54 protein-coding genes (1 of these 54 cut by a window edge) are annotated in these 57547 nt (G+C 50.8%); 24 read left to right on the forward strand and 30 right to left on the reverse strand.

Annotated features, from left to right (window positions below; genetic code table 11):
- The first annotated feature begins 250 nt into the window (after positions 1-250).
- Both ABGI61_RS13285 and trmA read left to right on the forward strand, forming a co-directional pair.
- The gene (locus tag ABGI61_RS13285; RefSeq protein ID WP_347601851.1) at positions 251-739 is read left to right on the forward strand and encodes an RNA recognition motif domain-containing protein; all 489 of its coding nucleotides are present in this window, start codon (positions 251-253) and stop codon (positions 737-739) included.
- Positions 740-870: 131 nt separating this feature from the next.
- Positions 871-1962 (forward strand): tRNA (uridine(54)-C5)-methyltransferase TrmA, encoded by a 1092-nt coding sequence (gene trmA, locus ABGI61_RS13290; RefSeq protein ID WP_347601853.1) that lies wholly within the window; start codon positions 871-873, stop codon positions 1960-1962.
- On the opposite strand, the gene fabR is transcribed toward trmA, so the two are convergent.
- The gene (fabR, locus tag ABGI61_RS13295; protein WP_347601855.1) at positions 1959-2579 is read right to left on the reverse strand and encodes an HTH-type transcriptional repressor FabR; all 621 of its coding nucleotides are present in this window, start codon (positions 2577-2579) and stop codon (positions 1959-1961) included. The genes trmA and fabR overlap by 4 nt on opposite strands.
- 99 nt (positions 2580-2678) lie before the next feature.
- Here fabR and ABGI61_RS13300 point away from each other — a divergent pair, with 99 nt between their 5' ends.
- The 3 genes from ABGI61_RS13300 to ABGI61_RS13310 all read left to right on the forward strand — a co-directional run bounded on the left by ABGI61_RS13300 (position 2679) and on the right by ABGI61_RS13310 (position 6797).
- Positions 2679-3797: a fatty acid desaturase gene (locus ABGI61_RS13300; protein WP_347601857.1), complete on the forward strand. Its 1119-nt coding sequence runs from the start codon at positions 2679-2681 to the stop codon at positions 3795-3797.
- Positions 3798-3881: 84 nt separating this feature from the next.
- Positions 3882-5309 (forward strand): Si-specific NAD(P)(+) transhydrogenase, encoded by a 1428-nt coding sequence (gene sthA / locus ABGI61_RS13305; RefSeq protein WP_347601859.1) that lies wholly within the window; start codon positions 3882-3884, stop codon positions 5307-5309.
- 123 nt (positions 5310-5432) lie between these two features.
- Entirely contained in the window at positions 5433-6797 is a 1365-nt protein-coding gene (locus ABGI61_RS13310; protein ID WP_347601861.1) for a TonB family protein, read from the forward strand.
- A gap of 35 nt (positions 6798-6832) precedes the next feature.
- On the opposite strand, the gene hemE is transcribed toward ABGI61_RS13310, so the two are convergent.
- Together hemE and nudC are read right to left on the reverse strand one after the other, a co-directional pair.
- Positions 6833-7912 carry a uroporphyrinogen decarboxylase gene (gene hemE, locus ABGI61_RS13315; protein ID WP_347601863.1) on the reverse strand — a complete coding sequence of 360 codons (1080 nt, stop codon included), beginning with the start codon at positions 7910-7912 and terminating at the stop codon, positions 6833-6835.
- A gap of 245 nt (positions 7913-8157) precedes the next feature.
- Positions 8158-8952, reverse strand: coding sequence for an NAD(+) diphosphatase (gene nudC / locus ABGI61_RS13320; RefSeq protein ID WP_347601865.1), 795 nt, complete (start codon positions 8950-8952; stop codon positions 8158-8160).
- A gap of 144 nt (positions 8953-9096) precedes the next feature.
- On the opposite strand from nudC, the gene rsd reads away from it, so the two are divergent.
- Entirely contained in the window at positions 9097-9582 is a 486-nt protein-coding gene (gene rsd / locus ABGI61_RS13325; protein WP_347601867.1) for a sigma D regulator, read from the forward strand.
- 65 nt (positions 9583-9647) lie between these two features.
- Here the strand turns inward: rsd and fkpA are convergent, their stop codons facing one another.
- A complete protein-coding gene (fkpA, locus tag ABGI61_RS13330) occupies positions 9648-10388 on the reverse strand; it encodes an FKBP-type peptidyl-prolyl cis-trans isomerase (protein WP_347601869.1) in 741 nt (246 codons plus the stop codon).
- A 105-nt stretch (positions 10389-10493) separates the two neighbouring features.
- Between fkpA and ABGI61_RS13335 the strand changes: the two genes are divergently transcribed.
- Together ABGI61_RS13335 and ABGI61_RS13340 are read left to right on the forward strand one after the other, a co-directional pair.
- On the forward strand, positions 10494-11474 hold the full coding sequence (locus ABGI61_RS13335) for a WD40 repeat domain-containing protein (RefSeq protein WP_347601871.1): 981 nt from the start codon (positions 10494-10496) through the stop codon (positions 11472-11474).
- Positions 11461-11688: a SlyX family protein gene (locus ABGI61_RS13340; RefSeq protein ID WP_008223160.1), complete on the forward strand. Its 228-nt coding sequence runs from the start codon at positions 11461-11463 to the stop codon at positions 11686-11688. The genes ABGI61_RS13335 and ABGI61_RS13340 overlap by 14 nt, the downstream gene beginning before the upstream one ends.
- A 148-nt stretch (positions 11689-11836) precedes the next feature.
- Here ABGI61_RS13340 and ABGI61_RS13345 read toward each other — a convergent pair whose 3' ends face one another.
- Positions 11837-12043 carry a YheV family putative zinc ribbon protein gene (locus tag ABGI61_RS13345; protein WP_040552260.1) on the reverse strand — a complete coding sequence of 69 codons (207 nt, stop codon included), beginning with the start codon at positions 12041-12043 and terminating at the stop codon, positions 11837-11839.
- 104 nt (positions 12044-12147) lie between these two features.
- Here ABGI61_RS13345 and ABGI61_RS13350 point away from each other — a divergent pair, with 104 nt between their 5' ends.
- The 3 genes from ABGI61_RS13350 to ABGI61_RS13360 all read left to right on the forward strand — a co-directional run bounded on the left by ABGI61_RS13350 (position 12148) and on the right by ABGI61_RS13360 (position 14768).
- Positions 12148-14055 (forward strand): ABC transporter ATP-binding protein, encoded by a 1908-nt coding sequence (locus ABGI61_RS13350; RefSeq protein WP_347601874.1) that lies wholly within the window; start codon positions 12148-12150, stop codon positions 14053-14055.
- Positions 14048-14551: a TIGR02444 family protein gene (locus ABGI61_RS13355; protein ID WP_347601876.1), complete on the forward strand. Its 504-nt coding sequence runs from the start codon at positions 14048-14050 to the stop codon at positions 14549-14551. Before ABGI61_RS13350 ends, ABGI61_RS13355 begins: the two co-directional genes overlap by 8 nt.
- 70 nt (positions 14552-14621) lie before the next feature.
- The gene (locus ABGI61_RS13360) at positions 14622-14768 is read left to right on the forward strand and encodes a DUF3149 domain-containing protein (RefSeq protein WP_008223169.1); all 147 of its coding nucleotides are present in this window, start codon (positions 14622-14624) and stop codon (positions 14766-14768) included.
- Positions 14769-14822: 54 nt separating this feature from the next.
- Here ABGI61_RS13360 and fdxA read toward each other — a convergent pair whose 3' ends face one another.
- Positions 14823-15149 (reverse strand): ferredoxin FdxA, encoded by a 327-nt coding sequence (gene fdxA, locus ABGI61_RS13365; RefSeq protein ID WP_347601878.1) that lies wholly within the window; start codon positions 15147-15149, stop codon positions 14823-14825.
- 154 nt (positions 15150-15303) lie between these two features.
- On the opposite strand from fdxA, the gene ABGI61_RS13370 reads away from it, so the two are divergent.
- Positions 15304-16929: an NAD(P)/FAD-dependent oxidoreductase gene (locus ABGI61_RS13370; RefSeq protein WP_347601880.1), complete on the forward strand. Its 1626-nt coding sequence runs from the start codon at positions 15304-15306 to the stop codon at positions 16927-16929.
- 16 nt (positions 16930-16945) lie between these two features.
- Positions 16946-17728, forward strand: a complete 783-nt coding sequence (locus tag ABGI61_RS13375; protein ID WP_347601882.1) for a CLCA_X family protein — start codon at positions 16946-16948, stop codon at positions 17726-17728.
- 23 nt (positions 17729-17751) lie between these two features.
- On the opposite strand, the gene ABGI61_RS13380 is transcribed toward ABGI61_RS13375, so the two are convergent.
- The 4 genes from ABGI61_RS13380 to ABGI61_RS13395 form a co-directional block, all read right to left on the reverse strand.
- On the reverse strand, positions 17752-19134 hold the full coding sequence (locus ABGI61_RS13380; protein ID WP_347601884.1) for a diguanylate cyclase domain-containing protein: 1383 nt from the start codon (positions 19132-19134) through the stop codon (positions 17752-17754).
- Between the two features lie 29 nt (positions 19135-19163).
- Positions 19164-21653 (reverse strand): B12-binding domain-containing radical SAM protein, encoded by a 2490-nt coding sequence (locus ABGI61_RS13385; protein WP_347601887.1) that lies wholly within the window; start codon positions 21651-21653, stop codon positions 19164-19166.
- 119 nt (positions 21654-21772) lie between these two features.
- The gene (locus ABGI61_RS13390) at positions 21773-23314 is read right to left on the reverse strand and encodes a GMC family oxidoreductase N-terminal domain-containing protein (RefSeq protein WP_347601889.1); all 1542 of its coding nucleotides are present in this window, start codon (positions 23312-23314) and stop codon (positions 21773-21775) included.
- A gap of 216 nt (positions 23315-23530) precedes the next feature.
- Positions 23531-24022, reverse strand: coding sequence for a hypothetical protein (locus tag ABGI61_RS13395; protein ID WP_347601891.1), 492 nt, complete (start codon positions 24020-24022; stop codon positions 23531-23533).
- Between the two features lie 52 nt (positions 24023-24074).
- Between ABGI61_RS13395 and ABGI61_RS13400 the strand changes: the two genes are divergently transcribed.
- The 4 genes from ABGI61_RS13400 (at position 24075) to ABGI61_RS13415 (ending at position 28356) form a co-directional block, all read left to right on the forward strand.
- Positions 24075-25076, forward strand: a complete 1002-nt coding sequence (locus ABGI61_RS13400; RefSeq protein WP_347601893.1) for a hydrolase — start codon at positions 24075-24077, stop codon at positions 25074-25076.
- Positions 25073-25318 (forward strand): YheU family protein, encoded by a 246-nt coding sequence (locus ABGI61_RS13405; protein WP_347601895.1) that lies wholly within the window; start codon positions 25073-25075, stop codon positions 25316-25318. Before ABGI61_RS13400 ends, ABGI61_RS13405 begins: the two co-directional genes overlap by 4 nt.
- An 84-nt stretch (positions 25319-25402) precedes the next feature.
- Entirely contained in the window at positions 25403-27235 is a 1833-nt protein-coding gene (locus tag ABGI61_RS13410) for a choice-of-anchor I family protein (RefSeq protein WP_347601897.1), read from the forward strand.
- Positions 27236-27333: 98 nt separating this feature from the next.
- Positions 27334-28356: a CNNM domain-containing protein gene (locus tag ABGI61_RS13415; protein ID WP_347601899.1), complete on the forward strand. Its 1023-nt coding sequence runs from the start codon at positions 27334-27336 to the stop codon at positions 28354-28356.
- Between the two features lie 60 nt (positions 28357-28416).
- Here ABGI61_RS13415 and ABGI61_RS13420 read toward each other — a convergent pair whose 3' ends face one another.
- The 4 genes from ABGI61_RS13420 to nudE all read right to left on the reverse strand — a co-directional run bounded on the left by ABGI61_RS13420 (position 28417) and on the right by nudE (position 33509).
- On the reverse strand, positions 28417-30036 hold the full coding sequence (locus ABGI61_RS13420) for a methyl-accepting chemotaxis protein (RefSeq protein ID WP_347601901.1): 1620 nt from the start codon (positions 30034-30036) through the stop codon (positions 28417-28419).
- Positions 30037-30246: 210 nt separating this feature from the next.
- Positions 30247-31848, reverse strand: a complete 1602-nt coding sequence (pckA, locus tag ABGI61_RS13425) for a phosphoenolpyruvate carboxykinase (ATP) (RefSeq protein ID WP_347601902.1) — start codon at positions 31846-31848, stop codon at positions 30247-30249.
- A 253-nt stretch (positions 31849-32101) separates the two neighbouring features.
- Positions 32102-32932: a 3'(2'),5'-bisphosphate nucleotidase CysQ gene (gene cysQ / locus ABGI61_RS13430; protein WP_347601904.1), complete on the reverse strand. Its 831-nt coding sequence runs from the start codon at positions 32930-32932 to the stop codon at positions 32102-32104.
- Complete coding sequence (gene nudE, locus ABGI61_RS13435; RefSeq protein ID WP_347601906.1) at positions 32901-33509, reverse strand: ADP compounds hydrolase NudE; 609 nt, start codon at positions 33507-33509, stop codon at positions 32901-32903. The genes cysQ and nudE overlap by 32 nt, the downstream gene beginning before the upstream one ends.
- Before the next feature lie 58 nt (positions 33510-33567).
- Here nudE and yrfG point away from each other — a divergent pair, with 58 nt between their 5' ends.
- Positions 33568-34242 carry a GMP/IMP nucleotidase gene (yrfG, locus tag ABGI61_RS13440; protein WP_347601908.1) on the forward strand — a complete coding sequence of 225 codons (675 nt, stop codon included), beginning with the start codon at positions 33568-33570 and terminating at the stop codon, positions 34240-34242.
- Positions 34243-34250: 8 nt separating this feature from the next.
- Here yrfG and ABGI61_RS13445 read toward each other — a convergent pair whose 3' ends face one another.
- Genes ABGI61_RS13445 through gspC form a run of 12 tightly spaced genes read right to left on the reverse strand, consistent with a single transcriptional unit; the run spans position 34251 to position 45507 of the window.
- A complete protein-coding gene (locus tag ABGI61_RS13445) occupies positions 34251-34994 on the reverse strand; it encodes a type II secretion system protein N (RefSeq protein ID WP_347601910.1) in 744 nt (247 codons plus the stop codon).
- Positions 34995-35003: 9 nt separating this feature from the next.
- On the reverse strand, positions 35004-35474 hold the full coding sequence (locus tag ABGI61_RS13450) for a type II secretion system protein M (RefSeq protein WP_347601911.1): 471 nt from the start codon (positions 35472-35474) through the stop codon (positions 35004-35006).
- Positions 35471-36658 carry a type II secretion system protein GspL gene (gspL, locus tag ABGI61_RS13455; RefSeq protein ID WP_347601913.1) on the reverse strand — a complete coding sequence of 396 codons (1188 nt, stop codon included), beginning with the start codon at positions 36656-36658 and terminating at the stop codon, positions 35471-35473. The genes ABGI61_RS13450 and gspL overlap by 4 nt, the downstream gene beginning before the upstream one ends.
- Positions 36655-37650 carry a type II secretion system minor pseudopilin GspK gene (gene gspK, locus ABGI61_RS13460; RefSeq protein WP_347601915.1) on the reverse strand — a complete coding sequence of 332 codons (996 nt, stop codon included), beginning with the start codon at positions 37648-37650 and terminating at the stop codon, positions 36655-36657. The genes gspL and gspK overlap by 4 nt, the downstream gene beginning before the upstream one ends.
- Positions 37650-38273: a type II secretion system minor pseudopilin GspJ gene (gene gspJ / locus ABGI61_RS13465; protein WP_347601917.1), complete on the reverse strand. Its 624-nt coding sequence runs from the start codon at positions 38271-38273 to the stop codon at positions 37650-37652. The genes gspK and gspJ overlap by 1 nt, the downstream gene beginning before the upstream one ends.
- Complete coding sequence (gene gspI / locus ABGI61_RS13470) at positions 38266-38634, reverse strand: type II secretion system minor pseudopilin GspI (RefSeq protein ID WP_347601919.1); 369 nt, start codon at positions 38632-38634, stop codon at positions 38266-38268. The genes gspJ and gspI overlap by 8 nt, the downstream gene beginning before the upstream one ends.
- Entirely contained in the window at positions 38631-39224 is a 594-nt protein-coding gene (gene gspH / locus ABGI61_RS13475) for a type II secretion system minor pseudopilin GspH (protein ID WP_347601921.1), read from the reverse strand. The genes gspI and gspH overlap by 4 nt, the downstream gene beginning before the upstream one ends.
- A complete protein-coding gene (gene gspG / locus ABGI61_RS13480; RefSeq protein WP_347601923.1) occupies positions 39224-39676 on the reverse strand; it encodes a type II secretion system major pseudopilin GspG in 453 nt (150 codons plus the stop codon). Before gspG ends, gspH begins: the two co-directional genes overlap by 1 nt.
- 1 nt (position 39677) lies before the next feature.
- Entirely contained in the window at positions 39678-40901 is a 1224-nt protein-coding gene (gene gspF / locus ABGI61_RS13485; RefSeq protein ID WP_347601925.1) for a type II secretion system inner membrane protein GspF, read from the reverse strand.
- Positions 40901-42409 (reverse strand): type II secretion system ATPase GspE, encoded by a 1509-nt coding sequence (gspE, locus tag ABGI61_RS13490; RefSeq protein WP_347601927.1) that lies wholly within the window; start codon positions 42407-42409, stop codon positions 40901-40903. Before gspE ends, gspF begins: the two co-directional genes overlap by 1 nt.
- On the reverse strand, positions 42409-44526 hold the full coding sequence (gene gspD, locus ABGI61_RS13495) for a type II secretion system secretin GspD (protein WP_347601929.1): 2118 nt from the start codon (positions 44524-44526) through the stop codon (positions 42409-42411). The genes gspE and gspD overlap by 1 nt, the downstream gene beginning before the upstream one ends.
- A 27-nt stretch (positions 44527-44553) precedes the next feature.
- A complete protein-coding gene (gspC, locus tag ABGI61_RS13500) occupies positions 44554-45507 on the reverse strand; it encodes a type II secretion system protein GspC (RefSeq protein ID WP_347601931.1) in 954 nt (317 codons plus the stop codon).
- 167 nt (positions 45508-45674) lie between these two features.
- On the opposite strand from gspC, the gene hslR reads away from it, so the two are divergent.
- Together hslR and hslO are read left to right on the forward strand one after the other, a co-directional pair.
- Positions 45675-46088, forward strand: coding sequence for a ribosome-associated heat shock protein Hsp15 (hslR, locus tag ABGI61_RS13505; RefSeq protein WP_347601933.1), 414 nt, complete (start codon positions 45675-45677; stop codon positions 46086-46088).
- A 9-nt stretch (positions 46089-46097) separates the two neighbouring features.
- Positions 46098-46946 carry an Hsp33 family molecular chaperone HslO gene (hslO, locus tag ABGI61_RS13510; protein WP_347601935.1) on the forward strand — a complete coding sequence of 283 codons (849 nt, stop codon included), beginning with the start codon at positions 46098-46100 and terminating at the stop codon, positions 46944-46946.
- A gap of 35 nt (positions 46947-46981) precedes the next feature.
- On the opposite strand, the gene ABGI61_RS13515 is transcribed toward hslO, so the two are convergent.
- On the reverse strand, positions 46982-48322 hold the full coding sequence (locus tag ABGI61_RS13515; protein ID WP_347601937.1) for a sigma-54 interaction domain-containing protein: 1341 nt from the start codon (positions 48320-48322) through the stop codon (positions 46982-46984).
- A 197-nt stretch (positions 48323-48519) separates the two neighbouring features.
- On the opposite strand from ABGI61_RS13515, the gene ABGI61_RS13520 reads away from it, so the two are divergent.
- The 4 genes from ABGI61_RS13520 (at position 48520) to sbcC (ending at position 53966) form a co-directional block, all read left to right on the forward strand.
- Complete coding sequence (locus tag ABGI61_RS13520; protein ID WP_347601939.1) at positions 48520-49011, forward strand: hypothetical protein; 492 nt, start codon at positions 48520-48522, stop codon at positions 49009-49011.
- A 102-nt stretch (positions 49012-49113) separates the two neighbouring features.
- Positions 49114-49653 (forward strand): BON domain-containing protein, encoded by a 540-nt coding sequence (locus ABGI61_RS13525; protein ID WP_347601941.1) that lies wholly within the window; start codon positions 49114-49116, stop codon positions 49651-49653.
- A 108-nt stretch (positions 49654-49761) separates the two neighbouring features.
- Complete coding sequence (sbcD, locus tag ABGI61_RS13530) at positions 49762-50979, forward strand: exonuclease subunit SbcD (RefSeq protein ID WP_347601943.1); 1218 nt, start codon at positions 49762-49764, stop codon at positions 50977-50979.
- Positions 50976-53966, forward strand: coding sequence for an exonuclease subunit SbcC (gene sbcC / locus ABGI61_RS13535; protein WP_347601945.1), 2991 nt, complete (start codon positions 50976-50978; stop codon positions 53964-53966). Before sbcD ends, sbcC begins: the two co-directional genes overlap by 4 nt.
- On the opposite strand, the gene ABGI61_RS13540 is transcribed toward sbcC, so the two are convergent.
- From ABGI61_RS13540 to ABGI61_RS13550, 3 genes are all read right to left on the reverse strand, one after another.
- Positions 53963-56275: a putative bifunctional diguanylate cyclase/phosphodiesterase gene (locus tag ABGI61_RS13540; protein WP_347601947.1), complete on the reverse strand. Its 2313-nt coding sequence runs from the start codon at positions 56273-56275 to the stop codon at positions 53963-53965. The two genes, sbcC and ABGI61_RS13540, sit on opposite strands and share 4 nt — an antisense overlap.
- Positions 56276-56410: 135 nt before the next feature.
- A complete protein-coding gene (locus tag ABGI61_RS13545; protein ID WP_347601949.1) occupies positions 56411-57157 on the reverse strand; it encodes a DUF481 domain-containing protein in 747 nt (248 codons plus the stop codon).
- A gap of 2 nt (positions 57158-57159) precedes the next feature.
- Positions 57160-57547, reverse strand: partial view of a mechanosensitive ion channel domain-containing protein gene (locus ABGI61_RS13550; RefSeq protein ID WP_347601951.1) — the final stretch only. 437 nt of this gene lie beyond the right edge of the window; the window shows 388 of its 825 coding nt (coding positions 438-825); the start codon falls outside the window, past its right edge — the gene reads right to left on this strand; it ends in the stop codon at positions 57160-57162.

Below are 57547 nucleotides of genomic sequence, written 5' to 3' on the forward strand. Positions count from 1 at the left end.
CCCAAACCGCAGCGCCCCGTGGCATGGCGCGCATTATAGGGCGTTTTAAAACACGTGCAAGCGGTTAAGTGTGAAAAATTGGCTTTAGGTGTGCGATTGCTTACTAATTCAACTTTTCGTGCAATTTAGCAACAATAACAGCCGAAATACTCTCAGCTTAATAGTTGCTCTTTATTGCCTAGCCGCTAAGATAAGGCTGCTTTAGCGAAAAAGCAGTCCGATAAATAGAATAAGTGCTTAGGATATTATTATGTTACCCACTTTACGTGCTTCTTTGCCGTATACACTGGCGTTGGCCGTGTTGGCTTATCTTGCGTTTACCTTTCTGCCCACACTGGGCCTTACTCAGCAAGTGTTCGTTGTCATTGGTGTATTGCTGTCAGGTATTTTGGTGCCTGTATTAATAGATGTGAAGGGCAGTGCTGTTGAGTCAGCTGCCGTCCCCTCACCCGCAGCTACATATAAAGGTGAAACCGTAACCTTGTATGTTGGCAATCTACCTTATCGTGCTAATGAAGATGCAGTAAAAGAGCTGTTCCAACGCTTTGGCGCCGTCGTTAATGTTCGTCTGATGAAAGACCGTCAAACCGGCCGCCGCCGTGGTTTTGGTTTTGTCGAAGTTGCCGCGAAAGACAGTAACAAGATGATCCAGAAATTGAATGACTTCAATTTTCAGGAGCGCACATTAAAAGTACGCGAGGCCAAAGAGCGGCAGGAGAACGACGACAGCGAAGAGTAGTTAATTATAGTTAGGCTCAAACAGGGAGACTTCAGTCTCCCTGTGTTGTTTTTACGGCTATAAAACGGTTTCGGGTTGGCTGCGAAGACTGTCTGGCTTAAAATAACCGTTTTGCCGATACCGAGTATTGAATGAGTGTAGGTCAGGTTTTTCCCGAACAGTATAAAGAGCAGCTAGAGAGCAAAGTTAGTCAGGTACAACAGCTACTGGCAGAATTCAACCCGCCAGCACCGCAAGTATTTAGCTCCAGTCCTGCGCACTATCGATTGCGCGCTGAGTTTCGTATTTGGCACAACGGCGATGATATTTATCATGCAATGTTCGACCCACAAAGCCGAGACAAAGTTAGAGTAGATTACTTCCCGGTCGCCTGTCGCACCATTGCTGATTTTATGCCAGTGCTGCTACAACATATTCAGTTTAACCACGAGCTGCGTTACAAGCTGTATCAGGTAGATTATCTGGCGACCTTATCTGGAGAGTTATTGGTATCGCTTATTTACAAGCGCCCCCTGACGAATAGCTGGTTAGAGCAGGCTCGCCTGCTGACTGAAGCACTGGCAGGACAGTATAACGTTAAGTTTATCGGCCGCTCACGCAAGCAAAAGCTAATGGTAACGCATGATTATGTTACCGAGCAGTTCGAACTTGACGGCAAAACTTTGCAGTATCAGCAGGTAGAAGGTAGCTTTACTCAGCCCAATGGCGAAGTAAACCGGCATATGTTGGGCTGGGCAAAAGCGCTAGCCGGAAACCTAAGTAATGACCTACTTGAACTGTATTGTGGCAATGGTAATTTTTCGATAGCCCTGGCAGCTTGTTTTGATCAGGTGGTGGCAACGGAAATATCCCGCACTTCCATTAAATCAGCCCAATACAATATTGCACTTAATAACGTAGCTAATTTGCAGGTTCTGCAGATGTCTGCTGAAGATGTATCTGCCGCTTTGGCACAAGGTAACGCATTAAAGCATATTGATTTAACCGGCATGCAGCTTGATACCGTACTGGTGGACCCACCCCGTGCAGGTTTAGATAACGACACAGAGCAGCTGGTCAGCCGGTTTAATGACATTATTTATATTTCTTGTAACCCACTGACTCTGGCAGAAAACTTAAAACAGCTGAGTCATAGTCATTATATTGCGCAGCTGGCAGTGTTTGACCAGTTTCCTTATACCCATCACATTGAAACTGGTGTCTGGCTAAGAAAACGCGGTTAAAGCGGGCCTTGTTCTTTTGGTTTACGGCCATAGCTGGCGGCACCATGTGCCAGCCAGCGCAGCTGTGTAATGGTGCGGCTGGTTAAATAAGCATATTGTGATGCCGGTGCATCCAGTGCATCTGCGCCGGTATGAAACACCAGGGTAACCATGGCCTCGGCTTGTGCTCTGGCTAACTCGTCCGGGCAGGTGGTTTCTTTACGCAAATATTCCGCCAGCTCAGCAACAAAGTGCTGAATTTCACGCGCCACCGCACTTCTAAAGGCCGCTGAGGTACCTGAACGTTCGCGCAACAACAACCGGAACACATTACTGTTGCCGGTAACAAACTCCATAAAAGTTTCTACTGAGGTGCGAATCACGCTGCCATTCTTTTCAATCCGTTGCCGCGCCTGACGCATTAACTGACGTAACATCAAGCCGGCTTCATCTACCAGTGTTAAACCCAGCTCATCCATATCCGCAAAATGGCGATAAAACGATGTCGGTGCTATACCTGCTTCGCGCGCCACTTCACGTAAGCTTAAACTGGCAAAGCTCTTATCTGCACTAAGCTGTGAAAAAGCGGCGTTAATAATCGCACGTCGGGTACGCTCTTTTTGCTCTGCTCTGGACACGGAATTTTCTCTGTTCACCGAAAAGTACTATTTTATACCTTGACCAAGCAATTGTGACCAGTAGAATGAGCGAACAGTTGTAAGCTAAACGGTGTTTTTATGCAACAAGCCCCTATTATCTGGACCAATGTCCTGCTGTTTTCCATCACGACGCTGGTCGCGGTTATCGGGGTGCCCTGGTACGCATTAATGGTCGGCTTTGGCTGGTTTGAAATCATCGCAACCATTTTATGTCTGGGCTACTGCGGTATGTCTATTACCGCCGGCTACCACCGCTTGTGGGCACACAAAACCTATGATGCTCACCCGCTGTTGCAATGGCTATTCGCTATCGGCGGCGCTTTTGCATTGCAAAACAGTGCACTCCACTGGTCTGCCGATCACCGGGTGCACCACAAACATGTCGATAACAACGATAAAGACCCCTACTCTGCTGGTCGTGGTTTTTGGTATAGCCACATTGGGTGGATGCTGCGCGACTATCCCGGTGTAGAAAAGCCCGATTATAACAATTGTCGTGATTTACAAAAAAATCGCATTGTGATGTGGCAGCACCGCAATTATCTGTGGCTGGCTATTGCCACTAACTTTGGCATTCCATTACTGCTGGGCCTTATCAGCGGCAATATCCTCGGTATGTTGTTGCTAGCCGGTGTGCTGAGGCTGGTATTAAGCCATCATTTTACCTTCTTTATTAACTCACTGGCGCACATCTGGGGTAGTCAACCCTACACTGAGCAGAATTCGGCGCGGGATAATGGTGTGTTAGCGCTGTTAACCTATGGCGAGGGCTATCATAATTTCCATCATATTTTCGAATCTGATTATCGTAACGGCATAAAGTGGTATCAGTTTGATCCGACCAAATGGTTAATTAAAACCGCATCCTGGGTTGGCTTAACCCATAATCTTCGCACAGTACCCGAAGAGCGCATCGCTCAGGCCAGAGCTAAAATGCAGTTACAACGCGCGATGGCAAAGGTAAAACAGCAACCAAATGCCGAACAGTTATTGCGTTTGCTAGAGCAGGAATATGAGCTGCTAATGGCGCGTATGCAGGATTATTATCAGGTGAAAAAACAGCTGTTGCAGCAGCGCCGTAAAGAACTGGTGGCGCAGTATCAGGCAGTCGATTTTAAACAAAGCTATCGCGAGTTTAAACAGCATCTGCAACAGCAGCAGCAGCATTGGCAGCGCCTGATCGGCGCCTTTAGCTAACAGAAAAAGAGACTTCGGTCTCTTTTTTTGTGCCCAAGACCTGATATGCTCAAATAAGTGTAAGCTAATCAGTGAGATTGAATTGTGGGCCAGAAAAAACTCAGCAGCAAACCCCGTTTTGATTATGATGCCATTGTTATAGGCACCGGCCCCGGTGGCGAAGGTGCTGCGATGTATTTGGCAAAAAGCGGTTTAAAAGTTGCGGCGATAGAGCGCTATCAATCGGTCGGAGGTGGCTGTACCCATTGGGGTACTATACCGTCTAAGGCACTACGTCACTCGGTTAGCCGCCTAATTGAGTTTAACGAAAACCCACTTTTTCACTTAGATGAGCAGCACACCAAGCTAACTTTCTCGCAAATACTAAAACATGCCGCTGGCGTGATCCGCAAGCAAGTACGTTTACGCAGCGGTTTTTATGACCGAAATTTGGTTAAGATTATTCAGGGTGAAGCAAACTTTATTGACAAGCACCGGCTTAGCGTTACCAGTGAAGATGGTAGTAGCTTCGAGCTGAGTGCCCAAACTATCGTTATTGCCTGTGGCTCGCGCCCCTATCGCCCGGCCGAGGTGGATTTTAACCACAGCCGAATCTACGACTCAGACACCATACTGTCGTTACAGCATGATCCTAAACACATCATTATTTATGGTGCAGGTGTTATCGGGTGTGAATACGCATCTATCTTCCGCGGTTTAGGCGTTAGGGTCGATCTGGTGAATACCCGCGATCGGCTGTTATCTTTTATGGACGCGGAAATGTCGGACGCCCTGAGTTACCATTTTTGGAACTCTGGCATGACAATACGCCACGGCGAAGAGTTTGATCGTATCGAAGGTAAAAATGACGGTGTAGTGTTGCATTTAAAGTCCGGTAAAAAGATGAAAGCCGATTGCTTTTTGTTTGCTAATGGCCGCACCGGCAATACCGATAGCTTGAATCTGGTTGCTGTTGGTTTAGAGGCAGATGGCCGCGGCTTACTAAAAGTAAACCAACAGTACCAAACCAACATCGACAATATTTATGCGGTAGGTGATGTGATTGGTTACCCAAGCCTGGCTAGCGCCGCTTACGATCAGGGCCGTTTAGCCGGCGAGGCCATTGTAAAAGGTAACCTCGATGGCCATCTGATCGCCGATATTCCCGCCGGCATTTACACCATTCCTGAAATCAGCTCTGTGGGTAAAACAGAGCAGGAGCTTACTGCTGCGCGCATTCCCTACGAAGTGGGTCGCGCACAGTTTAAGCATCTGGCCAGAGCACAGATAGCCAACACTAATGCCGGCAGTTTAAAGCTGTTATTCCACCGCGACACGCTGGAAATTCTCGGCATTCATTGTTTTGGCGAACGGGCGGCAGAGATTATTCACATCGGACAAGCCATTATGATGCAAAAGAATGGCGGAAATACAGTCGAGTACTTTGTACATACCACCTTTAATTACCCGACAATGGCAGAAGCTTACCGGGTTGCTGCATTAAATGGATTAAATCGGCTATTTAAAGATTAAGTTGCTGAAATTAAATAACTAAATTAATTACCGCCAAGCCTGATATTAAATTTTGTTTTGGCTGATAAATCGTTGTAAACTCGATTACATAATAATTAAACAATAGTGTGTTGGAGTGTTTTTATGGTGCAGCGTCGTTATGGTTTGGCACTAGCCTGGTTATTCATGTCATGGCAGGCAGCGGCTGATTTCCCCACCGCTAAAGCCTTGTTCGAAAAGCAGGAGTACGAACTGGCCAAACCGCAACTCGAGACGTTGGCGGAGCTTGGGCACCTAGAAGCACAATTTTTGCTCTCACGTATGTATGCTGAAGGCTTAGGGGTTGACCCTGATATGAACTTAGCCTATGCCTGGACACTGATTGCCCGCGAGAGAGAACATCCACAAGCCGATAAGCAATACCGGCAATTACGCTCTAAAGTGAGCTCCAGGTTAGAAGCCAAGGAGGTGTTTACCAGCCTGAACAATCAGTTCGGCAAAAATGCCCTGCATGGCAACCTTTACCCCTCCGCAAACCGTTATGTCGCTACCAACCCGAGATTAAAGGCCATCAGCACGCCAGAACCGTCTTATCCCAGCTATTTTGAACGTGCCGGTGTTTCTGCCTGGGCTATAGTACATTACGATGTAAACGAAGATGGTAATACTGAAAACGCCACCGTCGTAGCATCATTTCCAGTGGATGCCTTAAGCGAGTATGTGCTAGCAGCAGTGCAAAACTGGAAGTATGAACCACCGAAGGATTTATATGGCGATGCGATTCGATTAGAAATGCAATCACATACCTTTCAAATTAAAGCGCCACTCAGTGCCAAAGCACGTAAATTTGAACGGGAAAATGCCGAGTATCTGGACGCAATTCGGGCAGCTGCTGAAGCAGAGTCGGCCCGTTATCAGTATTTATATGCGCTGTTGGCAGAAAACCGTATTGTAAGTGGCGTAGATGCTATGCCCTGGTACCTACAGGCCGCTATTAACGGTTTTCCGAAGGCGCAGTACCGACTGGCACAATGTCTGGTGACCGGTAATGGCTGCGATCGTGACCAGAATAAAGCCGTAAACTGGTTAGCTATCTCAGCCGACGGTGGCGATGCCAAAGCAGCCTATTTGTTGGCGCAGGAGCTATTAGACAGCAACAACGTTAATTATGACCCGCGTAAAGCCGCTGGCTATCTTGAAGTCGCTGCGCTACAGGAATATATGCCGGCGATTACCGAATACGCATCGCTATTGGCCATGTCAGATGACCCAACACTGCGCGATCCACAAAAAGCTATTCGCCTGGCTGAGCAGGGCCGTGCTATAGACGCCAATAACCCTAATTTACTCTCTACCCTGGGTGTCGCTTTTATTGAGTTGGGCCAGCAAGGTCGTGGTGAGTCTATGTTGCGTCAAGCCATAGATGAAGCGAGAAAACGTAACTGGACGATTGAAAACTATGAAGATTTGCTAGCGGATTACCAGATGGCCGCTACCGATAACAACTAAAACAAACCCCGGCCAAAGTGCCGGGGTTTTTGTTATTACTCGGTAATATCGCTACTCATATGGTAAGTGCGACTGAACGAGTGCACCGCATCAATAAACACCGATACCCGCTCAGGATCGACATCAGGTGTTATGCCATGGCCTAAATTAAACACATGGCCGGAGCCCTGACCAAAACCGTCCAGAATCATCTGCACTTCCTGGCGAATGCGCTCAGGTGAGCCTAGCAGAATAGCAGGGTCCATATTGCCTTGCAGGGCAACCTTGTGCCCTACCCGGGCTTTGGCATCCGCTATATTAATAGTCCAGTCCAGGCCCAGAGCGTCGCAACCGGTGTTAGCAATAGACTCAAGCCATAAACCACCGTTTTTGGTGAACAAGGTCACAGGCACCTTGCGACCGTCTGCCTCGCGGGTTAAGCCGTTGACAATTTGCTGCATATAACCCAGCGAAAACTCTTGATAATCGCGTGGTGTTAACACGCCACCCCAGGTATCAAAAATCATCACCGACTGCGCCCCGGCAGCAATCTGGGCGTTCAGATATAAGGTAACGCTCTGTGCCAGTTTATCCAGCAACAGGTGAAGTGCTTCCGGCTCAGAGAACATCATTTTTTTAATGGTGCCGAAGGTTTTACTGCTGCCGCCTTCTACCATGTAGGTCGCCAAAGTCCAGGGGCTACCAGAAAAACCAATCAGTGGCACACTGCCAGCAAGCTCCCGGCGAATAGTGCGCACCGCATCCATCACATACCGCAACTCTTGCTCTGGATCAGGTATGGGTAAATTAGCAATATCGATGAAATCGCGAACGGGTCGCTGGAACTTCGGTCCCTCTCCCTCACCAAAATATAAGCCCAATCCCATCGCATCGGGGATGGTTAAAATGTCACTAAACAGAATAGCGGCATCCAACGCATAACGACGTAGCGGCTGTAAAGTGACCTCGCAGGCCAGCTCAGGGTTTTTACACAGCGACATAAAATCACCAGCCTGAGCCCGTGTGGCGCGATATTCTGGTAAATAGCGGCCCGCCTGGCGCATCATCCATACCGGGGTTCTGTCTACCGGCTGTTTCAACAAAGCCCTTAGATAGCGATCATTTTTTAATTGCATAAGTTATCCGTCAGTCCGCGAAATGAGATTATTTTACCACCCCATCGCCGCTGCGCCTATGTTTAACCGGTAAATGCTGTGTTCAGCTTTTTTCCGCTTATTGCTTGTCATGCTAAATTCATTCTGCTATAACAGTGCTGCGCTAGTGAAGAATAACAAGTAAGAAGCTCGTTTAAACGGGACCACGCAAACCTTAGTTAAGCCACGTTAAGTGGCTTTTTTATTTTCTTTGCAGTGCCATCTGCCTATTCAACAGCCATTTGCGCTAAACGGGTAATAATTTGTCCTGACAGGGTTTCAAGTGGTGGCACCTCAGGCAAATCATCGACACTAAACCAGGCTGCTTCTTCAATTTCATGCGGCTGACAACGAATATCACCGCCGGCGTAATCAGCAATAAAACCCGTCATCAACGAATGTGGGAATGGCCATGGCTGGCTGCCAACATAGCGCAGGTTGCAAATATCAATGCCCACCTCTTCTTTTACTTCCCGCACCGCGGCTTGTTCCAGGGTTTCGGCTGACTCGACGAAGCCTGCGAGAATAGAATAGAAACCGGCTTTATGCCGGCTAGAGCGCGCCAGTAGAATTTTGCCCTGATGGGCAATACCGACCAGCACACACGGTGCGATACGCGGATAACAGCGGTGGCCACATTTACTGCAGAGCGTTGCCAGTTCCCAGTTCACCAGGTTCATCGCACTGCCACACTGACCACAAAAGCGGTGCGTTTGTAAAAAAAGTGCGACCTGCACCGCCCGTGCGGCCAACTCAAACAAACGCTCACCTGCCGGCAGTATAGCTCTGGCACTGACCCAGCGATTCTCATCGGTAATCTGGTCGTTATTTATCAGTAAATACGCGGGTAAACCTTGAAACTCTCCCAACTGACAAATCTGCTCAGGCGTGGCAGATAACGGCAAACTGGCATAAGCCCCTTTGGGCAACTGTTGCTGCTCGTTCAGCCAGAGGCGGCCACGGTTGACAATCAACCACAACCCCTGCTGCTGTGGTTTTACATAAACACTGTGTTTAATCATCTGCTCTTCGCCGCTTGCTTGGCCATGGGCATCATCATAATGCGCTTTACTGGGCTGACCAATAAAAAAACGGTTGATCTTTAGCGCAAAATTCTTTTAATTAGACGTTACTGCAGCACGTTAGCTGCACTTAAGGAGAAGGCAATGTACACCCGGGTGCAGACCGCGCAAAAAAAATGGGGTGGCTCACTAACTGCCATCGATAACTGGCTGGAAGAGCGCCAGCAACTTATCGTTAGCTACTGTAAACTGGCAGCTTTACCACCGTTCGATACCAAGCGCACCGCCTTGCCACCTCAAGCTGCGGTGCAGGAATTTTGTCAGGTGCTGGTCGATTATTTATCTGCCGGTCACTTTGAAGTCTATGAGCGTATCGTGTCGGAGTGTGCGGTCAATGGCACTGACAGCCGGAAGCTGGCTGACAGCCTTTACCCCAAGATTGCCGTATCAACGGATTTAGCACTGAATTTTAATGATCAATACGCGGAACACTTGAGTACCCGCCGTAGTGGTGCCTTTGACCGGGAATTGTCGGCATTGGGGCAAGCGCTGGAAGAACGCTTTGAATATGAAGATCAGCTGATTAATACCCTGTACGAGAAGCACAGCGATAACAGTGTCTCTGCGTAGACTTTTTACATGACGTTTATTATGAAAAAAGCGGCCTAAGCCGCTTTTTTAGCGAATAGCAGCTATTATTGTTCTACCGTTTCTGCTTTTACGATATCCAACAGTTCTACTTCAAATACCAATACGCTATTTGGCTTAATCACGCCCATATCGCGCTCGCCATACGCCAGCTCTGATGGAATAGTGAACTTAAATTTAGAGCCGACATTCATCAGTTGCACACCTTCAGTCCAACCTGGGATCACGCGGTTTAATGGAAACTGCGCCGGTTCACCACGGTCTAACGAGCTGTCAAACTTGGTGCCGTCAGTCAGGGTGCCGGTGTAATGGACTTTTACGGTATCAGTGGCGGCTGGTTTAGCACCATCAGCTGCTTGTAGTACTTCATACTGTAAGCCAGACTCCGTCACGGTAACGCCTTCTTTCTTCGCATTTTCTTCCAAGTAGGCCTTACCCGCAGCAATGGCCTGAGCAGCTTCAGCGTCAGCAATGGCGGCTTGTTTTTCACGGAACTGCTCTTCCAGAGCAGTCATCATCGCCTGCACTTCTTCTTCACTCAGGGCTGTTTTATCGCCAATAGCGTCTTGTACACCACGTAAAATCAGTGCGCTGTCCAGGCTCAGGCCCATTTTGCTGTACTCATCCAGCGTGCTGTCAAGGTAGCGACCAACAGAAACGCCCAAGCTGTAAGATTGTTTGGCTTCATCAGTGTCCAGCACAGCAGGTTTTTGTTCTACTTCTTTCTGGCAGGCGGCAAGAGTGATAACAGCCACTGCGACCAGTGACATTTTGGTAACTAAGCGCATTCGGTTCTCCAAGATTTACGCAGCCAGGCTGCAAAAGTATGTTTTAATAGTGTCCAATGAACTGACCTATACTAACGGTTTGTGCGGATGAGGTTAACACCCGACATGAAATATCCTGTGTTTTTTCTGCTATTACTGCTATCAGGCTGCGAAAAACTTACCACGGTACCACCGGTACAACAGTTTCCCCATGTAGCACAAGGTAGCTATGCGGCGGCCATTTCAGATGACGGCCGCTTTGCTGCGGTATCCTCCATTCAGGACGGTGTGGCACTGTGGGACTTGGCCGACAATGCGCTGAAGTACCAATGGAAACACCAGGACAGCAGTGACAATTTGGTGTTTAGCCTGGCCATTAGCCATAACAATAGCCATGTGCTGACTGCCGACCAGCAAACCTATGCTTTATGGCATATTGCCACAGGTGAAAACCAGGGTTATTGGAAGCTCGACACTGCGACTGTGCGTGATGTCGCCGTGTCAGACAATGGCGCCCACTTACTGATTGGCAAAAGTGATGGCGGAGTGCAGCATATTACGCTGTCATCGGGACGGCGGCTGGAGTTTTTAGGCCATACCGAGCGCATTAACAGCGTAGCCATGTCACCCAACGGCCGCTATGCCCTAACCGGCGGCAACGATTACAAAGCACATTTGTGGGATACGCAAAGTGCGCAGATTATTTACAGCTTTAGCCACCCCAGCCGTGTAACGAAAGTAGCGCTTGATCCTAAGGGCCGTTATGCCTTTACCGCCGACAGCCAGGACTTAGCCCAAATATGGGATATCCAAACCGGCCAACTGGTAAGCAAATTACAGTTTATTGCCCGTCAGCAGGTGTTTAGCGCGGTGCGTTTTAGCAGTGATGGCAACTATCTGGCCACCGGCGCCCCTACCCGCAAACTGGCACTGTGGGATGTACAAAGTGGTGCCGAGTTACAGCAATGGCAAGTGGGGGTGAAAGCTGACAGTCGGCCGCCCAGTGCCGTGGTGCACGCCGTGGCTTTTTTGGGTGATAAGCAATTAATCAGCGAAAGCTCCAGTGGCATAGCCGAAGTATGGGAGATTAACTATGAGCGCAAATGAGCGTGATCTGCAGCTACATATTGTCGAGCTGGAGAGCAAACTGGCATTTCAGGAAGACACCGTTAACAGCCTTAGCAATGAACTGCTGGAGCATCAAAAGAAAATTGATCGCCTGCAGCAGCAGGTCATGCTACTGGCAGAAAAACTGCGTAACCTGCCGGATGATCAGGGCATATTGCGACCAGAGGAAGAACCGCCTCCGCCGCACTATTAATGTATGGCGTTCTTAGCCCACCAGGGAGAATAGGGTTGCTCTAAGCCAACCGTTGCAGGCCAGGATGGCCGAATCGAGCCCCCAGGGATGGGTTTACGGCGTGTTGGCGTGGGCAACCCTGTTCTCACCAAACTCTTTCTTATGAGCATTATTCCGGTTTAAACACACCTATTACCTGCTCGGCAGCGCGGCTGGCTTTGGCTATTTGCGCTTCGGGCTGCACCATCTGGTGGCCGCATTCTACGCATTCTACTTTTTCCACGTTGTTTTCAATAAACAACATCATGGTGTCTACCGCCTTGCATTTCGGGCAGCTGGCACCGGCAATAAAACGTTTCTTTTTTCGGCTTGTCATCTTGCATCCCGGTTGGCGCTGGCGGCTATTTTCGTCGCCAAGCCTTGGTTTGTCGGCCTTATACGGTTAAATTAGCAGCCCAATTCAGTTACACAGGAAAAAACATGATCCAGCTGCAACAGGTGGAACTGCGCCGTGGCATTCAGTGCTTATTTAAAGACGCCGATCTTACCGTATTTCCGGGCCAAAAGGTGGGAATTGTTGGTGCCAACGGCTGTGGCAAATCCAGTTTGTTCGCCTTGCTGCAGCACAAGCTGCAGGCAGACGCCGGCAGCGTTAGCATACCCGGCAGCTGGCATATTGCTACCGTAGCGCAGGAAACCCCGGCGCTGGACTGCAGCGCAATGGATTATGTATTGCAAGGCGACGAGCAGCTGTTTCCACTGCTGTTAAAAGTGCGTAGTAATTGCAGTGAAACTGACTTAGCCGCCGTACACCTGCAAATTGAGGCGCTGGATGGCTACCGGGCTGAAGCCAAGGCCGGCGTGCTGCTCGATGGTCTGGGCTTTAGTGGCGACGCCCAGCAGCAAGCGGTAAAATCCTTCTCCGGTGGCTGGCGCATGCGGCTTAACCTGGCGCGCGCTTTGATGCAACGTGCAGAGTTACTGCTGCTGGACGAACCCACCAACCACCTCGATTTGGACGCCGTACTCTGGCTGGAAAAACATCTAGCCAATTATCAGGGCACTTTGCTGCTAATCAGCCACGACCGTGACTTTCTCGATGCCGTAACCGACAACATTGTGCATATTGAGCGCCAGACACTGACGCTATACAAAGGCAACTACAGCCAGTTCGAGCGCCAGCGCGCCGAGCAGTTATCGCAGCAACAGGCTAATTTTGACAAGCAACAACGCCAGGTTGCACACCTGCAAAAATTTATCGATCGCTTTAAAGCGCAAGCTACCAAAGCACGGCAGGCACAAAGCCGCATTAAAGCACTGGAGCGCATGACACTGCTGGCCCCGGCGCATGTCGACTCACCGTTTAGTTTCAGCTTCCGCGAGCCCAAAGCCCTGCCCAACCCGCTGTTAAAAATGGATAACGTGCAGGCGGGCTACGGCGATAAAGTGATTTTAAGCCAGATTAAATTTCAGCTGTTACCGGGTAGCCGTATTGGTTTACTGGGCCGTAACGGTGCCGGTAAATCGACGCTAATTAAGCTGCTGTCCGGCAGTATGGCGCCACAAAGCGGTGAGGTTTGGTTCGCCAATGGCGTAAGCCTGGGTTACTTTGCCCAGCATCAGCTGGAAACACTGCGACCGCAGGACTCGCCGCTGCAGCACTTAGTGCGGCTAGACCCACAGGTGCCCGAGCAGAAACTGCGCGACTTTTTAGGCGGCTTTGGCTTTCATGGCGATAAAGCCTTAGAGCCCTGCGCACCGTTTTCCGGCGGTGAAAAGGCCCGCTTAGTGCTGGCACTGATTGTCTATCAGCGGCCTAACCTGTTATTACTGGATGAACCAACAAACCACCTTGATCTGGATATGCGCGAAGCCATAGTGATGGCGCTGCAGGAGTTTGAAGGTGCTATTGTGATTGTGTCGCACGACCGGCATTTGCTTAGCAGCTGTACCGACGAATTCTATTTAGTTGCACAGGGTAAGGTAGCGCCTTTTGACGGCGACCTGACCGATTATTACCAGTGGTTACAGCAAGATGCACGTCAGGCCGCCAGCAACGCGGCCGCGCAGGCGCCGCAAAGTGCTAACACCCCACGTAAAGATCAAAAGCGCCTAGAAGCCGACTTGCGTAACCTATTGCGCCCGCTGAAGCAAAAAATAGATAAGCTGGAGCAGCAACAGGAAAAGCTAACGCAAGAGCTAGCCGCCATTGAGAGCAAAATGGCAGACCCGGATATTTATGATGCCAAGCGCAAAGCCGAGCTGACTGAGTTATTAGCGAAACAGGCCAGCGCCAGCCAAAACCTCGCCAGCATTGAAGAAGACTGGTTTATGACACAAGACGAGCTGGAGCAAAAAACCACTCAGTTTTGGCAAACCCATGCTTAACAGCCGCTACCCTGCAGCTCCCGGCGCAGAGCAGTTCTGGCAGTTTAGCCTTAAGCTATACCCTGCGATAAAGCCGCTGTGTTTAGACTGGCAAGACCGGCTGGGCGCCAATGTCAATCTGCTCCTGCTACTGTGTTATCTGGAGCAGCAACAGCTCAGTTTTTCTGCCAGTGCCTTAGCGCAGCTAAACACTGTGCTGGAAAATTTTAGCCGCCAGTTTACCCGACCACTGCGCCAGCTACGCCGCAGTGCCAGCCAAAGTCCGCTAAACCCTACACAACAACAGCAACTAAAGCAGCATTTACTTAGCGCAGAGCTGGAATTAGAACGCTTAGAGCAGCAACTACTGCTGCAATACTGCCCTGAGCTTACCGCAAGCCCGGCGCCGCTGCTGCAGCACTATCTGCAATTACTGGGAGCCGACAGCAAGGCTGAAGCCGGGCAATTAATTGATCTGCGTCAAAAGCTGGCGTTATTGGCCCGAGAGCGCCGCTAAGATTTGATCTGTATCAGCTAACGGTCATATCACTTTACCTACACTTGTTGTAACAACACAGCAAGAGGGTATGATGATGAACCTGTGGCAAGAATTTATTAATGATCCGGTAATTTTTATCTCTTTTACCGGTTTGGCAATCGTGATTGGTCTGTGCATTTTTTATGCTATCTACTTTATGTACAAAGTAGAGCACGACCAGCCAGATACTAAGTAGCCTGCGCAGGCGCAGTGTTAATCAAGCTGCAGGTACTGCAGCTGCCTTTTATTCCTAATCAAGCTGCAGGTACTGCAGCTTGTGGGGCACGCCATTCCAGGCGTCGGCATCTGCCGGTGCTGGTTTTAGCTCACGGATATTGGGCCAAAGCTCCGCTAATTCGGCATTTAGCGCAATAAAACCCTGCTGCTCAGGCGGCACCTTGTCTTCCTGCACTATGGCATTGGCCGGACACTCTGGCTCACATAAACCGCAATCAATACAAATGCTCGGGCTTATCGCCAGAAAGTTGGGCCCTTCAAAAAACGCATCGACCGGACATACCGCTACGCAATCGGTGTATTTACATTTAATACAGTTATCTAATACCACAAAGGCCATGGCGCTTGTGCTCCCGTTGTTTCAGGCTGGTGATCATACTGCAGAGCAATGCAAAAACAAACACGGACAATACGTCTTGCTTGGCGTAAAATAGCACCATCTTGTGAGTGGCTAGCCTGTTGTTATGCTGCAATGACACCGATACGGAACCTTTATGCTGCGTCTTACCGAAATAAAACTGCCGTTAAATCATGAAGAAAGCGCCATTAATGCGGCCATTCTGGCCAAGTTAGCTATCAAAGCCGAGCAATTACACAGCGTGAATGTGTTTAAACGCGGTATAGACGCACGCAAAAAAACCGATATACAGCTGATTTATACCCTGGATATCGAGGTAGACAACGAGGCACAGCTGCTAAAAAGCTTTGCTAAAGATCCGCATGTGAAACCCGCGCCCGATACCGGCTATAAGTTTGTCGCCCAAGCGCCAGCAAACTTAACGGAGCGGCCCATTGTGATTGGCCTTGGCCCCTGTGGTTTATTTGCCGGCCTGCTGCTGGCGCAAATGGGCTTCAAGCCCATTATCCTCGAGCGCGGCAAAGAAGTGCGTGAGCGCACCAAAGACACCTTTGGTTTTTGGCGCGGTAAAGCGCTTAACCCAGAGTCTAACGTGCAATATGGCGAAGGCGGCGCCGGTACCTTTTCAGATGGTAAGTTGTACAGCCAGGTAAAAGACCCTAAGCATTATGGCCGCAAAGTTATGAGCGAGTTTGTTCAGGCCGGCGCGCCCGCCGAGATTATGTATGTCAGCAAACCGCATATCGGCACCTTTAAACTGGTGGCAATGGTAGAAAAAATGCGCGCTAACATTATTGCCTTGGGTGGTGAAATCCGCTTTAGCAGCCGGGTGGATGACTTACATATTACTAACGGCCAGATTACGGGCGTAACCCTGTCCAGCGGCGAGCAACTGCACAGCAAGCATGTGGTGCTGGCAGTGGGCCACAGTGCTCGTGATACCTTCCAAATGCTGTATGACAAAGGCGTATATGTTGAAGCCAAGCCGTTCTCCATCGGCTTTCGTATCGAGCATGAGCAATCGATGATTGACGAGTGCCGCTACGGTCCAAATGCCGGCAACCCGATTTTAGGCGCGGCTGATTACAAGCTGGTGCATCACTGCAGCAACGGCAGAAGCGTGTACAGCTTTTGTATGTGCCCGGGCGGAACCGTAGTGGCGGCGGCCTCTGAACACGGTGGCGTGGTCACCAATGGTATGAGCCAATATTCGCGCCACGAACGTAACGCTAACAGCGCTATCGTCGTAGGCATTGACCCCGAGCGTGACTACCCTGGTCACCCACTGGCCGGCATCGACCTGCAGCGCAAACTGGAGCAACTTGCGTTTAAACTGGGCGGCGAGAACTACCATGCGCCGGCGCAGCTGATTGGCGACTTTCTCGCAGGCAAGCCGTCTACTGAGCTGGGCGAGGTAAAACCATCCTACACCCCCAATATCACCTTGACCGACTTAGCGCTGGCATTGCCAGATTTTGCCATCGCCGCCATTCGTGAAGCGATACCGGCGTTCGACAAGCAAATAAAAGGCTTTGCCAAAGCCGACGGTCTGTTAACCGGGGTAGAGACCCGTACCTCATCGCCTATTAATATTAAACGCGGCAGCGACTATCAAAGCATTAATACCCGAGGTTTGTACCCGGCCGGCGAGGGTGCTGGTTATGCCGGCGGTATTTTATCGGCCGGTATCGACGGTATTAAGGTTGCCGAAGCGGTTGCTCTGGCGATATTAGCAGAGACGCAGGCAGGCGCAGCCGTATAAGTATCAGCACCTGAGCATGAACGACAGAACGGCACGGCAATACTATCGTAACGGCCCGCCACACCGGGCCGGTGCCGATGTCAGCTTTGCCGATCTGGTGAAAATTTTTGGCTTTAACAGTATTCATATTGGTCGCTGGGTTACTACTGACGAGCAACAACGCGCCGCCAATTTGTTTTTTGATGCGCTGTGTGATTTACAACAGCTGTTGCAGGTGCCAGCACAGGTTATCTCACTAAATGGCAGCCTGGCACTGACCTACGGCATTGGTGGCCGGCCTGGTGTGTGCGCGCATTATCAGCCGCAGGGGCGCATTCTGGCGCTGGCGAAAAATGCCGGCGGCGGCAGCCTGGCACATGAGTGGTTTCATGCGTTTGATCATTATGTCGCAGCGAAAATGTTTCAGCCGGTGCCCAAAGCCGGGCTGTTTGCCTCGCGCTGCTGGCTAAATAACTATGCGCTGCAGCCTCACCCACTCAACCAGCAATTGGCGCACGCCTTTCAATATTTGTTTGTTAGTGCTGACTGCCAGAGTGAAAGTGACTATTTTCGCCGCTGCCGGGCGCTGGACGAGCGCTTTAGCCAGCTGTATCTGGCTTTGCCGGAGGAAATGGCCGCCAGGGCGTTTGAGCATATGCTGCAGCGCCAGAGCCTGAAAAACAGCTTTTTGGTCGCCGGTACCTTGCAAAGCCCACTGGCAAAAATGGGCGCATACCCAGAGCCAGCATTAAGCGACCGGCTAAGTGAGCTTTGGCTGGGGTATTTTAGTACGCTGGGGCAGGCATTACAGCGCGGTTAGTTGTTAAAACAGAGTTTACCGACTTAGGCTCTACTGCGTTTTGGCGCCACAGCTTGATGAAGCTGCACCCGGTTGCCACCACTGCTTTTTGCCTGGTACATCGCATTGTCGGCCAGTAATAGCAGCGCTTTAATGTCCTGGCTGTGGCAGGGGTACAGCGCCACACCTATGCTGGGCAGTACCTGCAACAGATGGCCGGCCAACGCAAACGGGGTTTCCAGTGCACTACGTACCTTTTCTGCCAGCGTCATAGCGCTATCGGCACTGTCTACCTGCTCCAGTAAGATAACAAACTCGTCACCGCCAAAGCGAGCAACGGTATCACTGTGGCGTAAACTGGCGACAATACGCTTGGCGGTGTGCTGCAGTAGTTCATCACCTACCTGATGGCCGTGATTATCGTTTACTTGCTTAAACTTATCCAAGTCAAGATACAGCAGCGCGAATTGGCCCTGCTCGCGCTGCGCCCGGGCCATGGCCGAGCGTACTCTGTCGTCAAACAGTTCACGGTTAGGCAAACCAGTCAGCTGATCGTACAGCGCATTGCGCTGCAGGCGCTGCAGCATTTGTTTGCGCTCTATCGCCACCGCCACCTGCACCGAGACAAATTCCAGCAGTGCTATCTCACTGTGGCTGTAAGCTTTCGCCATCGGTGCATTGTGCACCATCAGCACGCCAATTACGGCAGTTTGCGATTTTAGCGGCAACCCCAGCCAGTTTACCGGCAATACTGATATTTGCTGGCGCAGTACCGCCGGCAAGTCTTGTGGTTCTTGCTGCTGCAGGTTTATGGTTTCACAGCGCTGCATCACCTGATGACACAGCAGCATCAGATTATTGCTGTCATCTTCCTCTGACACAGCGCTTAAGCGGGCATCGTGCACAAACTCCAGTTGGGCACTGTCTTTTGCCGCCAACAAAATAGCAAAGCGCTGCATCGGCACCAGCTCGGCAATAATCTGCTGAATGCTCTGGTACAGGGCAGTTAAATCATCACAGGCAAAAGCGGCTTCAGAAATGGCATACAGTGCCTTCTGGCGCGCTTCAATCGTTTTACTGCGGGTAATATCACGCGCTACCGCCACCCGGCGCTTATCACTGGCAGACCAACGCGCCGACCACAGTAAATGCACTACCTGGCCATCTTTGCGGATATAGCGGTTTTCAAAGTCAATTTTTACTACGCCAGCGTTAATCTCTGCTGCCGCTTTAAGCGTGCGCTCTCTGTCATCCGGGTGTACCAGCTCTATCATCGGCCGGCCTAGCATTTCCTCTGGCGTATAACCAAAAATACGCTCGGCACCGCTGCTGACAAATTCAAAACGGCCGAATTTATCCACCACGCAAATCGCGTCCAGCAGCAGATCGATATAGTTACTCAGCAACTGATAGCTTGGTGCCGTCATCGAAGCTGCCCCGTCAGCTTAAAATAATGCTAAGCTGTTTCAGCAAATTCAGAAACAGACTTTGGCCGTGCTATTACAGAGTGTAGCTCCCAAAAATACTGATGCGAATCATACTGCAGGTAGTTCATATCAATACTAACCATTTTATTTGGATCTGAGACGACAAATTGTGCTGGCCCGTATTCAGTCAAAGGCTTACTCTTCTTATCGTCAGCAGAAAAATAGCTGACAAAATCGTGTTGCAGTTCAATAGAAAGAGGATAAGTCAGACTATCGTCAGGCATAGAATATTGACTCACTTGCAGCACAACACTCATTGCACTGTCTTGCTCGATACCATATTGCTGTGTAATAAAGGCGCTAACCTGTTGGTAAAAGGCACTCCAACCACCGGGCAAACTTTTATCATGATTAAAATAATGTACTGCCCAAGTTATGGCAGGAAATGCTGATGGTTCTTGAGTTACAAACTTGAGCATCGCCTGTAAAAAGTCGATAGCCAGAATGCCATATTGCCATTGCAAATAACGAATTACGTACCTCAGCAATGAGTAACCATCCGCCATGGTATAAATCTGATACATTTGCTTCATCCACCGCAAATCCTGCTCGGTGTAACTAAAGGATGAGATCAGATAGTTATTTTCATCTACCTTAATCTTGTACTTCGCAATATAGTCCGGATCAGCCATCGGGCTATTTGGTAACAATTGCGTTGGGTAAGCCTTTACCGATACATCCATATCAATGTAACGCTGTAAATCTTTATTAAAGGCCTCAACTGTAATACCCGGCAAACCTAACATGAGGTCGGTAGATAATGGTAATTTTAAGTCAGAAAATATCTTAGCCAGTTCGTCATAGCGCTCAGTGCGGATATTCTTCCGGTTGATCACCTCAAGTGTTTTCTCATCAGTTGTTTGAATTGAAATTATGCCTTGACTGATAATGCCACCTTCAGTGAACACCTTAATAATTTCAACCAGTCTCCAGGTTGAGTTTTTCGTGTAGTTAACCACAACCTCTTGTGGGAACCCATAACGCTGCTTTGTCTCTACAATAAAACGCGAAATGTCTATATCTCTGTCATATAAACCATAGTTCGCATCAGCTATCCACATAACCCGCACGTTATTCCGGCCTATCCAGTCAATCTCCGCTTTTACCCGCTCAAGGTCAAAGACACGAATCTTCTGATTAGTTGCTGATCCCCAATCACAAAAAGTGCAACCGTAAGGGCAACCGCGGTTTGTTTCTATTATCGCAGCCTCAACCCTGCCGCCGTAACCGTCAAAATAGCCAGACAAATAAGGTGAAGGCACGGAATCAGGCTCCTTCATCCGAGGCCGCGAAGGTGTTCGGATAAGTTTCTCTGCTAAATCATCTCGAAAAGTAATACCTGCCACTGCTGACATTCGGTAACTATCGAACCCAATATCACCACGCTCATCGCGCGATAAATTAGCAAAAATTTCTGTAATGGTGACTTCACCTTCACCATGCGCAGCAATATCTACTGATTGATGCTGCTGCATAAAGTCTTCACAGGCCTGAGCATAGTCAGGTGTGCTGGGGCCGCCATGTATCGTAAGATTACGCTTATCATGTTTTTTTATAGCATCACTGATCTCAATATTGAGCTCCAGTGACCACATATAATTTGAGAATAACCATACGCCCGGGCCAAACTTCCGATATGGGCCATTCAACAAATCCGCAGGCTCCAGGAAATTTAATGGGATCAGCTGAAAGTGCTGCAGTAATGCGCCATCCTCATAATGTTTTAACGCACTAAAAAGCACACCTAACGCCAACGGAAAGTGATTTTCCATGTGCGGCACAAAATAAACCGGTATACGCTGGTCTGGCATGAGCTGCTGCCAGGATTTCGCTGAAATATCAGCTCCCGGAGTCTCGCTGCTAAATTGGGGAAGTTCCTCTTCGGCGGCCGACGAAAGTGTTTTTTTACTCACCAATATGCCTGCCGCAAAAAGCTGCTGTGCGAGCAAGGCTAGCTCACTTTGCGAAGAGAAAAATACTGCTTTATCTTCCATCACCTGCGCAAGCGAAGCGCCTTCGCCAAAGCTCATTAGTGCGATAACAGCCTCAACAGTAAGGTGATAATGACACTGATGTTTTGCTGACCAGGTTAAAAAGCCCTCATCACCCAATAACACAGCGGCATGAGCACTTACACAAAGCTCGGCAGGTAGTTGCTCACCAGCCATGGAGCACTCTGACAAAACGCGCGCATTCAAACTCTGCTCTGTTTTGGGTGTCGTCACCAGTACATCGGCCTGATTGAGCTGCTGCAGCCTTATCTCAACCTGAGACGCTGTGACATTTGGCAGTAAGGCTTTCACCCAAGCATGATTTAAAAACGCAGAGGTAATTTCCTGCTCATTACTACTATGCCAATAAAATGACAGCAACAATAAATCGAGTTCTGTGACGGCGAAAGGCCTTCTGACACCTGAAATTAGCGTCAATATCATTTTGCCTTTGCGCTGTAATAGCATGTAATCCTTGTTCAATACCACCGACTTGCTCCAACTTTTCGCTGCTCTGGCATACGCCTTATTTATTGGCAACAATCTAGCACGACACCTATGCGGGGAGCAAAATACCAGTGCGGTTTTTAAACAGTAAGGTGTTCACAATTACGCCATACCAGCGCGTAGATAGTCAGCTGCGGATTGGCGCCTAAGCTAGTGGGTAATATTGAGCCATCGAATACCGACAGGTTTTGTAGCTGATGGTGGCGGCCGTTTTGATTGACCACGCCCCTGGTGGGATCTGTACTCATATTACAGCCCCCCATCACATGGGCCGATACTACGGTTTGCTTAAGCTTTTGCATCGGTAAGCTCTGTATTGCCGTTTTGGCCTCTGCCCAACTGCGATAGAGTTTGGCATCGTGGTGGATTGGTAATACCTGCTTAGCGCCAGCGGCAAATTGTAGCTCAGCCATGGCCAGCAGCGCCTGTCGCATGCCCTGCCATAAATAATCGCTAATCGGGTAATCCAGCACTGGCTGCTGCGCATCGTCTAACTGCACGGTGCCGCCCTGGCTTTGCGGGTGAAAGCCATCGCGCAACAGCGCTATGGTCACTTGCAGCTGATTAAATTGCTGCATTAAGGCAGCATGCGCCTCGCCATGACCAATCAGCTTGGTGGCCATAAGAACCGGGTGCAGTGGTGGCACTTCCAGTTTAAATCCTGCCTGTTCGCTGTTATCCGGCCAGACAAACTGATCAGAATAGATCGACTGTGGCGCACCGCTATGGCCATAAATTGCCTCGTCAAACACCGCGCCGGAGATCACCGTCGGGTGCAAATAGGTATGTTTGCCCAGCCGGCCAGACGGATTAGGTACCTTCGAGCGTAGCAGCAGCGCCGGCGAGCCAATAGCGCCGGCAGCGACGATATAATGTTTAGCCCGGATGCTGATTTTAATGTCGGTACGTGGCTGAAAATACTGATCGACCGCCATAGCCGTCAGGCTGGTGATACGCTCACCCTGCCAGTGTAGTTGACGCACCGAAATACGTGAGAGCAGCGTAGCCCCCAGGGCCAGCGCAGAGGGAATAGTACTGACCAGCATCGACTGCTTGGCATTAATCGGGCAGCCCATGCCACAATAGCCCAGATTGGCGCAGCCATTAACGTTGCGGTTAATCACAGTGTACTGCCAGCCCAGTTTTTCACAGCCTTGCTGCAGTTTGGCGTTATTGGCATTGGGCGGTATCGGCCACTGATGGATATTCAGCCGCTGCTCGGCCTTAGCAAAATAAGGTGTTAAGTTGTTATCGCCAGTAAAATTGAGGCCAAATTCGCTTTGCCAGTAGTTAAGCGTTGGCTGTGGGGTGCGGATAGAGGTAGTCCAGTTGACTGTGGTGGAGCCCCCCACTGTGCGGCCCTGTAAAATACCGATAGCCTGATCGCGGGTTTTGCGCGCAGCACCTTCCTGATATAAATTCGGGTAGGCCCAGCGCTCCTCCATAACAAAATCGTCACGGGTGTAATAGGCTCCCTCTTCTAACAGCAACACCTTAAAGCCCGCCTGCGCCAACTGCTCAGCCGCGATACCGCCACCGGCACCGGAGCCAATAATAACGATGTCAGTATCAAATTGCTGATCTTGCGTAAATTGGCTGGCATCTAAGTGGTTGACTGACATCTGTCTATCTCATTAATCTGCTGAAAAAGGGCTGAAGCGACGGTACAAAGTGTCCGCACGACGTGTATTCAGAGTGCCGTTGTTGTAGTTGCGACAAGGAAATTCTCACTTCGCCGCCTTCAACAGCACGTCCCTGTGCTGTCTCAGCCTGCGCGGCATCCCTGCCGCTGCTACGTAAGAACACCTTGTCACAACTTGTCGGCGCCTCTGACAAGCCTATCTAAACCTTGGCGCAGTATAAGCCAGCGCTTGCCAGTGCTCGCTTTGGCCGTAATAAGCACCATATAGCAGCTCGCGCAGGCCATGATAGGCTTGCTGCAATAAGTTTAGGTAGCTGTCACGCCACTGTTGTAACAACGCCAGACGTTGCATAACGCTCAGCTCGGGTAAGTTACTGATCTGGCCAGTTAAGCCCAGTTGGCTAAGCCGATTGGCCAATAAATTAAACAACTGGTGCAGCTCCTGCTGCTGACGCAGTGGCAGGTACGGCATAAAATCGGATACCGCTTGCTGGGTGCGGGCAATTTGTTGCTGTGCCAGGGTCGGATCTTGGGGTAAAACCCCGTACAATAGCGTAGGTAACAATGCAGCGAGTACCCACTGGCGGTTGTCCGTGTCTGGCTGCAGGCTATGCTGCCACAGGCCAATGCCCAACGAGGCGCTAGCAGCCAGGGCAATGCCAGAGAAGATAAACTGCCGCCGATCCATAACGTAGTACCTTGAGTAAAAGTTAACTCATTGTTTATCAGGACACGCTAATTTGCAAGCTCAGATCAGACCAGTAAAGCCCGCACCTTTTCAGCCTGCCTGGTGGCTTAAACACGCCCATTTGCAGACCATTTTTGCCAAATATTTAAGCCCGAAACAGCGCCTGACCACAGAGGCCGAACTGTTCAGTTTGCCCGATGGCGACGAAATTCAGCTAAATTGGCTTAAGCAGACAGCCACTGACGATAAGGCGCCTTTGCTGATTTTACTGCATGGTTTAGCCGGCGATATTAACAGCCACTACATACAGGCCATGCTGGCCCAGTGTCACCAGCTTAACTGGCCGGCAGTGCTGATGCATTTTCGCGGCTGTAACGGCAAGCCTAATAAGCTGCCCCGCGCTTATCATAGCGGTGACACTACGGATGCCGCTTTGGTGATTAGCGAAGTACAACGGCGTTACCCGGCGCGACCATTAGTGGCGGTCGGTTACTCGCTGGGCGGCAATGTGTTGCTAAAATACTGTGGTGAGCAGGAAACAGCTAATCCGCTTAGCGCTGCCGTGGCGGTATGCCCGCCACTGTCGCTGGCCGCCTGCGCCAAACGCATTAACAGTGGTGCCAGTAAGCTGTATCAGCGCTATTTGCTGGGCCGGCTAAAACGCAGCACGCTGGCAAAACTTGCGCAATTTCAGGATTTTCCGCTACCGCTTACGCCAGAGCAGGTGCAGGGCTTTAACAGCATAGAGCAGTTTGACCAGCATTACACCGCGCCAATTCACGGCTTTTTGAATGCGCAGGATTACTACCACAAAGCCAGCGGCAAAGCGTTTTTGCGCCATATCCGTATACCAACGCTGATTATCCATGCCAAAGACGATCCATTTTTAAGTGACGAGGTGATCCCACAAGCCGACGACCTCAGCCCACATATTCACTATGAGTTAACCCAAGGCGGCGGCCATGTCGGTTTTGTCTATGGCAGCGTACTTAAACCGCAGTTTTGGTTAAACCAGCGTATTCCGCAGTTTATTATTGAGCAGTTAACACTATGATAATTCCCCATACCGACCTTGCTGAAGACACGCTAAACAATCTGATTGAATACTATGTGCTGCGCGAAGGCACCGACTACGGCGAACAGGAAGTAACACTGCTGGAAAAAGTGGCCGCCGTGAAACGCCAGCTAAAAAACGGCGAGGTGGTCATCGTATATTCCGAACTGCATGAAACGGTAAATTTGATGCCAAAGCAGCTGTTTTTACAGCAGCAGGACGAACAGCACAGCGCGTCATAAAAACATCACCAAGCTTACATTAAATTGTCATTACAGCAGCTGACACTGGTTTATTAATTTAATAATAAACTCAGGAACTTCAGCATGTTAAAACGTTCTTTGCTGGCACTTAGCTTAGTGTCTATCTTATCTGGCTGCTCGTTAGATGGCGATGATGGTGCAGTGGGTGCCACCGGCCCGGCCGGACAAACCGGTCAGCCGGGTAAAGACTTACCGCGCGCGCTCAATATTGAGGTGATTGGCCGTTTTACCACCGGTATTTACGGTAAGTCGGCAGCTGAAATCGTACAATTTCACAAAGCATCTCATTCGGCTTTTGCTATTAACGCCGCTGAAAATCGCATTGAAGTGATTGCGCTGGCTAACCTACCCATAGCAGCAGTGGGTAATGGCATTACCGATGATAGTTTAAGCTCAGTCCCTTTTACGTTTGCTAATAGCGTGAGTGTTAAAGATGCACAGGGCAATGATGTCACCGTATCCTTGGGTGAAGCCAATTCAATCGCGATTTATGGCGACTTGTTAGCCATCGCCGTAGCGGCACCACTGAAGACCGATAACGGCGCCGTATTGTTTTATAATCTCAGCGCCACTGGCACCGGCAGCTTTGTTAAAGCTGTGGCCGTGGGTGCCCTGCCCGATATGCTAATCTTTACCCCAGACGGCACCAAGGTGCTGGTTGCCAATGAAGGCGAGCCGGATACCAACTACAACGCCGATCCGGAAGGCAGTATTTCCGTCATCAGCCTGACCGATGGCGTACCGGCCGACCTGGCACAGACGATAAATCTCACCACTGATATGGTGTTTAGCTCAGATTTGCTTTCAGCAAGTGATTACGATACCGATGCTAAGCGCCGCACCTTGCTGCAAACTGCTGGGGTAAAATTTGCCGGCCCGGCCGGTACCACCGTAGCGCAGGATTTAGAACCCGAGTACATCACCGTAGCTGCAGACAGTAAAACCGCCTGGGTGTCACTGCAAGAAGCCAATGCGATTGGCATTATTGATCTGGACGCCATGAGCATAGAAATAAAGGCGCTGGGGTTAAAAGACTGGGGCCAATACCTGATTGATTACACCAATGAGGATGAAGTCGCCTCTTTTCGTAAACTGCCAAACGTCTATGGCTTGTACCAGCCGGATTCAATCGCCTCTTATCAATGGAATGGCGCTACCTTTATCGTGTCAGCGAACGAAGGCGACTTACGTGATTGGGATGCCTACTCAGAGGATATCCGCGCAGCTGATATTATTGACCCGGACGAGCTGAATAAAACCTTTAGTACAGAATTACAAGCCTTATATGACGCCACCGGTGGCGATGATGGCTTAGGCCGGTTGAAAGTGACCGCCGCGCTGGTTGACCCGGATAACGATGGCGTTGTAGAAAAACTCTACGCCTATGGCGCCCGCTCGTTCTCAATCTGGGATCAAAACGTCAACATGGTGTACGACTCCGGTGATGATTTTGGCCGTATTTCCGCCGCTATTTTGGGCAATAACTTCAACAGCGCCCATACCGAGAACAAAGGCGATAACCGCTCGGATGATAAAGGCGGCGAGCCTGAAGCTATTGAGGTCGGCACCATTGAAGGCCGCACCTATGCCTTTATTGCACAGGAGCGTAGCGGAGACTTATTTGTTTATGATGTCACCAACCCGTTTCAGGCCAGCTTTGTCAGTCACTATATCAACCGCGACTTTGACGTCAGCTTTGAATTGGATGACGACCTGACCGAGCCGTGTGATATTACTGAAGGCATGGACTGTACCGAAGTGCCATTGGCAGGGGATTTGGGCCCGGAGAGTATTAAATTTGTCTCTGCAAGTGACAGTCCGAATGGCAATGCCTTATTGATTATCGGTAACGAAGTCAGCGGTACAGTAACCGTATATCAGGTCACAGAGCAGTAAAACCCGCTGCGAGCCGGCAGCAAACCGGCTCGCATTCTCACCTCACTGTTAGTATACTGCTCCCGTCCAAGTAAACCGGAGTGTTGTAACCAACCTGTATGAGCCTTTTAATCGCTTTTGTCGTTTTGTCAATTGCAGTATCCTTTATCTGTTCTATCCTCGAAGCAGCCCTGCTGTCGATTACCCCAAGCTATATTGCCCAGCAAAAACTTACCCGGCCTAAACTGTACGAACAGCTTAAAGTGCTAAAAGACAAGATAGATCAGCCGCTGGCGGCCATTCTTACATTAAATACCGTGGCGCATACCGTGGGTGCAACCGGTGTCGGCGCTCAGGTAACGATAGTGTTTGGCGATGGTTATCTGGGGATCGCCTCGGCGGTGATGACCATCCTTATTCTGGTGTTGTCGGAAATTATGCCGAAAACCATAGGCGCGCGTTACTGGCCACAACTAGCACCCATATTGCCTTTTGTGCTGAACAGCATGATCACACTGCTTAAGCCGTTTATCTGGTTATCTGACCAAATAATGAAGTTATTCGGTGGCGGCCAGCACGAGCATGATTTACGTCAGGAAATTAAAGCCCTAACCGTATTAGGCCGCGAGCTAAACAAGCTGGATGAAGACGAACAGCGGGTTATTGCAAATATTCTCGACCTGCACGATATTAAAGTACGCGACATTATGACGCCGCGCACCGTGTGTGAAACTGCCAGCCCGGATGAAAGCCTGGATGCCTTTGCCGAGCGGGTAAAAGTGGGGCAGTTTTCCCGCTACCCGGTGCTGGATAAAGACGAAGCGCCGTTGGGTATCGCCTTTCGTTATGACATGCTCGATATTACTGATCAGCAAACCGTGGCCGATATTATGAAGCCGGTAAAAGTCATTTCCGACAAAATGAGCGCAGAGCAGTTAATGACCCAGCTAATGCACGAGCGCCAGCATATGTGTTTAGTGTACGACGAATACGGCAGTTGGCTGGGGCTGGTTACCATGGAAGATGTAATAGAAACCATTATTGGCCAGCCGATTATGGATGAAACTGATGACATTCCTAACATGCGCCGTTTTGCCAAACGCCGTTGGGAGCACAAATTAAAGAATCTGTCTGACGATTAACCGCAACATAAGAAACAGGCCGCTGTTGCGGCCTGTTTTATTAGTAAATCACTAATGCACTTACACTTTAAACTTACTCACCAGCTCATTTAGCTGTACCGCTAGGCGGGTTAGCTCACCGGCGCTGGCTGTGGTCTGGTTAGAGCCGGCAGCGGTTTGCGCAGCCAGGTCACTGATGGTGACAATATTGCGGTCAATCTCGCGCGCCACTTTCGACTGCTCTTCTGCTGCGCCAGCAATGACGTGGTTTTGATCGCTGATGGCCATAATATTCTCTGAAATCAGCTCCAGCGCATCAGCCGCCAGCTTAGCCACATTCTGCGCATTGTCGGCATTGCCGCTAATCAGCTGCATCGCATTGACAGCTTCTTTTGCTGACGCTTGTACCTGCTGGATCATCTGCTCAATTTCGCCGGTCGAGGTTTGAGTGCGATATGCCAGACTACGCACTTCGTCGGCTACCACGGCAAAACCACGGCCAGCCTCACCGGCACGTGCCGCCTCAATAGCGGCGTTTAGTGCCAGCAGGTTGGTTTGGTCAGCCACACTACGAATAACTTCTAGCACCTGGTTAATCGACGATACTTTGTCAGCCAGCGTATTAATCACCTGGGTGCTCTGGCGCACATCAGCATTCATTTTTTCAATCACGCTGCTGGTTTGCACCACTTTTTGCGTACCGTCTTTAGCCAGATTAGCCGACTGCGAAGAAGCTTCGGAGGTTTTAAGGGCCGTACCCGCCACTTCATCTACCGCTGAGCTCATCTCGGTAATCGCCGTTGCAGCCTGCTGCACTTCATCGTTTTGCAGTTGTAGTGCTTTAGCTGACTCATCTGTTACCACATTTAATTCTTCAGCGGCAGAGGCTAACTGACTGGAAGAGCTGGCGATATGACTGATAGCGTCGCGCAGCTTTTGCTGCATCTGCTTTAATGCCTGGGCTAAATCGGTTAACTCGTCGCTACCGTCGACTGTCAACGGTTGGGTTAAATCGCCCTCCGCAATATAACGGGCAGATTCTACGGCCTGTGTTAGCGGCTGGCTGATACTGCGCGAGATCAGTACCGACACCAGTACAGCAATAGCCACTGACACGATGATAAGAATAATGACGGCCATTTTTGCGTTGTCATAAGTTGCAATAGACGATTTACGCGCTTCGTCTGCAGCTTTGTGGTTTATGTCTGATAACTGTTTTAGCTGCTCTGCAATTTCAGAAGCTACAGGGTTAATCTGGTCAAGCAAGTCCTGCGCTGCACCCAGCTCTTCCTTTAGCAGTAAATCCATTGCTTGCTGTTGCAAATCAAAATATTTTTGCCGCGACACTTTATACTGGCCAAAAATCACCCGCTCTTGCGCATCAAAAATCGAGTCTTCATAAGGCTTTTCTATGCTTAGGATCTCTTCCCGCAATGCTTTTATCGTGTCAAACGTTTCACCTTCCTGGGTAATATCAATCGACAATAATAAGCGCAGTGTTAAGGCTCTATTGCGGTTAATAACAGTGCCAAGCGAGCCAATACCAGCAACTCCGGGCACCACGGCGGTTTCAACAAAATCGGCTTGTTCACGCACCTTAGAAAGGCTTTGCAAGCTAAACAAACCGGTTATAGTTAATAATAATGCCAGGGCGCCAAAAGCGGCCAATAATCGTTTTTGAATACTTATGCTGCGTAACATTCATCACCTCATTTATGCCTTGGGCAAAGTTTTGCTTGTGTAAAGCAATGGCCTGGCAGAAAACACTTACTAAACAATATTTAGCGGCTGCACTGAGGTTTACTTTAGTCAGATTGTTAACTGCTTACCAGTACTGCGGCAAAATTCTCTTTGACATCGCTGGAATAAAAAAAGCCGCAGTTGCGGCTTTTTCTGAGACAGGAGTGCAGCTTACAGCTGCGGGCCGGCAGCCACTAAGGCTTTACCTTCGGCGTTGTCGGTAAACTTCACAAAGTTATCAACAAACCGTTTGGCTAAATCTTTCGCCTTCACATCCCAGTCCGCAGTATTAGCATAGGTGTTACGTGGGTCAAGAATAGCGTTATCTTCCACGCCAGCTAAGGCTGTCGGCATCGCCAGGTTAAAGTAAGGCAGCTGCACAAACTCGGCATTTTCAATGCTGCCATCTAAAATGGCATCAATAATAGCGCGGGTGGCTTTAATTGAAATACGCTTGCCGGTGCCGTTCCAGCCAGTATTCACTAAATACGCCTCTGCGCCAGACGCTTCCATCCGCTTGCCCAGCACTTCAGCGTATTTGGTTGGGTGCAGGCTTAAGAATGCGGCACCAAAACAGCTGGAGAAGGTTGGCGTAGGCTCAGTAATACCGCGCTCAGTGCCGGCCAGCTTAGCGGTAAAGCCAGACAGGAAGTGGTACTTAGCCTGTTCTTTGGTTAGCTTAGATACTGGCGGTAACACACCAAAGGCATCAGCCGTTAAAAAGATAACCTTTTTCGCATGGCCGGCTTTAGACACAGGCGTAACGATATTATCAATATGATAAATTGGGTAAGACACACGGGTGTTTTCGGTTTTTGAACCGTCGTTAAAGTCGATTTCGCCATCGCCCAGTACAGTGACGTTCTCTAATAAGGCGTCACGACGGATAGCATTGTAGATATCCGGCTCATTTTCTTTCGACAGGTTGATAGTTTTCGCATAACAACCGCCTTCGAAATTAAATACGCCATCATCATCCCAGCCGTGTTCGTCATCACCAATCAGCTGACGCTTAGGGTCAGTTGATAATGTGGTTTTGCCGGTGCCCGACAAACCAAAGAACACTGCCACGTCACCATCTTTGCCGACATTAGCCGAACAGTGCATTGACGCTATGCCTTTAAGTGGTAAAAAGTAGTTCATCATTGAGAACATACCTTTTTTCATCTCACCACCGTACCAGGTGCCGCCAATCAGTTGGATACGCTCGGTCAGGTTAAAGGCAACAAAGTTTTCAGAATTCAGGCCATGACGCTGCCAATCCGGGTTAGTACACTTGGCGCCGTTCATTACGATGAAATCTGGCTGGTAAGTTTTCAGCTCTTCATCCGTAGGGCGGATAAACATGTTCTTAACGAAATGCGCCTGCCAGGCCACCTCAGTGATAAAACGTACCGCCAGACGGGTGTCCGCATTAGCACCACAAAAGGTATCTACCACAAATAAACGCTTACCAGACAGCTGCTTAGTTACTAATGCTTTTAAGTCTGCCCACACTTCGGGTGTAATAGCCTTGTTGTCGTTTTTACCCTGATCAGACCACCAAACGGTGTCACGGGTGGTGTCATCGCGCACGATGTATTTATCTTTTGGCGAGCGGCCGGTAAAAATACCAGTATCGACTGAAACCGCGCCCAGTTTGGTCAGTTTGCCTTGTTCATAACCTTGTAAATCAGTGCGGGTTTCTTCCGCAAACAGTTGATCATACGAAGGGTTATAAATAATTTCCGTGACATCTGTTATGCCGTATTGGCGCAGATCCAGATCGGACATGTTGTAACTCCTAAGGGTACTGTAGGTAAGGGTGCAGTCTCTGACGGACTTATTTTTCTGGTGCTTTTATCACAACTCGACGTTTTTCTGTGCAAAAACCCGGCGGCATAATAGCGTTTTTTCCGCAGAAAAGATAGTTAGCAAAACGGCTGATTTGGCTAAAAACCGCGTCAGTGCTGGTTTTGCCACACTATGCAGTTTTATTGCGTAGTTATGAAAGCAGATTGGTAAGGGCAGCTGAAAGCTTTCAGCACTACAGGCTTAGGTCACGCTCGGTGCGCCGGGCTTTAATCAGTTCTGGCCAGGGTGTACTGGCCTGCCCCATCACCATAAAGTCGGGGTTGGCCAAGGTATCGCGCTGGTTATAGCTTAACGGGGTAAATTCACTGTCGAGAATCTTGCCGCCGGCTTCTTCTACGATCACATGCACAGCGCCGGTGTCCCACTCGCCGGTGGGCCCCAGTCGCAGGTAGCAATCGGCCTTGCCTTCCGCCACTAAACAGCTCTTTAGTGAGCAGCTACCCAAGGCAATATACTCCACAGCGTGTTCACTGTTTAGCAAGTCGACAATAGGCTGCAACGGCTGGCGGCGGCTGACAGCAATTTTCAGCGTGTCGCCTTTATGGTGTTGGTTTACCCGGATACGGTTAATCAGATTACGTTGCTGTTTAAAGGCACCATTACCGCGGCTAGCGTAGTACAAGATGTCTTCTTTGGGCCAGTAAATTACGCCTAATGCCGGCCAATCCCGCTCGACCAAAGCAATGCTAACGGCAAAGTCACCGCTTCGGGCGACAAACTCCTGGGTGCCATCCATTGGATCAATTAACCAATAACGTGGCCAGTGCTGACGCTGCATTAACGGCGCCAGTTTTGACTCTTCTGAAATAATAGGGATATCGGGTGTCAGTTCAGACAAGCGCTCGATGATAATACGGTTCGCCGCCAAATCGGCGCTGGTCACCGGACTCTGGTCGGCTTTTTGTTGCTGCTGAAAGTCACCACTTTGGTACAACTGCCACAAGGTTGCCCCGGCCTCTTTGGCCGCCGCTTTAACAGGTTCCAGCAGTTTGCTTAAAAACATCCGGGTTCGCTTCCAAATAGTGCTGCGCAAGTAACAGCGCAGCGACACTTCTGGCTTCAGTAAAGTCGGCCTGTTGCAGCAAGGCTTCGGCTTCGGCGCGTGGCCAGCTTACCAGCTCCAGCGGCTCGGGCTCATCGCCAATCAGGCTTTCTGCATATAAATCAAAGGCCAAAACTATATGCATTGTAGCATTAAAATAGCCCGGGGCGAGCGCCAGCGATTTTAGCTGCACAAAGCGGTGGGCGCCAAAGCCAATCTCTTCTTTCAGCTCACGGTTGGCGGCGGTAATAACATCTTCGCCCGGATCAATTAAGCCTTTGGGAAAACCCAGCTGATAATCATGGGTGCCGGCGCAGTATTCCCGCACCAGGTAAAGATGCTCAGGGTCTGGGCAGGCAATGATCATCACGGCACCACGGCCACTGCCGCGCATACGCTCGTAGGTGCGCTGCTCGCCATTACTAAACTTCAGCTCTAACTGCTCAATTTTAAACAAACGGCTTTGCGCCACAATTTCAGTGCCTAAAATGTCGGGCTTTTGTTTATTACCGGGCTTGTCATCCTGCCGCTGCGTCATGCTGCCACCTCTGGTACAATCCAAGCAGTTACTATAAAACGATTAACAGGAAAAACCTATGCTGAACTGGGCACAAATTGATACCGTGCTGTTGGATATGGATGGCACCCTGCTCGATCTGCACTACGACAATTATTTCTGGCTACAGCATTTACCCAAACGTTGGGCCGAAATTAGCGGCATCAGTCAGCAGCAGGCTGAACAGCAATTAAAAGCCGAGTATGCTGAGCTTACCGGTAAACTGGAATGGTATTGCCTGGATTACTGGGGCAAACGGCTTCAGCTGCCGATCAACGAGCTAAAACGCGAAGTGATGCACAAAATTGCCATGCGCGCCGATGTGCCGGAGTTTCTTACCGCCCTTAAGCAAAGTGGCCGCCAGATTGCGCTGGTGACTAACGCCCACCCGGATAGCCTGTCGCTTAAAATAGAGCGCACTGAACTGGCCAGTTATATCGATACGTTAATTTCGACCCATGAATTTGGCGTGACGAAGGAAAACTGGGCGCTGTGGCAGAAGCTGCAGCAGCGGCTCGGTTTTAACCCCGAGCGCACACTGTTTATCGACGACAGCCTGCCCATACTTAAAGCAGCGCAGGATTTTGGTATTAAACACTTGCTGGCAGTCGCCAACCCGGATAGCCAGCAGTTAAGCCGGCAAATCACCGAGTTTCCCGCCATTACCGACTACACCGTCCTGCTGGATGATATCCGCAATTTTAGCGCTGGCTAAGCCGGCGCTTAAAAGCTTAAGCGATACCGCCCTTCTGCATCAGGCTTGCCAAGAAATTGCATCGCCTGGTGCACTTCTTCCGGCAGGCTTGGCTCGGGTTTTAGCGTGCCATTCACCAGCAACTGTTCGGCATTTATTACCGCTTTAATATCCAGCCCCAATACGTTAGCGCCGTCAGTGGTTATCGCCACAGTGCCGTTGTCGCAACTGAGCGTGCCGAACAGCTGTTGTAAATCCAGCCAGGTACCGGTAGGCGTTTGCAGGCGGGCATTTTGCCAGCTGGCACTGCCCTTAAGTTTGTTACACCAAGGCTGGCCCTGACGGTACTGGGTAATATCCAGTACCAACTCGCCACTGGCATCGACCGGCAACGGCAGTGGCAATAAGGGCACCAGGCTGGAAACTGGCAGACTGATCAGGCTGTTATCCAGCGCAGCACCGCCTAAGCCATAGCTGGCTACGGCGCTTAAGTATGGCACACTGCTTTGTTGCAGACTGCCGCTTTGCAGGCTAAAAGCCAGCTTACCGCGTAGTAGCTGCCAGCCTTGTAGCTGCCAGCGGATACGGTCAAACTGCAGTTGTTGATACTGTGCAGCACTTACCTCGCCCTGCCATAAGGTACCGCTGCTGGCACCTAACTGCAGCTGAGGCGGCAGCGGCAGCAGCTTTAGCCACCAGCTGACAGGCGTGAGCAATAGGGTAAATAACAGATAGCTAATTACACCGATTACGATAAGTTTGGTCTTTGTCATACTGCCGGTTTACTCCACTACCATTCGTCGCACCCGCACTATACCGGGTTTATCGGCCAGCGCCACATCCAGGCTGACCAGCTGCACACCGTGCTGATATTGCAGCGCATGCAACCAGCCCAGTAGCTGCTCAAAGCTGACATCTTCCAACACCAGTGTTAGCTGCTGGTTTTGCGGCTGCATCCGGCTAACGCGAATGCCGCTGCTGCGGGCACTGTTACTGATAATTTGCGCCACACTGCCACTGCGGCTAACTGTGCTACTACCGGCAGCCTGCAGCTGGGGTAACAGCTGCTGCAGCTGGCTTAACTGGCGCTGGGCTGCCTCGATTTTTTGTTGCTGGGTATCGCGGGCATTGTGCAGCGGTTGCCATAGCAGCCAGTAAAACAAGCCAATTGCCATTACCACACCAGCGCCGGCCACCAAACGCTGCTCTCGACTTTGCAGGCTGCTCCACCACTGTATCAGTTGCTGTTTCATTGTGCCCCCCGCATAGCAACACTGCCCTGTACTTTGTCGCCATCGTTACTCAGCGCACCCTGCTCCACACTAAAGCCGGCTTGCTCCAGGGCAGTTTTCAGCCGCTCAAAACTTTGAAAGCCATCGCCCTTGGCCTGAAAACGCAGTTCGGCCCTTTTGCTGTCAAAGCGTAAATTGTCCAGGCTGATATCAGGCACCTTAGCCAATTGTTGCTGTAAGCTTTGTAGCAGGGTTAAAAAGCTTTGCTGCTGCGCCCCGCCGCTGGCGGCCAATTTTTGTTGTACCTGACGGCTTAAATTGACGATACGCTCATCCGGAAAGGCCTGTAAATACAGCTGCCGGCTTTGTTCGCTAAGCACCGCCGCCTGGCGCGATAATTGATAACTTGTGGCGCCTAACTGCAGCAAATACAGCGCCAAACAGCCCAGCGCCAACAGCGCCGGTGTGCGCCAGATTTGCCAGTAGCGGTTTACCTGCCGCTTGGGTTTGTACTCGCCCTGCAATAAGGTGAAATCCTGTTTATCCAGCTCACTGGCCAGCAGCGCCAGTGGCAGCTCAGGCTCTGCAAGTTGATGACTTTGCAGCAACTCTTCGGGCCAGGGACTGTAACTGGTTAACATCGGCAGTGCCGCTAATTGCAGATAGTCCGGCCACCAGTTGGCTTCTATTGCTGATACCTGCCAGCTGCTTTGCTTTAACAGCCACTGTTGCTGCAACTGAATACAGGCCGGCAGTTGCTTTTCGGGCAGTAACAGCGCATCGGGCAGCATACGGCTAACACTAAAACCGGCATGTTGCAGCCAGTCCAGCCACTGCGCTAAGCGCTCGCGCTGACAAATAGCGACTTGCTGGCTGTATTGGCCTTCGTGCTGTACTACTTTACCCAACGCCAAAAACAGCTGCTCAATGTCCTCTGCCTGCTCTTCTTCCAGCATGTACGGCAGCGCCTGCAGTACCTGGCGATTGGGTTTGCCCGGCAGCGCCACTTGCTTTAATACCACATCAGATGCCGGCACCAGTGCCACCACCGGCCGTGTACCCAGCCGCTCGGCCAGTTCAACCAAGGCATCGGCACCCGGCAACTCGCCACTGGCAATCACTTCCTGGCTATGGCTGGCCCATACCAGCCAACTGATGCTGTGCTCTGCCCGGCTGCCAAGCCGGATCACCAACTGTTCACTCACCCCTGGCCTCCAAATCGCCGGGCCAATACTTTGACCTGATTATTATCATTTATTTTAAATACCGACGTTAACACAAAACCGCTTTCCAGATAGGCCGCGGTGGCCACTAACTGAAAGCTATCTGATTTTAATGTCAGCAGGCTTTTAACCTCATCGCTGACGGTTATACCGGCTAACTCTGCGCTGCCAAATACGTCATCCAAGGTGGCAAACCCCTGTTCGGGCCGGTTGGCAATCAGATCTTGCGCCGCCTGTTCGGCTAACTCCGGAATAAGTGCTGCCAGCAGCACTGCCGTGTCCTCGGTTAGGGTATTCACATTTAGCTGCAGGCTGCTGTCTTCGGGTATGACACAAACATAAGGCGCCAACAACTGATAGTCTGCTACGGTCAGATCCAGTATCACCCTCAGCTCAGACACGCTGGCCATCAGCGTATTGGCACTGTAGTACGGAAAACGCAGCGCAGCATAGTCGTCCTCTTCGGCACCACCGGCGCTATTGAGCAAGCTGTCTTCGTCTAACCAATCGCCGAGGCGGGCCAGCAGATATTCCGCCGGCATCGACAACTCTGTCGCTTTTAATTCTAACAAGCGTAAAAACGCTTTTTGTGCTGCAGTTTGCTCAACCCGGCCTCCGCTGGCTGGCTGTACATTTTGCAGCGCATTTAAATTAAAGCAGCTGCGCAAATCTGTCATCTCGCCGGCGATAGTGCCATCTTCCACCGGAAAGCTGGCGCCACTCAGCGCCCAGTCCTGGCCCAGGTGCACCGTTTCTTCGCCGGCTAAAGTGCGGGCTAACAACACCCGGGCAAACTGCTCGGCGCCCATGGCATACCAAAACGCCTGCTGTTGTTGCTGCAGGTTTTGCTGGCGCTGCAATTGCAGTTGCAAGCGGCCTGTCATGTTTACGGCTATCACCACCACAATGGCGATGATCATTAACACCGCCACTAAGGCAACACCTTGTTGTTTGCGCTGCGCCGGTTTGGTCATTATTCGCGGCTCCCGCTACTTACCGCTGCATCGGGCATAATAAAAATGCGCTCAATGCGGCCTAAGTTTTCGTCAGTCAGGACCACCCGCACCGCTGAGGGAAAATTACCATCCTGCCAGCGCTCCAGCCACTCTTCACCCTGCAGGTATTGCAGCTCAAAACCGGTTAAACCGCTTTGCAGCGCCTGCACTTTAGGCTCGGTACCGGTGACGGCATCCGGATACAGGCTGTACAAGCGTTGTAACGTGCCTTCCTGCAGCCGGTAGGCCACAGTTTGAATTTCACTGCGCGGTAATATCATACCGGGATTACGCCAGCCCTGACGGGCCAAGCTCACACCATGATCGTCGCTATTTAAGAAAAACTTCTCGCCCATCAGCCGGTTCTTTTGCGGCGCTTCACCGTCAATCCGCACGTGGCGCAGGCTAATTTGCATAAAATCACGTTCTAACATCAGCATGGTACGCTGCAGCTCTATCAGCCGGGTGCTGGCCTGCTGCGATAGCTCATCACTTTGTGTCACGCTGGTTAAAATAGCCACCGAAGCCAGGCCGACCAGAGCAAAAATGGCCGCCGCCAACAGCATCTCGATAAAGGTAAAACCGCGAGTCGCTTTACGCACCGGGTTTACCTTTATAGCTTTGCAGCTGAAATAACACCTGCTCTGGCGCTTCGGCCAGACTGACGCGTATCTGCACCAAACGCAAATCGTTATCTGGCACCTTAATCAGTTGCTGTTGCCACAGCCAGCTGCGGTTAGCCATTTCCAGCTCGCCCTGACGTTTTTCGTTTCCCGGCCACTCAGTATCTAACAGCGCCAGCTGCATTTGGTTATTGGCAATGTAACCGGCCATGGTTAACTCGTCTAACTGGCTTAAACTGCGAATATGCGCCGAACTGGCCTGCATAATGGCCATACCGGCGGTAGCAAAAATAGCCATGGCTACAAGTAGCTCCAGCAAGGTAAAACCGCGTTTTATCATGGCAGCGCCTCTGAGGCTGCGGTGCGGCTAAGCGGTATGCTAAAGTCGGTCGAGACGCTGCTGTACAGTGGGGTTAAGTCCGATGCTTCGGTAAACAGCAGCTGAAACGGGCTGATCTCACCCGAGGATAAAATAAACACCTGCGGCAGCACCGGTATTTTACTGTCTAGCTCTGGCTGCTCGTCGTCTTCGCTTTGCCAGTCCAGCTGGCTGAGTAAATTGGTCTCTTCGCCCGGTAAGCCTTCTAATTCCAATTGCAGGCTAATATGCTCTGGCAGTTTATATTGCTCCAGGCTGGCAGGCTCAGTGGCGGGTAACCATTTGGCATCGCTGGTACTGTAATACAAAAAGCCATAGTGATTCGGTGCGACATAAAGCCCCCACTCCTGCTGCTTTAGCATGGCGGTTTCAGCGACAAACTGAAACAGTTGTGTGAAACGCTCAGCTTCTTTTTCCAGCCGCTCTTCGCGTGACTCACCGGTAAAATTCATCACCACTGTGGTGGCTAATAAGCCGATAAGCAGCATCACCAGCATCACTTCAACTAAAGTGAAGCCTTGTGGGCGCTGTAATACCGGCTGGCGCAACATTAGTTGTTACTGTCCTGGTTGTCATCTAGGTTCCAGTTACCGATATCATCATCGGTGCCGGCAGTACGGTCTGGCCCTTTACTTAAAATATCAATGCGGCCAACCTGGCCCGGGCTTATCAAAATGTAATCTTCATCCCACGGATCTTTCGGTAAACGGCGGATAAAGCCGCCTTCCGGAAAAGCACGTGGTACCGGCTGTGACGTAGGCGCCGTCACTAAGGCCTGCATGCCCTGCTCTGTAGTAGGGTAAAAGCCATTACGCAGTCGGTACATATCCAGCGCGCTTTCCAGTTGCTGAATATCTACCACGGCTTTTTGCCGGGCGGCCTGTTCCTGGTTACCAATCAGGTTGGGCACCACCATACTGGCGATAATACCCAGGATCACGATAACCACCATCACTTCCAGCAAGGTAAAGCCCTGCTGTTTTTTGTTCTGTTGCCTTTGCATACTAACCACCACCTACCATATTGTTTAACGCTAAAATTGGCTGCAAAATTGCCATCACAATAAATAACACCATACCGGCCATAACCGCGACCAGCACCGGCTCAAACACCTTTAACGATACCGTCACCAGAGTTTCAAACTCACGGTCCTGCGTATTGGCGGCGCGCTCCAGCATCGAATCTAACTGGCCGCTTTTTTCACCGCTGGCAATCATATGCAGCATCATCGGCGGGAACAGCTTGGTTTGCTCCAGCGCATTACGCAGCGAAGTGCCCTCGCGCACCCGACCGGTTGCCTCACTCACTGCCTGTTTCATATAAGTATTGCTTAGCACGTCTGCACTGATGCGCATGGCTTCCAGTAGCGGCACCGCAGAGGCATTTAAAATACTTAAGGTACGGGCAAAACGGGCAGTGTTTAACCCCTTGGTGACTTTACCCAGCACACGGCTTTTTAGCACCAGCGCATCCCAGCGAAAACGAAACGCGGGCTTTAGCAGTGCCCGTTTAAACGCCACCAGTGCCAGCATAATGGCGATTAATACAAAAACACCGTAAGCGCGCAAAAAATCACTGGCGGCAATTAAAAATAAGGTAGTACCGGGCAGGGATTGGCCCATATGTTCAAACTGGCCGACGATTTTCGGCACTACCGCGGCCAGCAAGATGGAGATCACCAGCACAGCAAAACAAGTAAGGATAATAGGGTACAGCAAGGCCTGTAAGATCTGGCTGCGCATATGCTGACGCTGCTCGGTGTAATCAGCCAGCCGGTTTAATACCTGATCTAAATGGCCGGATTTTTCCCCCGCCGCCACCATAGAGCGAAACAGATGATCAAACACGTGCGGAAACTCGGCTAAGCCTTCAGCCAGGCTGTAACCTTCAACTACCTTAGAGCGCACCGTCATCATCATGTTTTTCAGCCGTGGCTTGTCACATTGCTCGGCCACCGCCAACAACGCGCTTTCAATCGGCAGTGCGGCTTCGACTAACGTTGCCAGTTGGCGGGTAATTAATGCCAGCTCTGATGCTGATATTTTGCGCTTAAACCATTGACTGCCCGAGGCCAGCAGTTTCTCTTGCTGTGATGCCAGGCCAACGCTGACCGGCGTTAGCTTTTGTTCACGCAACAAACTGCGGGCATGGCGGGCGTTATCGGCCTCCAGCACGCCTTTGCTGCTTTTACCTCTGGCATCCAGAGCCTGATATTCAAAGGCCGGCACTACAGATCCTCACGGGTAACGCGCAACACTTCTTCCAGTGTGGTTTCGCCGTTTAACACTTTACTAAAGCCGTCGGCGCGGATGCTGGGGCTGTGCTGACGCACGTATTTTTCAATCGCCTGCTCGCCTTTGCCATTATGGATAAGCTCGCGGATATGCTCATCAACCAGCAGCAACTCATGAATGCCGGTACGGCCACGATAACCGGTCTGATTACAATGCTCACAGCCGGTCGCGCGGTAAATAATCACCTCGTCTTTTTTACTGACGCCCAGCAGATTACGCTCTTCTTTGTCCGGCTCGTGCGCCGCTTTACAGTGCGGACACAGAGTACGCACCAGACGCTGCGCCAAAACGCCAAGCAAACTGGACGATAATAAAAACGCTTCCACACCCATATCCTCTAACCGGGTAATGGCGCCAGCGGCGGTATTAGTGTGCAAAGTTGATAACACTAAGTGGCCGGTTAAACTGGCCTGCACGGCAATTTGCGCCGTTTCTAAGTCGCGAATTTCACCCACCATTACTACGTCCGGGTCCTGGCGCAAAATGGCGCGCAAACCACGGGCAAAGGTCATATTCACCTTGGTATTGACCTGAGTTTGGCCTATGCCTTCCAGCTCGTATTCAATCGGATCTTCAACGGTAAGAATATTGCGATCTTTGGTGTTTATTTCGGTAAGGCCGGCATACAAGGTGGTACTTTTACCCGAGCCGGTGGGGCCGGTGACCAGAATAATGCCGTGTGGCTTTAAAATAAGCTGTGAAAACGCCTGCTGTACTGACAAGGTCATGCCCAAATCGGCTAAATTCAGGTGCGAGTTATTTTTATCCAGTAAACGCAGCACGACCCGCTCACCATGACTTGATGGCATGGTCGACACCCGCACATCTACCGCCCGGCCGGCAATGCGTAAACTGATACGGCCATCCTGCGGTACACGCTTTTCGGCAATATCTAATTTGGCCATAACCTTAATGCGCGATACCAGCAAGCTGGATAAACGCCGGTTTGGCCGCAGCACTTCACGTAAAATGCCATCTACCCGAAACCGTACTATTAAGGCTTTTTCAAAGGTTTCCACGTGGATATCTGAGGCGCCAAGCTTAATGGCTTCACCCAGCATGGCGTTAATCAGCTTGATGATAGGCGCATCATCTTCATTTTCCAGTAAGTCTTCGCTTTCCTGAATATCATCAGCCAACGAGGCTAAATTGACCTCGTTACCGATATCTTCCATCAGCTGCTGTGCTTCTGAGGAGTCTCGCTGATAACTGGCTTCGAGCATGGCTTCAAACTCGGTCGCCGACAAACGCTGGATCTGAAACGGTTCAGCCAGCAGACGGCGCACTTCTAATACCGCATCGGGCGCGGTAGCGGCATGAATATACAGCTGCCAGCCTTGTGCTTGCCGTGCCAACAGCACGCCGTGGCGCTTGGCAAAACCAAAGGGTAAGCGGATATTACGGCTGGCCGGCTGCACCTGCTCTTCGTGAAGCGCCTGCATCAGTCCTGCTTCCCTGGCTGCTCAGTCGCGGGTGCTGGCGTGCCTTGTTTGTTCATATACTCATCAAAAGTAGGCGGCAGCGTTAGCGAGTCATCCCATTCTGGCAGCACCACCTGCTTGGTAAATGGCATTAAACGGATGCCCTCTTCGTCACGCTTTAACTGCTCAGCACGGATATAGTTGTACTTGGTTTTTGAGATGCCGGAAATGGCCGAACCTTCGCGCACTATGGTGGCTTTAATAAACACCATCAGGTTACGTTTTTGCTTGGTGACACTGGTCGATTTAAATAAATGCCCCAGCACCGGAATATCGCCCAGCAACGGCACCTTAGACTCGCTTTCCTGCACGTCTTCATCAATCAAGCCACCTAGCACCACGGTAGCGCCATCGTCGGCCATCACAGTGGTTTTAATTTCACGCTTGTTTATGGTGATATCCACTGCTGTGGCACCGCCAATGCTGGACACTTCCTGCTCTATGGTCAGCTGTACAGCATCACCTTCGTTAATTTGCGGCGTCACTTTTAACTTGATGCCCACCTCCTGCCGGTCAACCTGCTGGAATGGGTTAGTGTTGTTTGAACCTGTGGTAGAGCCGGTAATCACCGGCACTTCCTGACCAACCAGGAAAAACGCTTCCTGGTTATCCATGGTAGTGATATGCGGTGTGGCCAGTACGTTAGAGTTAGTGCTGGTGCGAACGGCTTGCAAAATAGCTGCCCAATCGCCCTGATAAAAGCCCAGCATGGCGCCGTTTAAGCCACTTAATACCTGTGCCAGTACCGAATAATCCCGGTTAGAGTCTGGTGAGGTTTGGGTAACCGGCACGCCATCGACGATGGTGGTGGTAGTGCTACCTGGCGTTACCTGTGATGCCACTGCGGCACCTGCTGCAACGCCGATAATCGGGATGGTATTACCGTTATTAAAGTTAGTACCGCCACCGTTGGCATTTAACCACTGCACACCAAAGTCGGTGCCGTCACCTTCAAATACTTCAACAATAATGGCTTCCACCAATACCTGAGCCCGGCGGATATCCAGCTGGCGTAATACTTCTTCCAGTGAGCGCATCATATCCGGCTGCGCAGTGATCACCAGTGAGTTACTGTCGGCGTGCGCTTCAATACTAATCGCCCGGCCCGGGTTAGCTGCGGCTGTGCGCCCGCCCTGGGCACCGGCAGTGCCGCCCTGTACTTCCGCTACGATAGATTCACTCACGCCTTTTAGTACTGGCACCAGCTCTTCAGCTTTGGCGTACTTTAAATAAAACACCCGGGTGTTACCGCTGGTTTGTAGCTCACTGTCCAGCCGTTTAGCCAGTTCAATCACGCGCTGACGCGCCTGTAATTCGCCGCTGACAATCACGCTGTTGGTGCGCTCGTCCGCAACAATGCGTGGCACCAGGAAATCGGGCTGCTCGGCCCGGCCCTGGCTTTTATAAATACTTTCCAAAATACGCACGATTTCTGGCGCTGAGGCATATTGCAGTTTAACGATCTCCAACTCCTGATCGCCGGCTTTGTCTACGCGCTGAATAATATCCACCAGACGGTTAACCACTGCCGCCGGGCCGGTCATCATAATCACATTGGACGGGTCATAGTTCACCACATGACCACCACCGGCCTGGTTACTAAACTGACGCAGCAAGGGAGCCAGCTCACGTACCGACACATTACGCACCTGCACCACCCGGGTGACCATTTCATCACCCTGCCCAGGGTTGGTATCGCTCACCACCGGAATATTGCTGGTTTTGGCGTCTTTATTGCGCACTACTTTTAATACGCCATTGTCCATTTCAACTACGGCAAAGCCATACACTTCCAGCACGTTTAAGAAAAACTGGTAGTATTGCTGCTCGTTGAGCATCTCATAGCTACGCACATTGACGCGGCCGCGCACTTGCGGGTCAACAATAATGGTTTTTTTCAGATTCATACCAACGATATTAATAAACTCGTTGATGTCGGTGCCTTTGAAGTTTGGCGAGTACATCACCTCTTCCTGCGCCATTACCGCGGCGCCAGGGATGATGGTGGTCAGCGCGGTAGCGACCAGTAGGCTGGCCAGCGTGCGACGGGAGAAAAAACTTAATTGCCCTGATTTCATTATGCTACAACCAATTCGTTTTAATAATTATTGTGACAGGCTTACCAGAATGTCTCTGATCTCACCATCGCGTTCTATTTTTATTGCGGCTTCTTTGGCATCACGCAATTCGTTAATCACGTTCATCGCCTGCTGCATGTCGGTTAATGCAATACCATTAATTTCTATCGCCAGATCATTAGGCTGCAATCCCAGCTGGGTAAACAAGCTGGCATCTTTACCCGGTGTTAAACGGTAGCCCAGCAACTGTCCTTGCGGCCGGTGCGGTGACACCCGAATGTAATCGAAAAACTTCATAGGTTCTGCGATAAGCTCTTCACGGCGGATATCCAGCTCCTCAGACAGTTCCAGCGGCTGCATTTCCATCGGCTCCGGTGCCGGTGCTAAATCACCGCTGCTGTCGTCTACCGCGACTAATTCATCAGAGCGGCCCAGGCCCGCATTTGCCTGCGCAATTTTGGTGTATTCAATACCGTCGAGCATCAGGGTTTCAAAACGGCCAGCCTGTAACAACAATACTCTGTCGGCCAACACCTGCTTTAATACTGCACTGGTGCCCTCAATGGTATCTTCTACGGCATAGGTCGCTTCACTGCCGCGGCTTTCAATAATAGCGCTGCCTTTGGCAGGATCAGCGGCCAGCGCCACCACACCGGTCAGCTTAACATTCAGCTGGGTTTTCGGCGCTTCAGTCACCACAGGTTGCACCGCTTTTACCGGCTCTGAACTGGCTTTACCAAACAGTGCAAAGCTGGTTAATGCCGGTAAACTCACCCCAGAACCTGTGGATGTGCTGGTGGTTGCCGGCATGACAGGCGTCAGCGCTGTCGCAGCCGGCGTCGGCACCAGCTGCCAGCTTAAGCGGGCCAGTAACCAGGCCAGCAGAATAACCAATAGCAGGTTTAGCCACGGCTGTACCCGCTGTATCGGTAGTTTGTCGAGTTGTTGTAACAACTGCTGTATATCGGGTAACGGCTTCATTGCTCACACTTGCCTGAAAAACGAAATTTATCTTAACCAGTTGTGTTTACACCAACAAGTCATCCGCGAACTTTTACAACATATTAACCGCATTTTTCTCTATGCTGGCACCATAATCGCTGATTTGGCACTATAATGGCTACCTTAGTTCAGCCAGACACGATGATATGACGCAATCTAACACGCCGGCACAGTCTGACACAGCTTCATTACGGTTAGATAAATGGCTGTGGGCCTGTCGCTTTTATAAAACCCGCTCACTGGCAAAAGAGATGATCGAAGGCGGTAAAGTACATTATAATGGCCAGCGCTGCAAAGCCAGCAGAACGGTCGAGCCCGGTGCGACTATCCGGCTGGCACAGGGCAGCGATGAAAAAATTGTCATCGTGTTGGGCCTATCAGACAAACGGCTGTCCGCACCGCTGGCACAGGCGTTGTACGAAGAAACCGCCGACAGCATAGCGCAGCGACAAAAACGGGCTGAACTTAGAAAAACCAACAGCTTGTTTGCGCCACACCCCGACACCAAACCCGACAAAAAAGAGCGGCGTAAGCTGCTTTTGTTGAAATCGCAGCAGTAAGAGAACAGCATGACTTCAGACAGCTTATATCGTTTTTTATTCCAACAGCGCAATGTGCGTGGCGAGATGGTGCAATTGGCCGACAGTCTGGATCAGATGTTACTGCATCATGATTATCCGCTGCCAATTAAACAGCTACTGGCTGAGTTAGTTGCCGCCACCAGCTTGCTTACCGCCACATTAAAGCTCGACGGTGACATAGCCGTACAAATTCAGGGCGATGGCCCGGTGCGTTTTGCCGCGGTAAATGGTACCGATCAGCAGCAGTTTCGAGGTGTGGTGCGGATGCAGGCTGAAATACGCGGAGACAGTTTCCGCGAGCTGATTGGCGAAGGCTATTTGCTGGTAACCATTACGCCCAAGCTGGGCGAGCGCTATCAGGGCATTATTCCGCTGAGCGGCGACAGTCTGGCCAGCACACTTGAGGCCTACTTTGCGCAATCAGAGCAGCTCCCAACACGTTTATATTTGTATACCGATATTCAACAACATAAATGCCGCTCTGCTGGCTTTATGTTGCAAGTATTGCCGGTAGAGCAGGACAAAGCCAAAGCTGACTTTGCCGATTTAGTCATGTTAAGCGACACCCTAACGCAGGATGAAATGTTCAACCTGCCGGCCGAGCAACTGTTATACCGGCTATTTCATCAGGAGCAGGTCGAGTTGTTTCCAGCGCAACCGGTCAGTTTTGTCTGTGGTTGTTCACGGGAAAAATGCAGTGCTGCCATTGTCAGTTTGGGCCGGGATGTGATCAGTGAGCATATCGCTCAGGGCGAACTGAGTATTAGCTGTGAATACTGTAATAAAAGTTATGTGTTTAACGTTGATGACCTAAACGCCTTGCTACAGCAACTGTAAGCAGCAGCGAAACGGCGGCGGCAGTGGCGCCGCTGTCAGTCAGGCTGCTGGTATTTTTCTAGTTTGTTATACAGCGTTTTTACGCTGATCCCCAGCTGTAATGCGGTATCGGTTTTGTTGCCATTGTTCTCCGCCAGGGTAGACAAGATAGCCGCCTTCTCCAGTTGCTCCAGTGGCACACCTGCCGGCACCTCAGCCGGCGCCATCGCGCTGTCAGCCACGGGTTGTTCCAGCAATAAATGTTCCGGCAAAATCTGGCTGTCGGCCAGGATGTAAGCCCGCTCAATCGCATGTTTTAGCTCACGCACATTACCCGGCCATGGGTGTGAGGCGATGCGATCAAGTGCTTCAACTGATAAACGCTTTTGCTGTTGTTCCTGGCTGTTGCGGTAAGCCAGAAAGTGCTGGGCCAGACCAGTAATATCCTCACCGCGCTGCCGCAGCGGTGGCACCTGCACCGGAAACTGCGCCAGACGAAAATACAGATCTTCGCGCAAAATACCGTCGGAAATGGCCTGCTGCGGATCCCGGTTAGTGGCGGCCACCACGCGCACATTAGTCTGGCAGGTTTTATCACTGCCAACCGGCCGGTATTCGCCGCTTTCCAGTACCCGCAGCAGTTTTACTTGCTGTTCCAAAGGCATTTCGGTCACTTCATCCAAAAACAGGGTGCCGCCATCCGCCTGGGCAAATACCCCCTGATGGTCACGCAAGGCGCCGGTAAAGGCGCCTTTGACATGGCCAAATAACTCACTGTCGACCAGCTCCGGACTTAGCGCGCCACAGTTTATCGCAACAAAGGGGTGTTCGGCGCGATAACTGGCCAGATGCAGCGTATTGGCCACCAGCTCTTTGCCGGCGCCGCTCTCGCCCATAATCAGCACATTGGCCTGGGTAACAGCAACTTTGCGCAGTGTACGGTACAGATTTAACATCGCCCGCGACGACCCCACCAACAAGCCAAACTGGTCGAGCTGGCTGCTGTTACTGCTTACCCGCTGCCGGCCTTGAGGTAATTGCTGATAAAAGTCCTGCAAGGTATCAAGCAAACACCCCAGATCCAGCGGCTGGCGAAAATGATAGCCGGCACCACAGCGCATCAGCTGATCTAACGCCGGGTCGGGTTTACCATCACTGATAATAATAAAATCCAGCTCCGCTAAAATGCCGCTGTCTATCAGCTGGCTTAACGCTGAGCTTTGGAAGCGATCGGCTTGCAACAACACAGCGTCCACTTTTTGCTGCAATAGCTGCTCAGGCCAGAGCGCAGTGTCACTGCTGGCCACCACCATAAACTGCCGCACTACCGCAGACTGCATTAACTGGCGCGCCAGCTCCGTGTCCTGCATATGCATAAACAAACGCGGTTTATTCATTAGTCGGCTCTCTGTTATTGGCACTTAACGCTTTGTCAGCACTGTAAATTTAACAATGCCACCGGGTAAAACTTACCTGCCCTTGATTAGCACTGATGGCCGGAATTAAAAATAGTAAAGTAAATCATAAATTTATGCTTTGGTACATGAATTGAATATGAACTTTAACCATTAGCACCCTGCAGGAGTAAACGATAATGACACCCGGTGATGTAAGCCGTGCCGCCCACCCAGACGATATACGTATACTCAGAGCAGTAGCCAGCCTGTGCGCCAGTGCCGGTCGCTTTTTTCAACTGGCTGCCAGCCAGGTTAGCACAAGTAACTTACGTTACCAGTTTGCCACTTTAGCGCGTTTGCATGCCAATGCCAGCCGCCATCTGCCTGAACACTCTGACACCGCAGCCCTCTGCCAACTGAGCCCACAACTGTCTGCTGTGCAATATTGGTATCTGCAACAGCATAGTAAGTTACACCAACAAGAGTGTAGCCCATCACTGCTGGCAGAGCTGGCCACACTGCTACCACAACACCTGTCGGCGTTAAAACAGCTTACCCGCTGCAGCAGTCATCGGTTAAAAGCTAGCCTGGCGCATTTTACTGCTGCATTGCAACTTGCTTGCGATGCACTTCTGCCACTGTTGCAAGTTTTACCGGCGAGCCGGCAAAAAGTACAAACAAAAAATTAACATTGGCTGAATCAAGAATTTAAACATAACACTTTCAAGCGCTTAGAAATTGGCATCATATTGGCATTTGTCATAACGTCTCACTACAGAAGGAGCGACAACATGAAACGTACAACTTTAGCTATGATGATGACCCTGGCCCTTAGCAGTACAGCAGTATTGGCCAATGATTGGCAAGATGGCGCTAAAGATGCGTGGATAGATGGCAAAGCCGAAACAACATTGCTGTTAAACGGTAATTTAAACTCGTTTGATATTAATACCGATGTGAAAAACGGTGCCGTCACCCTAACCGGTAAGGTAGACTCAGAAGTTGATAAAGCACTGGCGGAAGAGCTGGTGGCCAGCCTGGACGGCGTTACCGGTGTCGATAATCAATTAACAGTAGTGGCGCAGGCGAACACAGAGCAGCAACAAAACGGCAGTGCGCTCAAAGACGCCAAAATTGCTACCGTGGTAAAAACCCGCTTATTGTTCGAGTCAGAAGTCAGTGGTACCAGCATCGATGTAGATGCCAAACAGGGTGTGGTCACCCTGAGCGGCGAAGTGGAGTCGGATGCTGAAAAAGACTTGGCTGTCGCCATCGCCAAAAACACCAATGACGTCAGCCGGGTGATTGATAAACTGCAAGTGGCGCAGTAAAGTCCGCGCTAAGCCAAGGCTGCAGCCGGTGTATGCCAGCTGCGGCCTTTTGCTGTGCCGCTGCAGATCCGGTATGCTGGCGCCAACAGCGTTAGCGGTACACTTTTAATGCGTATATTGCACACTTCAGACTGGCATTTGGGCCAGCATTTTATTGGCCGCAGCCGCGCCAGCGAACATCAGGCCTTTTTACGCTGGCTGGTTCAGCAGGCCCGGCAGCAGGCGCTGGATGCTATCATCGTGGCCGGCGACATTTTTGACACCGCCACACCGCCCAGCTACGCCCGGGAGCTCTACAACCAGTTTATCGTCGACTTGCAACGCAGTGGCTGTCAGCTGGTAGTGTTAGCAGGTAATCATGATGCCCCGGCCGTGCTAAATGAAAGCAAAAACCTGCTGCAGTGTTTAAATACCACTGTCATCGCCGATATCAGTGGCGATCTGAGTGAGCAATTGCTGGTGCTGCACAACAAAGCGAAACAGCCGGCGGCACTTTTGTGTGCTATCCCGTTTTTACGCGCCCGCGATCTGCTGCAAAGCCAGGCCGGCCAGAGCGGCAGCGACAAGCAGCGCGATCTGCAGCAAGCTATTGCACTGCATTATCAACAGTTATTTGACTTAGCACAGCAGTACAACCAACAACATCAGCTGCAGCTCCCTATTGTGATGACGGGCCATTTAACCACGCTGGGGGTCAGCCAATCAGAATCTGTGCGCGATGTATATATCGGCAGCCTGGAAGCTTTTTCTGCCGCCGCCTTTCCCAAGGCAGACTACATTGCACTGGGCCATATTCATCAAAGCCAGCAGCTTAACGCCGATACCGACATCCGTTACAGCGGCTCACCATTGCCACTCAGTTTTGATGAAGCCAAGCAGCAAAAGCAAGCCTGGCTGCTTGATTTCAGCTCTGCAGGTAAAAGCGTTACTAGCCTGCCTATCCCCTGCTTTCAGCCCTTGTGCAGCATCCGTTGTGATCTGGCGCAACTGCCCACGCACCTGCAGCAAGCCTGCGCCAGCCTGACTGAAGGCCAAACACTCTGGCTGGAGCTGGTGATCACCGAAACCGACGCTTATCTTGCTGATTTGCAGCAACGGGTTGAGCCGCTATTACACGACTGGCCGGTTGAGCTTTTGCGGCTGCGCCGTCAGCGCAGTAACACTGCCAACCTGCTTAGCACGGAGACACAACAGAGTTTGGCAGAACTTACGCCACAGCAAGTGTGGCAAGCCAGGCTTAGCGGCGAAAGCCTAACGGACGAGCAAAGCCAGCAGCTGACAGTACTTTACCTGCAGGTACAAGCCAGTGTGGAGCAGAGCACGTGAAAATATTGTCAGTACGGCTGCAAAACCTGAACTCGCTGCGTGGCGAGTGGCAGATTGATTTTCGCCAGCCACCCTTTACGCAAAGCAATCTGTTTGCCATTACCGGCCCGACGGGTGCTGGCAAAACCACGATTCTCGATGCAATTTGCCTGGCGTTGTACCACCAAACACCCCGGCTGAAAACCTCACCCACCAGCAATGAACTGATGACACGACATTGCAGTGAGTGTCTGGCTGAAGTGGAATTTGAAGTGGCAGGCCAGGGTTATCGTGCTTTTTGGAGCCAGCGCCGCGCGCGCGGCCAGAGCGACGGCAACCTGCAGCCAGCCAAAACCGAGTTGGCACGGCTGGACGGCAGCATTTTAACCGATAAAACCAGCGATAAACTCAAGCTGGTAAGTGAGATCACCGGGCTAGACTTTGGCCGCTTTACTAAATCAATGTTATTAGCACAGGGCGGCTTTGCAGCTTTTTTAAATGCCGATGCCAACGAGCGCGCCGAATTGCTGGAGGAGCTGACCGGTACCGACATTTATGGCCGCATTTCACAGCAGGTATTCAGTGATTGTCGCGACTATAAAAACCAGCTGGAGCTGTTACAGACCAGAGCCGGCGCAGTGGAGCTGCTAAGCAGCGAGCAGCAACAGCAGCTTAATGACGAGCTGGCTGCGTTAAAGCTACAACAGCAGCAATACCAGCAACGGTTAAGCCAGCAGCGTCAGGCGCTGCAGTGGCGCCAGCAACTGGATAGCGCTGGCGACGAGTTACATAAAGCCGCTGCAGCGTTAGAGACCGCGTTGGCACAGAGCCAGGCCCAGCAGGCACAGCTTAGCAGGCTTGAGCAGCATCAACCGGCCAGCAAACTTGCGCCGCTGTATCAAGCCATGCAACAAGCGGGGCAACAACTGAGCGACCAGCAACAGCTTGAGCAGCAGCTGCAACAGCAACAGCACACGCTTATGCAGCAACAACTGCACCTGCTGGCTCAGGGCATCGCCTGGCTAACCCAGCAGCAGCAACAATTACAGGCGCAAGCCCAAACTCTGCAGACATCACAGCAACAGCAGCAACGACAGCAACAGCAGCTGCAGCACGACAAAACCCAGCTGGAACAGGCATTACAGGCAGTTAGTACCAACTTAGCCACTGTTGACCCCGGCCAACTCAGGCTCAGCCAGCAGCAACTGCGCGAACAACAATTTATCCTGCAGCAGCAACAGCAGCAGCTCGCCCGGCAACAAAAGTTACAGCAGCAACTGACAGCGAGCCAGCAGCAACAGGCCGGATATCAGCAACAACTCACTCAGGTAACCACCGAACTTGTGGCGCTGCGCCTGCAATACAAACAACTGCAGGAACGGCTGAAAGATAAGAAGCAGCTGTTAGCACAGCAGCAATTAATTATGCAGTTATCCGAGCACCGGGCCCAGCTGCAGGAAGGCGCGCCCTGCCCGCTCTGTGGCGCTACAGAACACCCGGCAATCAGCGAGTATCAGCAGTTAGACAGTAACAGTACCGCGGCCCAGCTTAACGAACTGGAACAACAGCTGCAGCAGTTGCAGTTACAAGGCGAGCAGCTCAATAAAAATGAGGCCTCGTTACAGGCGCTACTGGCGCAAAATGGTCAGCAACAGCAACAATTGCAAACAGAGCTGGCTGAGTTAAAAACCCTGCTGCAGGACTGTGCCCATACATCACAAACGGAACTGACTGACGCGCTTAGCAAAACCGCGCAGCAGCTGCAGCAGACAGAGAGCAACCTGGCGCAGTGGGAGCAGCAACAAGCCCGGCAGCAGCAGTTAAAAGAGCAACTACTGACGCTGACCAACCAGCTTACGGACATCGATCACCAGCAACAACTGGCGCAGCAACAGGCCGAGCGCTTAACAGAGCAACACACAGTGCTGGTAAGCCAGTTGGCCAGCTGGCAACAACGTTATCAGCAACAGGCTAGCAGCGAAGCACCCGCCAGGCAGGATCGGGTTACTGCCGAGCCACTATCGCAACTCGAGCCCAAATTACAGCAAGTACAACAACAACTGCAGCAAAACCTTGGCCAGCAACAGGCGCTGCAGCATCAGCTGAAACAGCAGCAGCTTAGCGCAACAGAAACACAGCAACACTGGCAGCAGGCGCTGGCCGGCAGCGACTTTGCTGATGAAACGGCCTTTTTGGCTGCCCTGCTGTCAGACGACGAACATCAACAGCTGAGCCAACTGCAACAGCAGCTGCGGCAGCAGGAGGCCGCCGCCCGTCATTTGTTACAAGACTGGCAACAGCGCCAGCAGCAACTGGTCGCGCAACATATCACAGCACTCAGTGCCGAAGAGCTCCAAAAAACTTTAGTCGCGGATGAGCAGCAACTACAGCAGCTAACTGAACACAGCGGCCAGCTTCAGCAGCAACTGACCAGCGATGCGCGCCAGCGCGAGACACAGCAACAATTGCTACAAGCATTGACCAGCCAGCGACAGCAATATGAATATTGGCAGCGACTAAACAGCTTAATTGGCTCGGCAGACGGTGCCCGCTACCGCCGCTTTGCCCAAGGCCTGACACTGGCGCAGCTAATTGTGCTGGCCAACCGGCAGCTGGCGGTGCTGCATAGCCGTTATCAACTGGCGCGACACCCCGAGGCTGAGCTGGAGCTGGTAGTACTGGATACCTGGCAAGCCGACGCCGCACGGGATACCAAAACCTTGTCCGGGGGAGAAAGCTTTCTGGTTAGTCTGGCACTGGCACTGGCGCTGTCTGATTTGGTCAGCCATAACACCCGCATCGACTCGCTGTTTTTAGATGAAGGCTTCGGCACCCTGGATGCCGATACGCTTGACAGCGCCTTGGCGGCGCTGGATAACCTGAACGCCCGCGGCAAGATGATTGGTATTATCAGCCATGTTGAAGCGTTAAAGCAGCGCATCCCGGTACAAATTAAGGTGGCGAAGCAACAAGGCCTGGGCTATAGCAAAATCAGCATCAGCAGCTAAGCGTTGTCAGCCTGCTGATGCTTTTGGAGTAAAGTAGCAAAGTCGGCAGCAGATATAGGCTTACTGAAATAATAGCCCTGATAGTAATCACAGCCTTGCTGGCGTAAAAACGCCAGCTGCTCTGCGGTTTCTACACCTTCGGCCAACACTTTGAAGTTAAGGTTATGCGCCAGGGCAATAATAGCCCTGACAATTTGCTTATCTTCGTTGTTATCAGGTAAATGCTCAATAAAGCTACGGTCAATTTTTAAAATGTCCAGCGGCAGGCGTTTCAAATAAGACAATGACGAGTAGCCGGTACCAAAATCATCAATTGCTAAACGCATACCAAGCTGTTTTATCTGCTGCATCAGCTGATTAATATTAGCCTCGCCTAGCATCAGCGTGCTTTCGGTTACTTCCAGTTCCATCTGATCAGCGGGCATAGCTGTCGCGGTCATTATCTGCTGCATTTCAGCAAAGAAAGACGCTTTTCCAAACTGCTGTGCCGATACATTCACCGCCAGCCTAAACGGTGGCAAACCGGCCTGCTGCCAGGCAACATATTGCTTGCAGCTCGATTGCAGCACCGCTATGCCTAAGGTGTGAATAAGCCCACAACTCTCGGCTAGCGGAATAAAGACATCAGGCGATATAAAACCTAACTCATCATCAAACCAACGCAGTAACACTTCTGCTCCAATAATACGCCCTGAGTTGATATCAATTTGTGGCTGATAGTGACAGGTTAATTTATTAGCCTTGAGTGCCAAGCGCAAATGGCGCTCCAACTGCACGCGTTGCCGTGCTTGTACGGTTAGCTCATCAGAATAAAATGCCACATGATTACGTCCGCCTTGTTTTACCTTGTACATGGCCGCATCGGCGGCACGAATTAATTCATCACAATTTTGTGCATGCTCCGGATACAAGCTGATACCAATAGAGGCGGTAATAATTACCTCGCTCTGATCAAGCAACTTGCACGGTATCTCCAGCTGTTGCAACAAGTTGTCGGCTAGGGTGACCAATTGCTCAGAATATGACCACTGTTGCACTAGTACGCCAAACTCATCGCCACCCAAGCGCGCCAGGGTATGTATCGGGGCACAGCATTTATGTAGTCGCTGGCTAATTTGCATCAGGAGTTGGTCGCCGGCTGCATGGCCATAGCTGTCGTTGATGTTTTTAAAATTATCCAGATCCATCAGCAGAATGGCACAGTGGCCATTTAACTGAGAAGCCTGACTGATCGCTTGCTCTACTCTCTGGTAAAAATATTGCCGGTTCGGCAATTGCGTTACGACATCAAAATCAGCCAAAAATGCCAGTTCGGCCGCCTGCTTTTTGTGCTCTGTCAAATCGAGATCAATGCAATATATCTGCGGCTCCATATCAGGCAACTTGACCACTGCATGGCCAGAATATACCGGCACTAAAGAACCATCTTTGCGGCGTAATGCCAGCTCCTCAGAAGCGATAGCGTCCCCACTATCAGCCATTTGCTGCATAGCATGGGTAACAGCATTGCGCATGTAGCTGGGAATAATCAGATCCAGCAAGTTACTGCCAAGCGCCTCTTCCTTGCTATATCCATAAATCTGCTCGCAGGCTTTATTCCAATAGAACGTCGTACCATCCCGCCAATAGCCTTGAATGGCTAACTGCGGCGCATTATCCAGCAAAGTGCGAAAACGCAGTTCACTTTGCTCCAGTTGCAATAGTGTATGCCGCTGTTGGGTAATATCCTTTACTATCGAAATAAAGTACGGCTTGCTTTTGTTGCGTACCATTGCCACTGACAACTGTGCCCAAATGATGGCACCATCAGCGCGGATATAGCGCTTCTCAAGGCTGTATTGCTGGATCTTATTTGCCAGCAGCTCTGCCAGTGCACTTTCATCTTTTTGCAAATCGTCAGGGTGCGTGATCTTTTGAAAGGTAAGGCGTTTTAGCTGTGTCTCGCTGTATCCAAGCAAAGCACATAATAACGCATTGGCCCGAATAAACTGGCCATCCAGGCTAACGTGTGCGATGCCGACAGCAGCAAGCTCAAAAGTAGCGGAGAAGATATCTTCAGTTTCGGCCAGTGATCGTGAATAGCGTTGGCGCTGACTTAATAATAACCAGGCCAGTAAGGCGGTTAATGAGACATAAAAGTAGCCTTTATAACTTTGGTACTGGCTTAATGTTTGTGCATCACTGATAAACCATGCCAGCACAGCGTCGCTGAGGGTGATCCAAAGTACACCCAAAGCGAGATAGCAAAGAGCACCAAACCAGGCTTTATGCCGCCAGCGCTGTGCTGTATCTAATGTTTTTTTGCTCAAAATAGAAAAAAAGCCAGAACACAAAGATAAAGCAAGCATAGCGCAAAACCAGAACAACGTGCGCTAACTGATGGAAAATTAACCGCTTAATAAAAAACGCCCGTGATAAAGCGGGCGTTTTTTTAATGGGCTTGCTTAGAAAGAATAAACCAACGTCAGCGACGTTTGTGTATCAGTACTCTTTTTCAATGGTGGCACATCAGAGTCGTTTTGAACTAAAAACGCGGCTTTCATCTGCAAAGAGCCATTAATTTTTGCCAACAATGCACTTTCTGCAATGGTACGGGTGTTGTCATCGCCGTATTCCACGCTTAAGGTTTGGGCAAAACTGGCCGACTCACTAATAGCCCAGTTAAAGGCAGCCGCACCACGAACGATGAGGCCGTTTTCGGTCTCACCGGTAGAGCGCTCGCCGGTAAAATAACCCGGACCGATCTCGACATCCAGTGACTTATCTTCAGCGTTATAAATACGGGTACCATAACCGACTGCCAGGGTGGTGTATTTCAGATAGGCGCCGAATTTATCATCGGTGTATGAGCCAAACACAAACAACTTATCAAACTCTTCCGTCAGCTTGTAGGCTGCTTTGGCTGACACTAAATAACGCTCAGCCGACTTCTCAGTCACCTTGTTATTATTCTCATCAAGTTTTTCATCTTCTTTGAAAAACGCGCTCAGAATGTACTGGTTACTCCACTGCTCCAGCTCTTGTTTGGCATCAATTTTACCGGTAATAGAGGTACCTACAGTATTGCCTGAGGTGGTAATAGCACCCAGCTCAGCGGAAGTGGTCCACACTTTATCTGCACCGGCCGGCTCATTGGCCTGAACCTGCATACTGGCAGTAGCGACAGCGGCCAGAATTACACCATATTTCATGCTTACTCCTGCATTTCTTTTTTAATATGAACATCCATTTGTGGAAACGGTATCGCAATACCCTGCTCATCAAAGGTTAGCTTCACTTTTTCCAGCGTATCCCAGTACACGCCCCAATAATCGGCAGAGTTAACCCAGGGCCGTACGTTAAAGTTAACTGATGAATCAGCCAGGGCAGCCACAGTGACAACAGCTGCCGGTTCTTTTAATACCCTGCTATCTTGCGCCAAAATGTCCTGCAGGATCTGCTTTGCTTTGCGCAGGTCTGAGTCATAACTGATGCCAATCACCAAGTCGACTCGGCGTGTGGCCTCTGCTGAGAAGTTGGTAATGGCGCCACCGGTGATCTGTGCATTGGGTACGATCACTTTCTTGTTATCCGGTGTTTTC

The sequence above is a fragment of the Rheinheimera fenheensis genome, from assembly GCF_039871805.1.
GTDB classification, from domain to species: Bacteria; Pseudomonadota; Gammaproteobacteria; order Enterobacterales; family Alteromonadaceae; genus Alishewanella; species Alishewanella fenheensis.

What these genes read in the sequence shown, in the direction of transcription:
- ABGI61_RS13285 (WP_347601851.1), top strand. Translation starts at nt 251, where the DNA reads ATGTTACCCACTTTACGTGCTTCTTTGCCGTATACACTGGCGTTGGCC.
- trmA (WP_347601853.1), top strand. Translation starts at nt 871, where the DNA reads ATGAGTGTAGGTCAGGTTTTTCCCGAACAGTATAAAGAGCAGCTAGAG.
- ABGI61_RS13300 (WP_347601857.1), top strand. Translation starts at nt 2,679, where the DNA reads ATGCAACAAGCCCCTATTATCTGGACCAATGTCCTGCTGTTTTCCATC.
- ABGI61_RS13310 (WP_347601861.1), top strand. Translation starts at nt 5,433, where the DNA reads ATGGTGCAGCGTCGTTATGGTTTGGCACTAGCCTGGTTATTCATGTCA.
- hemE (WP_347601863.1), bottom strand. Translation starts at nt 7,912, where the DNA reads ATGCAATTAAAAAATGATCGCTATCTAAGGGCTTTGTTGAAACAGCCG.
- nudC (WP_347601865.1), bottom strand. Translation starts at nt 8,952, where the DNA reads ATGATTAAACACAGTGTTTATGTAAAACCACAGCAGCAGGGGTTGTGG.
- rsd (WP_347601867.1), top strand. Translation starts at nt 9,097, where the DNA reads ATGTACACCCGGGTGCAGACCGCGCAAAAAAAATGGGGTGGCTCACTA.
- fkpA (WP_347601869.1), bottom strand. Translation starts at nt 10,388, where the DNA reads ATGCGCTTAGTTACCAAAATGTCACTGGTCGCAGTGGCTGTTATCACT.
- ABGI61_RS13335 (WP_347601871.1), top strand. Translation starts at nt 10,494, where the DNA reads ATGAAATATCCTGTGTTTTTTCTGCTATTACTGCTATCAGGCTGCGAA.
- ABGI61_RS13340 (WP_008223160.1), top strand. Translation starts at nt 11,461, where the DNA reads ATGAGCGCAAATGAGCGTGATCTGCAGCTACATATTGTCGAGCTGGAG.
- ABGI61_RS13345 (WP_040552260.1), bottom strand. Translation starts at nt 12,043, where the DNA reads ATGACAAGCCGAAAAAAGAAACGTTTTATTGCCGGTGCCAGCTGCCCG.
- ABGI61_RS13350 (WP_347601874.1), top strand. Translation starts at nt 12,148, where the DNA reads ATGATCCAGCTGCAACAGGTGGAACTGCGCCGTGGCATTCAGTGCTTA.
- ABGI61_RS13355 (WP_347601876.1), top strand. Translation starts at nt 14,048, where the DNA reads ATGCTTAACAGCCGCTACCCTGCAGCTCCCGGCGCAGAGCAGTTCTGG.
- ABGI61_RS13360 (WP_008223169.1), top strand. Translation starts at nt 14,622, where the DNA reads ATGATGATGAACCTGTGGCAAGAATTTATTAATGATCCGGTAATTTTT.
- fdxA (WP_347601878.1), bottom strand. Translation starts at nt 15,149, where the DNA reads ATGGCCTTTGTGGTATTAGATAACTGTATTAAATGTAAATACACCGAT.
- ABGI61_RS13370 (WP_347601880.1), top strand. Translation starts at nt 15,304, where the DNA reads ATGCTGCGTCTTACCGAAATAAAACTGCCGTTAAATCATGAAGAAAGC.
- ABGI61_RS13375 (WP_347601882.1), top strand. Translation starts at nt 16,946, where the DNA reads ATGAACGACAGAACGGCACGGCAATACTATCGTAACGGCCCGCCACAC.
- ABGI61_RS13380 (WP_347601884.1), bottom strand. Translation starts at nt 19,134, where the DNA reads ATGACGGCACCAAGCTATCAGTTGCTGAGTAACTATATCGATCTGCTG.
- ABGI61_RS13385 (WP_347601887.1), bottom strand. Translation starts at nt 21,653, where the DNA reads ATGCTATTACAGCGCAAAGGCAAAATGATATTGACGCTAATTTCAGGT.
- ABGI61_RS13390 (WP_347601889.1), bottom strand. Translation starts at nt 23,314, where the DNA reads ATGTCAGTCAACCACTTAGATGCCAGCCAATTTACGCAAGATCAGCAA.
- ABGI61_RS13395 (WP_347601891.1), bottom strand. Translation starts at nt 24,022, where the DNA reads ATGGATCGGCGGCAGTTTATCTTCTCTGGCATTGCCCTGGCTGCTAGC.
- ABGI61_RS13405 (WP_347601895.1), top strand. Translation starts at nt 25,073, where the DNA reads ATGATAATTCCCCATACCGACCTTGCTGAAGACACGCTAAACAATCTG.
- ABGI61_RS13410 (WP_347601897.1), top strand. Translation starts at nt 25,403, where the DNA reads ATGTTAAAACGTTCTTTGCTGGCACTTAGCTTAGTGTCTATCTTATCT.
- ABGI61_RS13415 (WP_347601899.1), top strand. Translation starts at nt 27,334, where the DNA reads ATGAGCCTTTTAATCGCTTTTGTCGTTTTGTCAATTGCAGTATCCTTT.
- ABGI61_RS13420 (WP_347601901.1), bottom strand. Translation starts at nt 30,036, where the DNA reads ATGTTACGCAGCATAAGTATTCAAAAACGATTATTGGCCGCTTTTGGC.
- pckA (WP_347601902.1), bottom strand. Translation starts at nt 31,848, where the DNA reads ATGTCCGATCTGGATCTGCGCCAATACGGCATAACAGATGTCACGGAA.
- cysQ (WP_347601904.1), bottom strand. Translation starts at nt 32,932, where the DNA reads ATGTTTTTAAGCAAACTGCTGGAACCTGTTAAAGCGGCGGCCAAAGAG.
- nudE (WP_347601906.1), bottom strand. Translation starts at nt 33,509, where the DNA reads ATGACGCAGCGGCAGGATGACAAGCCCGGTAATAAACAAAAGCCCGAC.
- yrfG (WP_347601908.1), top strand. Translation starts at nt 33,568, where the DNA reads ATGCTGAACTGGGCACAAATTGATACCGTGCTGTTGGATATGGATGGC.
- ABGI61_RS13445 (WP_347601910.1), bottom strand. Translation starts at nt 34,994, where the DNA reads ATGACAAAGACCAAACTTATCGTAATCGGTGTAATTAGCTATCTGTTA.
- ABGI61_RS13450 (WP_347601911.1), bottom strand. Translation starts at nt 35,474, where the DNA reads ATGAAACAGCAACTGATACAGTGGTGGAGCAGCCTGCAAAGTCGAGAG.
- gspK (WP_347601915.1), bottom strand. Translation starts at nt 37,650, where the DNA reads ATGACCAAACCGGCGCAGCGCAAACAACAAGGTGTTGCCTTAGTGGCG.
- gspI (WP_347601919.1), bottom strand. Translation starts at nt 38,634, where the DNA reads ATGATAAAACGCGGTTTTACCTTGCTGGAGCTACTTGTAGCCATGGCT.
- gspH (WP_347601921.1), bottom strand. Translation starts at nt 39,224, where the DNA reads ATGTTGCGCCAGCCGGTATTACAGCGCCCACAAGGCTTCACTTTAGTT.
- gspG (WP_347601923.1), bottom strand. Translation starts at nt 39,676, where the DNA reads ATGCAAAGGCAACAGAACAAAAAACAGCAGGGCTTTACCTTGCTGGAA.
- gspE (WP_347601927.1), bottom strand. Translation starts at nt 42,409, where the DNA reads ATGCAGGCGCTTCACGAAGAGCAGGTGCAGCCGGCCAGCCGTAATATC.
- gspD (WP_347601929.1), bottom strand. Translation starts at nt 44,526, where the DNA reads ATGAAATCAGGGCAATTAAGTTTTTTCTCCCGTCGCACGCTGGCCAGC.
- gspC (WP_347601931.1), bottom strand. Translation starts at nt 45,507, where the DNA reads ATGAAGCCGTTACCCGATATACAGCAGTTGTTACAACAACTCGACAAA.
- hslR (WP_347601933.1), top strand. Translation starts at nt 45,675, where the DNA reads ATGACGCAATCTAACACGCCGGCACAGTCTGACACAGCTTCATTACGG.
- hslO (WP_347601935.1), top strand. Translation starts at nt 46,098, where the DNA reads ATGACTTCAGACAGCTTATATCGTTTTTTATTCCAACAGCGCAATGTG.
- ABGI61_RS13515 (WP_347601937.1), bottom strand. Translation starts at nt 48,322, where the DNA reads ATGAATAAACCGCGTTTGTTTATGCATATGCAGGACACGGAGCTGGCG.
- ABGI61_RS13520 (WP_347601939.1), top strand. Translation starts at nt 48,520, where the DNA reads ATGACACCCGGTGATGTAAGCCGTGCCGCCCACCCAGACGATATACGT.
- ABGI61_RS13525 (WP_347601941.1), top strand. Translation starts at nt 49,114, where the DNA reads ATGAAACGTACAACTTTAGCTATGATGATGACCCTGGCCCTTAGCAGT.
- sbcD (WP_347601943.1), top strand. Translation starts at nt 49,762, where the DNA reads ATGCGTATATTGCACACTTCAGACTGGCATTTGGGCCAGCATTTTATT.
- ABGI61_RS13545 (WP_347601949.1), bottom strand. Translation starts at nt 57,157, where the DNA reads ATGAAATATGGTGTAATTCTGGCCGCTGTCGCTACTGCCAGTATGCAG.